Below are 56,190 nucleotides of genomic sequence, written 5' to 3'. Positions count from 1 at the left end.
CGTGTGGCGGCCTTCGACCAGATAGTGTTCGGTGGTGAAATAGCTGGGCCGGCGCACCAGCACGATGGCCCGGTGGCCCTGGCGGTCGCGGAAGATGGCCGGGCTGACGGAGGTGTCGGTGACACGGCCCCGGAAAATCTCGTGCGCCTGATCCAGCGGCTGGCCGCGCTGCACCACCTTGACCACGTAGGGATAGCCGGAACGGGTCAGTGCCGTGTCGCTGGAATCCCAGCCGCGGGCCACCAGCAGGGTATCATGGTCCAGCCACACCACCGTCTGCTTGGCGTAGGGCAGGTGGAAGCCGCCGGGCACATAGGCCTTGGCCACGGGGTCGTACTCCCGCACCTCCACCGCGTCCTCCCCCGTCCGCGACAGCGACACCAGGCAGGTGCGCCCCATGACCACCGGGTCCGCCCCCGGGGCCGGCGGCGGCGCATCGGGATCGACCGTGCCGTAGCAATTGGACCCGGCATAGACATGGCGCACGCCGTCGATGGTGGTGACGGCCGGATCCTTGCCGTCCACCGCCCCGCCCGAGGGCAGGGCGCCATTGCCGCCCTCTTCCGACGCCTCATGCGCCAGCAGGGTGGCGGTGGAAATGAAATCGGACAGGGGCGCGTCCTGCGTCAGTTCCGCCAGCGTGCGCTGGTTCTGCCGCGCCACCCAGGCCAGGGCATCCGGCGAGTCGGGCGTTTCCAGCCAGGCGTAGGGGTCGGTGTAGGTGGCGGACAGGCCCGACAGCGGGGCCGCCTGCTCGGCGGCCGGGTTCTGGGCGCATGCCGCCAGCGACAGCGCCAAAAGCAAAGCCGGAAGGACACGGGAACAAGGGGACGGCATGGGACGCGACAGCCTCGGCGGATCGGGACGCGTCCCCCCGGCGACAGCCGTGGCGGCCGGGTCAAGGGGACGGCGGAACGGAGGCAGGGAACATCTGCCCCCGTTCCAGGATTGATCCCTAATCCTTGAGTTTCCGTAAAAGGTAGGTGAACTCCAGCGCCTGCCGGCGGGCGGTTTCCTTCAGGTTGGCGCTGGCGGCGTGACCGCCCTCGGTGTTCTCGTAATAGAGGTAGGGCAGGCCCATCTCCTTCATTTTGGCCGCCATCTTGCGGGCGTGCCCGGGATTGACACGGTCATCCTTGGCCGAGGTGACGAACAAGGGTTCCGGATAGGTCACCCCTGCCTTGAGATTATGGTAGGGCGAGATGCCGGCCAGAAAGGCCCGCTCCTCCGGCACCGCCGGATCCCCGTATTCCCCCATCCAGGAGGCGCCGGCGCCGATGACGGGGAAGCGCAGCATGTCCAGCAGCGGCACCTGGATGACGACGGCGCGCCACAGTTCCGGATGCTGGGTGAACTGCACACCCATCAGCAGGCCACCGTTGGAACCACCCTCGATGCCCAGCCGGCGGGTGCTGGTCAGCTTGGTGGCGATCAGGTCGCGGGCCACGGCCACGAAGTCGTCGTAGATGGCTTGGCGCTTGGTCTTCAGGCCGGCCTCGTGCCAGGCGGGGCCGAACTCCCCACCGCCCCGGATGTTGGCCAGCACATAGGCGCCGCCGCGTTCCAGCCACATCTTGCCCGTGGCGCCCAGGTAGCGGGGCAGCATCGGCACCTCGAACCCGCCATAGGCGTACAGCAGGGTGGGGGTGGATCCGTCAAAGGGCACGTCGCGCGGCCGCACGACGAAGTAGGGCACATGGGTGCCGTCGCTGGACACCGCCTCGCGCTGTTCCACCACCGCCTTGGACGCGTCGAACTGCGGCGGCGTGGATTTCAGCTTTTCCACCGACCCCGTGTTGGTGTCGACCAGCGACAGGGTCAGCGGCTCCAGGAAGCCGGCCACCGTGACGAAGGCGCGGTCATGGTCGCGGTCCGCGCCGGTGACGGTGATGTTGGCGTTGTCCGGCAGTTGCAGCTGCGCGCGGCGCCAGCTGCCGTCGGCGTTGCGGTCGGCCACGTAAACGCGGCCCTTCACGTTGTCCGTCAGGCTGATCAGCAGGTGATGCCGGGTGAAATCCAGGCCGTTCAGGCCTTCGCGCGAGGTCGGCGTGTAGACCGGGACCGGGTGCAGGTGGTCCGGATCGGCCATGGCCGCCGCCAGATCCAGCGCCACGACGGCCCCTTGCGCAACGGCGACGCCGCCCGCGTTCCAGTCCTGCTTCACCTCCACGATCAACTGGCCCTCGTGGATGCCGTGCACGCGGGACTTCAGCGGCAGGGCCAGGCGCTTCGGCTGGCCGCCCGCCAGCAGATAGGTCTCCACCTCGAAGAAGCTGAGGTTGCGGGTGATCAGCGTGGCTTGGTGGCCCTGGGCGTCGCGCATGGTCTCGGCGCCCACCGACATGTCCGACGGCTGGCCGCGGAACACCTCCCGCGCCTGCTCCAGCGGCTGGCCGCGCTTCAGCGACTTGATGACCAGGGGGTAACCGGCGCCGCTCATGGTGCCGGCACCCCAGTCACGGGCCACCAGCAGGGTTTCGGTGTCCGCCCAGGCGACATTCTGCTTGCCGCGCGGCAGGGCGAAGCCGCCGGGCACGAAGGCCCGGTTCTTCATGTCGAACTCGCGGATGGTGACCGCGTCCTCCCCCCGTTGGACAGGTGGACGACGCAGTGGCGACGGGTTTCCTCGTCGCAGTCGGTGCCCTTGAACACCCACTTCACGCCCTCGGCCTTGGCCAGGGCGTCGACGTCCAGCACGGTCTGCCAGTCGGGCTTGGCCTTGGCGAAGCTGGCCAGGGTGGTGGTGCGCCACAGGCCCTGGACGTGGTCCGCGTCCTGCCAGAAATTATAGACGGCGTCGCCGCGGAAGCTGACGCCCGGCACGCGGTCCTTGCTTTCGGCGATGGCCGTCGCCTCCGCCAGCAGGGCGGGATAGCGCGGATCGGCCTGCAGCACGGCGGTGGAGCGGTCCGTTTCCGCCTTGGCCCAGGCCAGGGCGTCCGCGTTGTTCATATCCTCCATCCACGCCCGACTGTCCTCGGGGATGCCGGTCGGCGGCGTGGCGGGCGTGGAATCGGCGAAGGCGGCGGTCGCCCCCAGCATCAGGCCGGGCGACAGCAGAAGTGCGCTGATCGTGTTTTTCATGAACCCCATCCGTGAGGGCGGTCGTCCGCTGCCACGGATCGCCCCCGCCCCTGTCTGTTGCCTTTAGTAGTGGGTCAGGACGGGGCCGGATGCAATACGCTGCTTAGGACAAATGGGGGTGATCCGGAAGGAGATGTCAGGCATCGGCCTCGTCGGCCTCGATGACGCCGTCGGCCGACTTACGGAAGATGGACGGGGTGCCGACGTACAGCAGCACCACGTCCCGGTCCGAGGCGTTGCGGGCGCTGTGCGGCTGCAGGCTGTCGAAATGCAGGCTGTCGCCGGCGCCCAGCTTGGCCTTGGTCTTGCCCACCGTTCCCGTCATCTCGCCCTCCACGACGTAGAGGAAGTCCTCGCCATTGCGCTGGTCGGTGGGGAAGGCATGGCCCGGCGGCACCCGCATCAGGATGATGTCCAGCTTGCGGTCCGCCAGGTCGCTGGCCAGATCGATGTAATCCACCGGGCTGTCGACCTCGATACGCCGGGGCTTGGCCGCGCGGTGGACGATGGTGCCGCTGTCCGGCACCTCCATGAAATAGGTGAGGTCCACGGTCAGGGCGTCGGCCAGGGCCAGCAGCGAGACCAGCGAGGGCACGCTCAAATCCCGTTCCGCCTGGCTGATGAAGGGGGCCGACAGGCCGGAGCGTTCGGCCACCTGCTGCAGGGTCAGGCCCAGCGCCTTGCGCCGCGCGCGGATGCGGTCGCCCATGGGCATTTGCCGCCGACGGTCGGTGGTGCTGACGATCTGCATGGCTGTGCGGCCTCCCCCTTCAACCCAGGCCCATCCCGGGGCCCCCCGGCCCCGGCCCGTCTTCGCCCCGGTTGGCCCGGGGAAACACGATGGCGGCTTAACGTTTGTCCCTTCCTGGTAAAGCGCGCCCGCGCGCGGGTAAAGCCGCCAACCCCCGCCGCTGCCGCATAGCGGCGACGCCCGGGGCGGGACGGTTCAAATTTGTGGATGTGTCAAAATTTTTACATCCCGGTTTTCACAGGCGTCCGGGGGACCGCTATTCGTCCTTGAACGCCACCCGGACGTTGCCCCAGATGCGGCCGCGCACCCGGATGGGGGCGTCCACCTCCTTCAGGCGGACGATGACGCCACCACCCATGTCGCGCGAATAGGACTGCACCAGGAAGTCGCCGGTATTGCGGCCGGCGGCCAGGCCGGCGCGGTCGTTGAACAGGCGACGGTTGCGGCTGTGCGCCATGTTCCAGGTGTAGTCGCCCGGCCGCTGCGGCTGCGACACCCGCTTCATGTGGGTGGGCAGGTAGCCGGAGGGCACGACGGCGGCGCAGAACTGGATGCGCGGATCGCCCGCCGCCACCGGCTCCTGGATGTCGGGGAACAGCCGGTCGGTGATGGGGGTGTAGGCCGCCATATACTGTTGCGGGTCGGTGCCGGGAATGGGGTCGAGGTCGTGCGAGAACAGCGCCGTCTCGGTGATCTCGCCCGCCTGCACGGCGCCTTCCAGCGCCTGGCCCATGCGGCCGGCGGCGCCCAGCGCCAGGTCGATGAAGCCGCGGTGCCGTTCCAGCGCCCGGTCCAGCGTCGCCTTCAGCCGGCTTTGCGTCGCGGCGTCGACATGGATGAAGCACAGGTGCAGACCCAGTTCGCTGGTGCCCGCCACCACCGCCGCCACCGTGCCCACACCGTCCACGGCCAACGCCACCTCCTGCTGGTCGGCCAGGGCGGGCAGGCCATCCGCCGCCACCAGGGCGCCGCGCGCCGACAGGTCCTGCAGCCGGCCGGCATAAGGGCGGCCGTTCACCTGCACCGTCGCCGGCATGTCGCAGGGCACGCGATCGGCGGCGCGGCGGTCACCGGCCAGCGACTGGCGCAGGGCGATGGTCATGCGCCGCTTCAGGTCCACCACCGCCGTCTGCGTCTCGCTCACCCGCAGGTCCAGGTCGGCGGCGATGGTGGCGATCTCATCGGACTGCCCCCGGATGCTGCCCACGCTGTGCGACACCTGCCGGGCGGCGCCGGCGGATTCCGACGCGCTGCGCCCGATCTCGGCATTGGCGGCGGACTGCTGTTCCACGGCCGCCGCCGTGGCGGACGAGGCCTCGTTGATTTCGCCGATCACGGTGATGACGGCGCGGATGGCGTCCACGCTGGCCGACACGGCGCCGCGCAGCCCCGCCACCTGGGTCCCGATGTCATCCGTGGCCTTCTGCGTCTGGCCGGACAGCGACTTCACCTCATGCGCCACCACGGCGAAGCCCTTGCCGGCGTCGCCCGCCCGCGCCGCCTCGATGGTGGCGTTCAGGGCCAGCAGGTTGGTCTGGCCGGCGATATCGGCGATAAGGTCCGTGACGGTGCCGATCTGGCGCGTCGCCTCCTCCATGCGTTCAATGGCGCCGGCCGCCAGGCGCGCGCTGTCCACGGCGCGGCGGGCCACGTCGCTGGAACGGGCGGCCTGGCGGGCGATCTCATCCCCGGCGGCGCCCAGTTCCTCCGTCGCGGCGGCGACGTTGCCGGCGTTGCCGCTGGCCTGCTCCGCCGCGGCCGACACCGCCACCGTGTTTTCCCGCACCACGGTCACGGCCTGCTTCAGATGGGCCACCCCATCCACCGCCCGGTGGCTGCCCCGCTCCACCCCCATCCAGGTGGCGGTCAGGTCGGCCTCGATGGCGCGGCAGGTTTCCAGCAGCGCCAGGCGGGCCTCTTCGCGCGTGCGCTCCATCAGTTCCACCCGCTCATCTGTGCTGAAGGCCAGGCGCGCCCGCAGGGCCCGCAGCGTCGCGGTCATGGCCTGGAACTCCGCCACCGGGTCCGCCGGCATGGCGCGGTCGAATTCCCCGGCCGCGACGGCGGCGAAGTGCCCCTCCACCCGGCCCAGGGCCTGGCGCAGGGTGCGCAGGATCAGGCTGCCGCCCAGCACGGACACGGCCAGCGACACCAGGATGATGGCGGCGTTGGCGCCCAGCCACAGGGCGCTGTCGGCGCCCGCGTCGCCCACCTTTTCGCCAAGGGGCCCGAGGAAACGCAGGCCGCCCGCCACCAAGGTGCAGGCGATCATGGTGCCCATGGTCAGGATCATGCGGCCGCGCACACTGCCGGCATAATGGCGCAGGCGGGGGCCCAGGCCGGTGGCGACGGCCGCACCGTCCCTCAGGGTTCCCCGGCCGGCGCGAAGCTCGGCATACAGCGCCTCGGCCGCGCGCACCTCATCCCGGCCGGGCTTGCTGCGGATGGAGATGAAGCCCGCGACCGTGCCCCCCTCCATCACCGGCGTGACGTTGGCGCGCACCCAATAATGATCGCCGGCCTTGGTGCGGTTCTTGACCAACCCATCCCAGGGCCGCCCGGCGCGGATGGTGGCCCACAGGTCGGCGAAGGCGGCCTTGGGCATGTCGGGATGGCGCACCAGGTTGTGCGGCGCGCCGATCAGTTCCTCATGGCTGAAACCGCTGACGCGGACGAAGGCGCGGTTGGCGTAGGTGATGCGGCCCGACGGATCGGTGCGGGAGACCAGCAGTTCCCCCTCGCGCAACTCCACCTCACGGTTGGTCACGGGCCCCGTGTCGCGCATCGCGTTCCTCCCCAAGCACCTGTCCCAGGCCGTTCCTTGCGCCCCCGGCACGGGGGCCTTGGCCTGGTGTCCACCCTCGCGCGGGAAAGGTTAACCCGGCGTAAAGGCTTTAACCGCCTGACCAAAAGTAGTGAATCATCCCCCTAAAAAGTCATTAATCTTCGATATTGAAACTAATAATGATTCTCACTATCGTGATCGAACCGGAGACGACAGCAGCTAGGCCCGAGATGCCCGACGATCTGATGATCACCCCCCGTGACAGCCTGCCCCAGCCCGCCCCGCTGGAAGGCCTGAGTTCCGGGGAAAGGCTGCTGGTGTGGAGCCTGCGCCACATGGCCCAGCCCTATGCCAGCCCGGCCCGGCGCGGCTGTCCCCTGATCCGCCACGCCTTCCTGCAGGCATGCGGCGAGGACGCGGACGAGGTGATGGCCACCTTCCGCGCCTTCCTGCTGCTGTATGGCCGTTCGGCCCGGCAGCGGCCACGGGTGGGGTGCCCCGGCTGCCAGGATCTGACGCCGGATGAGCGCCAGCTGCTGCGCCTGCTGGCCTTGGCGCAGCCTTCCGCCGACCCTACCGCCCCGGCCAGGTTTTATGCCCTGGTGGAGCATCTGATGCGGCCGGGCACCACCGACGGCCTGCTGGTGGCGTCCCGCGCCATGGCCGGCACCCTGGGCGCCCACGGCCTGTCCCTGCCGGTGCGGCCCTTGGCGCTGGAACGCGCGCCCACTTCCGGCCGTTACGACGCCTGACGCGGCGCGCCACCTTGCCAGGCCCCACCGGAAAGCGGCGATCAGACGTCGGCGCTGAGCTGCACACGGTTGCGGCCCGCCGCCTTGGCGGCGTAGAGGGCCATGTCGGCCCGGCGCAGGGCGTCGGCCAAGCCCTCGTCCCCGCCGGACACCCGGGCGGCGCCGATGCTTACCGTCCAGGCCAGGGTGGCGTGGCCGTTGACGGGGGCCGCCTCCACCGCGCGACGCAGGGTTTCGGCCCGCGCGGCGGCGTCCACGGTATCGGCGTCCGGCAGCAGGACGGCGAATTCCTCGCCGCCGATGCGGCCCGCCACCTCGCCCTCGCGCAGCCAGCCTTGCAGCAGGCGGCCGAACTGCGACAGCACGCGATCGCCCACGGCGTGGCCGAAGGTGTCGTTGATGGCCTTGAAATGGTCGATGTCGATCATCAACAAGGCCTGGGGCTGGCCCGCCTCGCGCCCGCGGCGTACCTCCCGCTCCCCCACCTCCAGGAAATGGCGGCGATTGGGCAGGCCAGTCAGCACATCGCGGGTGGCCATGTCGTAGAGGCGGCCGGCATAGGTTTTCAGCCGGCCGACCAGGGGGCGGAAGATGAACACGGCCTCGGCCAGCAGGGTGGTCAGCAGGATGGCCAACACGCCCTGCTGCGCCCGCCGCAGTCCCTCGATGCGCTCCGTCGCCTCGGTCTCGAACTGGCGGACCGCCTGGTCCAGCATGGGCATCAGGATGTCGCGGGTCTGAACGCGGATGTCGGCGAAGGCCCGGGCACGGATGTCGGCCGTCCCCGCATCCGGCCCCTCCGCCCCCGCCAGGATGCGGGCGGCCAGGACCAGGTCGCGGGTACGCTGGTCGAGGTCGGTGGGCAGCGAGAAATATAGCGCCCGGGCGGCGTCCGACAGGCCGTGGGTGATGCCCATGTCGCCGGTGCCGCCCAGCAGCGCCCGGTGCGCCCGCTCCATGGTCGCGGCCGCCTGCAACAGGGGGACGCGCGCCGCCTCGTCATGGCCTTCATAGAAGTCGCGGGCCAGCAGGCCGATGCGCTGCGACAGCATGCGCTGGCGGCCGGCGACGTTGATGATGGTGCCGCTGTCGCGCTGCTGGGAAATGACATGGTCCAGCAGCAGGTGCACCGATGCCGACAGCAGGGCGATCAGGGACAGGGCGGCGACATAGGCCACCGTCAGGCGGCGCGTCGGAAGGCTGTCGTCGGCACGCGTCATGTTACCGGGGCGGTCCTGCAAAGGGGACGGGCCTCCCCCGCAGGGATACGGCCGCGCTTGCCAAGTGAAACGGGCCTGATCATCAACCGGACCGTTTCGTATGACAAGTGTCGGCGCCCCTGACCAGAGGGCTAGTGCCGGTCCCCGGGACCTGGAACATCCCTGTCCTGCTCGGAGTCTTGCGGGGCAGGGCAAGGGGGAAGGGCCGCGTCGCGATCCTCGCCCGGGTGAACGACCCGCCGGCCCAAGGCGTGGGAGCGGGACAGGGCCAGCAGGCGACCCCGGATGTCGATGGCGTTCACGTCACGGGTCCGGGGCAAGTCACGGGTACGGGTGGGCATGGGCGTCCTCTCCGTTCACGTGGGATGGCCGTCAGGCCTGCTCGATGGCCTGCGCCGCCTGGTCCAGGGCCAGGGCGATGGCGCGGGCCTGGTCTTCCGTCAGGGTCCCGCCGCGCAGACGCAGGCGCAAGGCCATTTTCAGGTTTTCCATGGCGCGGACGACGGGGGATGGGGGCATCCAGCCGCGCACCGCGCTGATCTTGTCCAGCCGTTCCTTGATGGCGGCCAGCACCAGGCGGTTATCGTTCAGGAAGGCGGCGCCGCTCTCGGTCAGGGTGTAGAGCTTCTTGCCGCCCTCCCCCACCGAGACCTCGGTATGGCCCATTTCCTCCAGCAGGGTCAGCGTCGGGTAGACGACGCCGGGGCTGGGGCTGTAGCCGCCGCCGACCTTTTCCTCGATGGCCTTGATGATCTCATAGCCGTAGCGGGGCTTTTCCTGGATGAGGTCCAGGAACAGGAAGCGCAGGTCGCCATTCTCGAAGACGCGGGCGGCGCCGCCGCGGCCGCCCCGGCCGCCGAAGCCCTCGCCCCGCTCGCCCCGGCCCCAATGGTCGCCGTGACCGCCCCAGGCGCCCCAGAAGCCTTCGCCGTCGCGGCCCCGGGCGTGGCGGCGCCCGCCCTCGGGATGCTTGCCGCCGTGATGTTTGAAAAAGTGCATGATGGTCTCTCGATCCTATCTCGTCTGTTATTCGATATATCGTAAATCACGATATATCTCGATCCTTTCTTGAGTCAAGGCCTCCCCGCCGGGATTTATCGCAGGTCATTGACGGGCCCGGCCCGGGGCCCGGATAGTCGGGGCGGAAGATAAGGAAACGCCCCCATGTCCCAGCCTAGCGACACACTGCACAACCCCATGAGCCTGGCCAGCCGATCCATGCTGGTCACCGGCGCGTCGGCCGGCATCGGCCAGGCCACCGCCGTGCTGCTGTCGCGCCTGGGCGCCCGCGTCACCCTGAACGGCCGGGACGAGGGACGCCTGGACGACACCCTGTCGCGCCTTGCGGGGGAGGGGCACCGTGTGGCGCCCTTCGACATGGGCGACCTGGACGCCATCCCGGCCTGGATGAAGGAGCAGGCGGCCCTGTCCGGGCCTTTCGACGGCGTGGCGCACTGCGCCGGCATCCAGACGCTGCGCCCCATCCGCATCTTCTCCCAGGATTTCTTCGACCTGGTGATGCGGGTCAACCTGGGCTCGTGCCTGGCCCTGGCCAAAGGCCTGCGTCAGAAGGGCGTGCGGGCCGAGCGCTCGGCCATGGTCTTCATCTCCTCCACCGCCGCCACCGCCGCATCGCCCGCCAACATCGTCTACGCCGCGGCCAAGGGCGGCATCATCGCCGCCACCAAGGGCCTGTCGGCCGAGCTGCTGCCAGACGGCATCCGCGTCAACTGCGTGGTGCCCAGCATCGTCATGACCGACCTGATCGAACGCGGGTTCGAGAAGCTGAGCCAGGAACAGATCGACCATCTGCAGCGGCTGCAGCCCCTTGGATTCGGCCATGTCGACGACGTGGCCCACGCCATCGCCTATCTGCTGGCGGACACCGGCCGCTGGATCACCGGCACGGCCCTGACCGTCGACGGCGGGCGCACGGCGTGACGGCCCCCTGGATCAAGCTGGGCGACGCCGCCAGCGTGGCCGGCCATGGCGATTACCTGACGGGCCGGGCGCCGGATGCCGGCGGGGCCGCTATCCCCGTGGTGGTGCAGAATTTCCAGGGGGCGCTGAAAGCCTTCCGCAACGTCTGCTCCCACCGCTACGCCCTGATCCACGATCAGCCCTGCGGGCGCGGGCTGCTGCGCTGCCCCTATCACGGTTGGGTCTATGACGCGGCCGGCGTGCCCATCGGCATCCCCTTCGACGACAGCGACTTCCACCTGGACGCGGACGCCCGCCGCCGCCTGGCCCTGACGCCGGTGGGGCTGGCCGTGGCCGGTGGCCAGGTGTGGGTGAACGCGGACGCCGCCGCCATCTTCACGGAGCCGGCATGATGGGGGGAGATGGGATGGGGGAGATGCTGCCCGCCCGCTGGTTCGACGATCCCGGCTGCCACGCGCGGGAGCTGGCGGCGCTGCGCCGGCAGTGGCTGTACGTCGGCACCCGGTTCGACGCGCCCCTAACACGTACGGTGCTGGGCACGCCCGTCACCGTGACCGCCGCGCTCACGGCCACGGATGAGGAGGGCCGGGCGCTGGAGGTGGACGCCTGCGGCGCCTTCATCTTCGTGCGGCTGGAGGGCGGCGGCCCCGGCCTGGCCGACCATCTGGGACCGGTGGCGGCACACCTGGCCCGGCTGTCCGGCCAGTGCGACCAGCCCATCGCCGAGGACCATGTGGCGTTCGCCGCCAATTGGAAGGCGCTGGTGGAGAACACCATGGACGACTTCCACGGGTCCACCGTCCACCCCACCACCATCCACCCCGCCGTGCATGCCGACTGGCAGACCCACCTGGCCACCACCCGCCACGGCCGCCACAGCATGTCCAGCTGGCTGCTGTCGGAGGGGACGGAGACGTGGTGGCGGCGCATCGACGGCAAGATGGGCCTGCGCCGGATGACGGACCACGCCCGCTATGACCATTGCTTCGTCTTTCCCAACCTGTATGTGGCCAGTTTTTACGGCGCCATGGTCATCACCCACACGGTGACGCCCCTGGCGCCGGACCGCAGCCGCCTGGACTGGCGCCTGTTCCTGCCGGTGACGGCACCGGAAAAGCCGGCCGTGGCGGCGTTCCGCCGGTCGCTGACCAGCGTTCTGGCTGGGTCCGCCCGCGCCGTCATCCTGGAGGACCAGCCGCTGTGCGAGCGGGTGCAGCAAGGGCGGGCGGCGGCCCTGGGCCCCGGCATCCTGGGCCGGCGTGAGCGCCGCATCGCCGATTTCCACCACGCCTGGGCCCGTGTCCTGGGCCTGGACACCCCGCCCCTGCCGGCGGACGCGCCCTACAAGGAGACCGCGGCATGACCCTAAGCTATCGCCGGCCGACGGAGGACGACGCCCGCCTGCTGCTGGACTGGCGTCTGCGGCCCGACATCTCCCGCCACCTGTTCACGCAGGTGGAGGACGACATCGAAAAGCAACGGGCCTGGCTGACACGCAGCAACGCCCGCGACGACTATCACCACCGCATCATGATGGTGGACGGGGTGCCGGTGGGCTACGCCTCCATCACCGTCACCCACGCGGCCTGGGGCGTCGCCACCCTGGGCGCCTACATGGCCGACCGGCGGGGACGCACCGGCTCTGCCCCGCTGAACTTCGCCCACGCCCTGAACCATGTCTTCTACGCCCTGGGCCTGCGCAAGGTGGTGAACCAGGTCATGGCCGACAACGACCGCGTCCTGCGCGGCCAGACCATGCTGGGCTATCGCCATGTCGGGGTGCTGAAGGACCATGCCGTGAAGGAAGGTCAGGCATACGATGTCCACCTGTTCGAGATGTCCGCGGCGGAGTGGGCGGAAAAGCGCCTGAAATTCAGGGAATACGCCGATTGGGATGGCCAGGCGTGGCCCCCTGGCTAAAAGGCGGATAGGCCGCAAGGTCTCTTGGTTAACGGTCGTGGAAGGTAAAGACAGTCAGTTCCCAGGGCAAAGGCCCCAACCATGATCCCGACCGATTATTCGCCCGCCATCGCCCCCCGCCGTGTGGCGCTGTTCGCCCATTTCGACCGTGACGGCCAGATCGACGATCATGTCCTCTATTACCTGCGCAGCCTGCGCGAGGTGGCGGAGCGCATCCTGTTCATCTCCGACGGCGCCCTCATGGACGGCCAGGCGGAACGGCTGGCGGGACTGGCCGAACTGGTGCACGCGGGCCGCCACGGCGCCTATGACTTCGGCAGCTGGAAGCTGGGCTTCCAGGCCCTGGGTGCCGACATCGCCGCCTATGACGAGGTCATCGTCGCCAACGACAGCTGTTACGGTGGCGTGTTCCCCTTCGCCCCCGTGTTCGACAAGATGGCGGGGCGGGACTGCGACTTCTGGGGGCTGACCGATGGGCTGGTGGATGGCGACATCCGCTATCTCACCAGCAACTTCCTGGTCTTCCGCCCGACGGTGACCAGCCATCCGGAATTCACCCGCTTCTGGGAGGGGGTGACGCGCCAGCCCGACAAGGCGGCCGTCTGCCGCGCCTACGAATTCGGGCTCAGCCAGCGGCTGCTGTCCCTGGGCTTCCGCCCCGGCCGCTACCTGCCGCAAGCCTTCGTGGCCAAGGAGCTGTATTCCGACATCTATTTCGACGCTTGTCTGGAGACCCACCGCATGCCGCTGGTGAAGGTGGCGGTGTTCAGCCAGAACCAGCAACGGGTGGCCCGCCTGCGGGAACGGCTGGAGCGCATGGCGCGGTACTATCCCGTGAACCTGATCGAGGCGCATGTGGCACGCCTGTGCGGGACCCCCCATCCCGTCATCCACGACCTGCCCTGGCGGCAGGAGCGTACGCGCCTGGCGCCGCTGCCCGGCACGTACAGGCGCAGCAAGTACAGCCGGAGCTTGCGCTGGTGGCTGTGCTATGTCCGCGTCCTGGGCGTGCCGGTGTTCGCCACCGCCCGGCGGGTGCGGGCGGTGGCGTAGCGGCCGGTCAGGCGGCCCGGATTTCGGAGAGGAAGCGCACGACCTCGGACCGCAGCGCGTTGGATTGGCCGCCCAAGGAGCGGGCGGCGGCCAGCACCTGGGAGGCGGCGGCCCCGGTTTCACCGGCCGCCCCCGTGACCCGGGCGATGTTGGATGACACCTCGCCCGTGCCCTGGGCCGCCTGGGTGACGTTGCGGGCGATCTCCAGCGTGGTGGCGTTCTGCTCCTCCACCGCCGCCGAGATGGTGGCCGAGATGCCGTTGACCTCGCCGATGGTGCCGCTGATGCCCTGGATGGCGGCGACGACGCCACTGGTCGCTTCCTGCATTTCCTGGATTTGGCGCGCGATATCCTCGGTCGCCCGCGCCGTCTGGTTGGCCAGGCCCTTGACCTCGCTGGCCACGACGGCGAAGCCCTTGCCCGCCTCGCCGGCCCTGGCCGCCTCGATGGTGGCGTTCAGGGCCAGCAGGTTGGTCTGGCCCGCGATCGACTGGATCAGTTCCACCACCGTGCCGATGCGCTGTGCGGCGTCCGCCAACCCCTGGACCAGGGCGTCGGACCGGGTCGCGGCCTGCGCCGCCTCGGACGCCACGGTGCTGGACCGGGCGGCCTGCCGGCTGATCTCCTGGATGGAGCTGGTCATCTCCTCGGCGGCGGAAGCGACGGTCTGAACATTGGCGGAGGTTTGTTCCGCCGCGGCCGCCGTGGCGGCGGCCTGGGCCTTGGTACGCTCCGCCACGTCGGCCATGCTCTGCGCGGTGGCGTCCAGCTGGGTGGCCGCCCCGCTCACGGCTTCAAGAATGCCGGCGACGGCGCCATCGAAGCCCTGGACCAGCCGGTCCACCGCCTGGGCACGGCGCAGCTTGGCCTCCTCCGCCTGGCGCTGTTCCGCCGCCAGCCGGTCCGCCTCGATGGCGTTCTGCTTGAACACTTCCAGCGCGCGGGCCATGGCGCCCACCTCGTCCCGGCGCTGCAGGCCATCGACGATGATGCCCCGGTCCCCCTCCGCCAGCCGGCGCATGCGGTCGGTCAAGGCCGCGATGGGGGTCGCGATCGTGCCGGACAGCATCAGCGCCGCCAGGATGGCCACCACGATCGCGGCGATGCCGCCCAGCGCCGTGGTCCAATAGGTCATGTGAAAGGCCGCCTGCTGTTCATCATGCCGCTGGTCCAGCAAGCCGCGCTCCGCCACCGTGATCTCGGCCACCTTGGCGCGGATGGCGTCCATCTGCGCCTTGCCGCCGGTCACCGATTCCAGTGTGCGCGCCTGGTCCCGCTGGTCCGTCTTCATGCGCGCCACCAGCTTTTCCGCATAGTCGTTGCGCCACGCCCGGGCCAGGCGATCCATATCGTCCAGGCGTCGCTGCTGGGCCGCATTGTCCGCGGTCAGGCCGCGTGCCGTCGCCATCGCCCGGGCATAGGCGTCGGCGCCATTGGTGTAGGGGGCCAGCACCGCCTCGTCCGCCGACACCAGATATCCCCGCAGGCCCGTTTCCTGGTCGACCAGGGCGGCGAGCGCCGCGTCCACGGCGTCCAGCACCTTGTAGCTGTGCGTCGTCCATCCGGTGCTGTCCTGGATGAAGGACACCCGGGTGTAGGTCAGGCCACTGACCACGAAGGAGATGACCAGCACCAGGGAGAAGGCCGCGGCCAGTTTCCCCAGGATTCGAAGATTGCTCAGCAACGTCATGACGCGCGCTCCACCGGATGATGTTCACCCATGGATTACGCAAAGTGGGCAGGTGTTGGACCACAAGACCTTGGTTTTGCTACAAAGGTGGTATTCCAGATGATGGATACGCCGGCAGCTGTCGCGCGTATTATGCGGGTGTATCAGCCCTTGGCCGATGGAATAGGCCGTTTAGGCATCCCCACCTTGATCACCCATCGCGATCCGCCGCAGCCGCGCCAGCGTGCGGGTGAAGACGCCGGTGTCGTTCAGCGCCCGGGCCAGCACCAGGGCGCCCTGGATGCCGGCCACCACCTCCTCCGCGTCGGCTTGGGCGTGGTCGGGGTCGCGGCCGGCCCGTACCAGGGCGCCGGCCAGGGCCCGCACCCAGGCGGCGAAATAGCCATGGACCTGGTCGGTGAACAGGTCGCGGGCATCGCCCAAGGCGAAGACGCCCACGACGCACACCCGCCGGCCAGAGCGAAAATAGGCGTCGGTGGCCTGGAACATCGCCTCCACCGCCATCAGGCCGTCGTCCGTCCGGTCGAGCGGCTCGAAAACGTGAGTGCGGAACCAGCCGTCGATGTGGGCCAGCACCACCTCCGCCATCTCGGCTTTGCCGCCGGGGAAGAAGTTGTACAGGCTGCCCTTGCCCAGGCCCGTGCGGGCGGTGATGGCCGAGAGGCTGGCGCCTTCGAAGCCATGGTCGCGGAAGACCTCGGCCAGGACGGGGATGACGTCCTGGCGGTCGGCGAGGGTGCGGGCCATGCCTTACAGGCCCAGGTCGCTGAGGCTGGGATGGTCATCCGGGCGGCGGCCCAGCGGCCAGTGGAATTTGCGGTCCGCCTCCGTGATGGGGTGTTCGTTGATGCTGGCGTGGCGCGCCCGCATCAGGCCATCGGCATCGAACTCCCAATTCTCATTGCCGTAGGCGCGGAACCAGTTGCCGCTGTCGTCACGATATTCGTACGCGAAGCGTACGGCGATGCGGTTTTCGGTGTATGCCCAGATTTCCTTGATCAGGCGGTAGTCCAGTTCCTTGGCCCACTTCCGGGCCAGGAAAGCCTCGATCGCCGGGCGGCCGGTGACGAATTCCGCCCGGTTACGCCAGCGGCTATCCACCGTGTAGGCCAGCGCCACCTTGGCGGGATCGCGGCTGTTCCAGCCATCCTCGGCGGCGCGGACCTTCTGGATGGCGGTATCAAGAGTGTAGGGGGGTAAAGGCGGACGGGACATGGGGACCTCCAAAGATCAGGGTTTGCATGGACAACTTGTACCGATCGGTACGTCGTTGACCAATTGGTACAACGCCGCCCATCGCCTGGCAAGAGGTCTTTTTCGTCCCGTCCTATTTTGGCAGGTGCCAATCCTCAAGCGACCGCGCGCTGGGGATCCGCCACCGCCACCAGATCCTCGATGCTGACCAGGGGCATGCCATGGGTTTCGGCATAGGCCACCAGGTCGGGCAGGCGGGCCATGCTGCCGTCGGGCTTCATCACCTCGCACAGCACGCCGGCGGGCGCGCGGCCGGCGCGGCACACCAGGTCGATGGTGGCCTCGGTATGCCCGCGGCGGGCCGCCAGCCCGCCGGGATGGGCGCGCAGGGGGAAGACGTGGCCAGGGCGGGCCAGGTCTTCCGGCCGGGCATCGGCGGCGATGGCCGTGCGGATGGTGGTGACGCGGTCGGCGGCCGAGACGCCGGTGGTGACGCCGGCCTTGGCCTCGATGCTGACGGTGAAGGCGGTGCCGTAGCGCGAGGAATTGGCGCCCACCATGGGCGGCAGGTCCAGGGCGCGGGCGTGGTCGTCGGTCAGCACCAGGCAGACGATGCCGCTGCAGTCGCGGATCAGCAGGGCCATCTGCTCCACCGTCAGGCTGTCGGCGGCGTAAATGACGTCGCCTTCGTTCTCACGGTCGGCATCGTCAACGACGATCACGCCCTGGCCCGCCTGGATGGCGGCCACGGCGCGGGCCACCCGGGCTTCGGCGTCGCCGAAACGGGACAGCAGATCATCGTCATGGGTGGCGGCGGGGATAGGGGAAATCTGACTCAAGGGTCTCACTCCGTTGAACAATCGGGCGAGCCTGAATCAGGGCGAGAAAAGACGACGGGCGGACGGAATCGTCCCCCGGGGCAGGCCCCGCGCACGTGCGCGTCCCCAACCCGGCCCCGGCGGGGTCCAAGGGGGTGTGCGCCCGCGTACCGCAGGCCGGCTCATCCTCTTCCATCCGGACTGTAACCGTCGGCCCCGGCGTTTCACCGGGTCTGCTGACCCCAGGGGCGTCACCGCCCCTGGGCGCTCGCGGGCTCCCCCTCCGTCAAGAGGGGATACCGCCGGTCGGGATTTCCACCCTGCCCTGAGAACAAGCGTGTCGCCATCCGGCAGGGCCGGACGGCCCGCCGATAGGACTATCCCGCCCGCGCCCTGTCAACACGGGCACGGTTGGAAATTCCCCATGGGCCTTATGAGGGGCCGGGCCCTTGCGCCACACGGTCCAGGAAACCAAGGGCGGGGCCGCCCGTGCGCGGCAGTCCTTTGTAGCGGGCCACCGGTTCCGGCACCGTGCGCAGGACACGGGCGAACTGCGCCGCCTCGGTCGCGGTCAGATCGGCCAGGGCGCGCTGATAGGTGCGGATGGTGAACAGCACGGCGCCGGTGGCGGGCAGGCGGCGCAGGGTCTGACGTTCGATGCGCAGGAACAGGCGACGCCCGGCGTTCCCGGGCGTGATGGCGGCGTCGGCCTCGGTGTGCGCCACCTCATCCGGCTGGAACAGAGTGGGGTCGTCGTTCAGGCCCCAGTTCATGCGCCACACCGGCCGTTCCGGCGCCAGTGTTTCCAGGAAGCGGTCCACCGGCCGCCCCAGCCTTTCCCCATAGAGGGCCACCGGCGCGTGGATGCCGGCCATGGGCCGCCCCAGCTTCTCATGCAGGCGCCAACGGTTGGGGAAGCACAGCACGGCCGCGGCCAGCACCGGGGCGCCATCGGGACCCGGCAGCAGCAGGCAGAGATCCTCCGCCACCAGCCGGCCGGCGACCTCCAGCGGATTGGGGCCGGCCTCCGCCAAATCCCACGCCTCTCCGGTGAGGTGACAGGTGAGGCGGCGCCCGTCACGGGCATAGGCATGCGGGAAGTGATGGGGCAGATGGTCCGCCAGCAACGCCAGCAGTTCGGCCTGGGCATTCGCGCTGCCCGGGAGGAAGCCGGTCACGGCCCCGTGCCGTTCGGCCAGCAGTTGGCGCCGTTCCGCCAGCAGGGCGGGGCAGCTGTCATCCACCATCAGCCAGCGGGCGGGGTCCAGCGCCATCAGGCCCATGGCCATCCGCCAGTCGCCGCCGTCGAACGGCCAGCAGGGCTGTTCCGGCGGCAGGTTCCAGGCGTTCACGGGCGTCAGACTTCCAACGGCGGGAAATCGTCCGGCAGCTCGGCCAGCGTGGGCTGGGCGATGGGACCGACCTCCGCCACCAGGGTGCCCCAGGACCAGCCGACGCCGAAGCCGGCCATCAGCAGCTTTTTCGGCCCTTCCGCCAGCATGGGCCCCAGCCGGTGGCAGATGGCCAGCGGCACGGAGGCGGAGCTGGTGTTGCCGAACTTCTCCATATCGATCAGGAAGCGCTCGGGCGCCGCCCCGATCTTTTTCCGGATATGGTCCAGCATCATGCGGTTGGCCTGGTGCGGGACGATCATGTCCAAATCGTCCAGCGTCACACCGGCGTGCTCCATCGCCTCGCGCAGCAACGGCGGGACGGCGCGCAAGGTGAAGGTGAAGACCTCCGCCCCGTTCAGGTGCAGGCGGGCGTCGCGGTAGAGGCGCTTGTGCTCCTCCTCCGACCATGGTTCCTCACCCGGGATCAGGCAATCACGCTTGCCGCCGGCCTTCACGAAGATGTGCTTGGCCCCACTGCCGTCGGTGCCCAGAACGGCGTGGATGGGGGGCGCCCCCGCATCCACCTCCAGCGCCGTGGCGCTGCCGGCGTCGCCGAACAGGGGCAGGGTGGCGCGGTCGTCCGGGCGCAGCCAGCGGGCGGAATTGTCGCCGGCCAGCACCAAGGCGCGCCGCGCCGTGCTGCCGCCCAAGAGGCGTGCCGCCATCCAGGTGCCATAGGCGAAGCCGGAACAGCCCAGCGGCACGTCGAAGGCCGCCGCGCTGGTGGGCAGGCCCAGGCGCCGCTGCATGACGGCGGCGGTGACCGGCAGGACATAGTCGGCGTCCTGGCTGACGAAGATCAGCAGGTCGACGGAGGCCGGGTCCCAGTCCAACTGCCGCATCAACCCCTCGGCCGCCGCCACGCACATGTCGGACGCCATGTAGGGCCGGGGCAGCAGGCGGCGCTCCGCCACGCCGATGGTGGCGTAAAGCTTCTTCGCCTCTTCCTCGGTGAACAGGGTGTGGTCTTCCAGGTAGGAATGCCGTTCCTTCGGCACCACGGCCCGGAAGCCCTTGATCCGCACGCCTTCGACGATGGCCTTCACCGCAACCCGCCCTGAGAGAAGTGTCTTTAGCTGTTATACTATGGCCATTCCGGTCCCGATGCCAAAGGCCCTCTGTTGATCGCGTCCCCCATACCCGCCGGCCCAACCGTCCTGATCCGCGCCGACGCCACCGCATCCATGGGCACCGGCCATGTCATGCGCTGCCTGTCGGTGGCGGAGGCCCTGAGGGAACGGGGGGTGACACCCCTGTTCGCGGCCGTGGACCTGCCGCCGGCCCTGGCACAGCGGCTGAACGCCGCCGGCTTCGGCGTCGGCCTGCTGGCGGGCCCGGCGGCAAGCGGCGCTGACCTGGCCAGCCTGGCGGAGCAGATGCGCCGGCACGATGCCCGCGCCCTGATCCTGGACGGTTATCACTTCACCGACGCCTATCGCGCCGGACTGGCGGCCCAGGGTGTGCCGATCATGGCCTTCGATGACGGGCCGGGCACGCGGCCCCTGCACGCCCGCCTGATCGTGAACCCGGGGGCGGCGGTGGACCAGGCCGCCTATCGCGCCGCCAACCCGGACGCCGTGCTGGCGCTGGGCCCCGCCTATGCCCCCCTGCGGGCGGAATTCCGCCGGGCGCGCGGCCAAGCCCTGCCGCCTTTGGATCAACGCCGCCGCCTGCTGCTGACCTTCGGCGGCACCGACCCGGCGGGCCTGACCCTGCCCTGCCTGAAGCGCTTGGCCCCGGCCCTGCCTGACGGCGTCGGCCTGGATGTGGTGGTGGGGGGCAGCAACCCCAACACCGATTGCATCCGCACCGCCGGCGACCGCTACCCCAATACGGTCGTGCATGTGGAAACACCGCGCATGGCCGAGCTGATGCGCGAAGCCGGCCTGGCCGTGTCCGCCGCTGGCGGCACCTTGGGGGAACTGGCCTGCCTGGCGGTGCCCACCCTGCTGGTGGTGGTGGCGGACAACCAAGCCAGCAGCGCCGGCGCCGTGGCGGCATCGGCCAAGGCCCGGGTCATCGACGCGCGCGGCATGGACAAGACCGAGGCGGCGGAGCGCGTCACGACCGCCGCCCTGGCGCTGTGGGCCGACGCCGACGCGCGCGCGACCCTGAGCCGCCGCATCGGCGAGGGTGACGACGGTCAGGCGGTGGATGGCCAGACGGTGGATGGATTGGGCGCGGTGCGCATCGCCGACGCGTTGCTGGCCCTGCCGGCCTGATCGCCGTTATGGTCGCCGCATGACCCCGTCCGATCTCGACGCGCTTTCGCCGCCCGACCGCATCCTGCTGCGCCTTATCGCCCTGGTCGGCCCGCTGCCGCCGGCCCGCGCGCTGCTGGACTGCCTGAACCAGGCGCGCGTCAGCCCCCTGCTCTGGACCCATGAGGCGCTGACGGAGGCGCAGAACAGCCTGCGCCGCCACGGCCTGCTGAACAACAAGATGGCCTGCCCGCCCGCGCTGGCCCACGCGGTGGCCGTCGCGGCACTGGAGACGGCGGAGGGCAAGGCCCTGGCCATCGCCATCCGCACCCAGCTGCCTGGCGAGTCGAAAAGCTATTGGGACCCCAAGCTGGTGGAGCTCGACCTGGCGCGGGGCTTGCGCCTGGCCGTGTTGCAGAATGATGCCCCGGGGGTCCAGCGCCTGCTGGTCCTGGCCAAGCGCCCCGCCACGGGGCTGACGGAGCAATTCACCCGCCACTTCACCCTGGTGCCCCTGGGACTCGATTGGCTGGCCGGGCGCGCAACCATCATCCAGGCGACGCTGATGGCGGTGAAGGTCGGGCACTGGGTGGCCACGGCCGAGATGTCGCCGGACCTGCCGGACCTGGTGGACCACGCCCAGGCGCACCCCACGCTGCGCCATGACTGCTTTCCCCTGATCGCCGACTTCCGCCTGCTGAGCGGCCAGTTGACAGCGTTGCAGGCATTGCTGGCCAATCCGCCCGCGGCGGAAGCGGCCCTGCCCTATGCCGCCGCCCACGCCCTGCTGTCGGACGACGCGCCGCGCGCCCGCGCGCTGTTCGCCGAGGCCGTGACCCTGCATCGCCGCGCGCTGCGCAAGCGCAAGGGGGGGCTGCCCGGGCATCTGGGGGTGTTGCACCTGTGCGCCCAGCTGGCCGGCGGCGACCCGGCCCAGCACGCCGCCATCCCTGCCCTGGCGCAGGACCATATCCAGGCCGGGCAGATCCCCCTAGGCTCCATGGCCATCGAGGCCCTGGCCAACCTGGCCGCCAACAAGCCTGAGGCGGCTCTGAACGGCGTGAAGTGGCTGCTGAGCGCCACGGACACCATGGCCCGGCCCTCACCCTTGGGCCTGGGCCTGGTGGCCGTGGCGGCGGCGGTGGTCGATGCCGCATTGGCCCGCCAGCATGCCGACGCCTGGGACCAATGGTTCCGCCACCTGGCCCCCACCATGCCCCTGGCCGCCGACCTGATGGCGGAGGTGCTGGCCCGGGTGGCCAACGATCCCACCCCCTACCATGCCCACTTGGCGCGACCGGGCCGGGAAACGCGCCTGCGCTTCCTGGCCCTGCTGCCGGTCAAGGAGCCGTGGGAACGGGCGCTGGACAGCCTGGAGGTGCTGCTGGAACCGCCGGCCCCGGCGGAGAGGAAGACCACTGGCAAGCGCCTGGCCTGGCTGGTCGACCCCAGCAGCGGTGCCGTGGAAGCGGTGGAGCAGGTGCAGCAGCGGGGGCCCACCAAGAGTCCGACCCAGGGCTGGAGCGTGGGCCGCCCCATCCCGCTGAAGCGCCTGTACCAAGGCGACCCCCAGCTGACCTATCTGGACGATTTCGACCGGCGCGTCATCGCCACCATCGCCCGCGACTATGACGGCTGGGGCCACGGGCGGTCCCGCTACGAGTATTTCCTGCCGCCGCGCGACACCCTGCCGGCCCTGGTGGGCCACCCCCGGGTGTTTTACCGGCGCGAGCCGGGCCCCCCCGTTGAACTGGTGCTGGCGCGGGTGGAACTGGTGCTGGCCGGCGCGCGGGGCGGCTATCGCCTGGCCCTGTCGCACCCGGCCCCGGAACCGGACGCCGTCATCGAGGTGGAAGGGCCCACCCGCTGGCGCGTGGTGGTGATCGACGACAAGGCCGTGGCGGCGGGCAAGCTGCTGGGCGAGGAGGGCATCACCGTGCCGGCCGTGGCCCGCGACCGCCTGGCCGCCATCGCCCGTTCCCGCATGCCCGACCTGCCGGTGCGGGTGGAGGCGATGGAGCTGGACGAGGGCCGGACGGAGGACGGCGATCCCGCCCCGGTGGTGCGGCTGCGCCTGCTGGACCCCGGCCTCAAGGTCTCGCTGGTCGTGCGGCCGCTGGGTCCCGACGGCCCCCACTTCGCCCCCGGCCAAGGCAGCCGCCGCGTCACCGGCAACGGCCGCCGCGCCGTGCGGGACCTGGCGGCGGAGGAGCGCCTGGCCCAGGCCCTGGCCGACGCCTGCCCCAGCCTGGGCGGCGAGGGCCGGGAATGGGAGCTGGAGGGCTTGAGCGCCGCGCTGGAATTCCTGAGCGAGCTGAAGGCCCTGCCCCAGCCGCCGGTCCTGGAATGGCCGGAGGGGCAGAAGCTGACCTTGCGCGGTGACGAGGCCGGCGCCAGCCATTTCAGCACCACGGTCAAGAGCACCGAAAGCTGGTTCGCCGTGGCCGGGTCCCTGACGCTGGACGAGGGGCTGGTGCTGGACCTGAAGGAGCTGCTGACCCGGCTGGAGGATGCGCCCGGCCGTTTCGTGCCGCTGGGCGACGGCCAGTTCGCGGCGCTGGACCGCCATTTCCGCCAGCAGCTGGACCGACTGCTGCGCATGGGGGGCACGAAGGTGCCGCGCGCGGCCGGCGCGGCCCTGCGCGGCCTGATCGAGGAGGCGGCATCGGCCCAGGTGGACCAGGCCTGGCGCGCCTTCATCCAGACCCTGGATGAGGCGGCGGCCTGGCAGCCGCGCCTGCCCAACGGCCTGACCGCCGAACTGCGCGAGTACCAGGCGGAGGGGTATTTTTGGATGAGCCGGCTGGCCCGCCTGGGTGCCGGCGCCCTGCTGGCCGACGACATGGGCCTGGGCAAGACGGTGCAGGCCATTGCCCTGATGGCGGCCAAGGCCGGCGACGGCCCCATGCTGGTGGTGGCGCCCACCTCCGTCGCCGGCAACTGGCAATCGGAACTGGCGCGCTTCGCCCCTGGGCTGACTGTCCACCGCCTGGCCGAGACGGATGGGCGCCAGGAGGTGCTGAGGGCGCTGGGGCCCGGCGACGTGCTGGTCACCACCTACGGCCTGCTGGTGCGGGAGGAGGCCTTAATGGCTGCCGTGCCCTGGGCCGTGGCCGTGCTGGACGAGGCCCAGGCCATCAAGAACCCGGACACCCGCCGCGCCCAGGCCGCCCGCGCCCTGACCGCTGGCTTCCGTCTGGCCCTGACCGGCACGCCGGTGGAAAACGACCTGGAAGAGCTGTGGAGCCTGTTCCAGTTCACCAACCCCGGCCTGCTGGGCAGCCGCAAGGCCTTCGCCCAGCGCTTCGGCACGCCCATCCAGGCGGCGCGCAACCCGGGCGCCCGCGCGGCCCTGCGCGCGGTGGTGCAGCCCTTCCTGCTGCGCCGGACCAAGGCGGCGGTCCTGTCCGAACTGCCGTCGCGCACGGAGCAGACCCTGCTGGTCGAGCGCGGGGCGGAGGAGATCGCCTTTTACGAAGCCCTGCGCCGCCGCGCCCTGGAAAAGCTGGAGGAGATGTCGGGCGAGCGGTCCCGCATCCACATCCTGGCGGAGATCACCCGCCTGCGGCAGGCCTGCTGCCATCCCGACCTGGTGGCGGCAGACGCGCACCTGCCCTCGGCCAAGCTGGACGCCTTCCTGGAACTGGTGGAGGAGTTGCGCGAGGGCGGCCACCGCGCCCTGGTGTTCAGCCAATTCATCGGCCACCTGGCGCGGGTGCGCACCGCCCTGGACCGCATGGGCGTCACCTATCAGCTGCTGGACGGCAGCCTGACGGCGGCGGAGCGGCAGCGGCGGGTGGCGGCCTTCCAGGCGGGCGAAGGCGAGCTGTTCCTCATCAGCCTGAAGGCCGGCGGCGTGGGCCTGAACCTGACGGCGGCAGACTACGTCATCCACCTGGACCCGTGGTGGAACCCCGCCGTGGAGGACCAGGCGTCGGACCGCGCCCACCGCATCGGCCAGCGCCGGCCGGTGACCATCTATCGCCTGATCCTGAAGGGTAGCATCGAGGAGGGCATCGTGGCCCTGCACGGCCGCAAGCGCGACCTGGCCGACGCCCTGCTGCGGGACGCCGACACCGCCGGCCACCTGTCGGACGAGGATCTGCTAGCCCTGATCCGGGGTATGGGCTGAGCGGCGGGCTTGTGGTAGGCTATCCTCATGACTCAGCCCGCCTCCATTTTCGATATCGTGGACGAGGACGCCAAGCGTCGCGCCATCGAGGAGGCACGCGCGTCGGTTGCCAGGGGCAACGTCGTTGATCACGATGTCGTCGTGGAGTGGCTTGAGCAGTTGCTGGCGGGAAAAAAAGTTCACCCGCCCGCTGTCCCTGGGCAAACTTGAAGCGAATTCGCTGGTCCATTGACGCCTTGGGCGACGTCGACCGGCACGTCGCCTATATCGCCACTTTCAATCTTGTCGCCGCCGAACGGGTTTTGCGGGCGCTGCTGACCACGGCGAACAGTCTGCTCACCTTCCCGAACCGGGGCCGTCCGGGCAGCGTGCCCGGGACGCGGGAATTGCTCGTCTTTCCGCCCTACGTGATCATTTACGAAATCACGGATGATGAGGTGGTCATCCTGCGCGTCTAGCACGGGGCGCAGGATCGGGGCTGATCCCGCCTACCAGTGGCGATCCACCCAGATCCACGCCTCGATGAAGCCACCCAGCGCGGCCAGCAGCGCCACGGTCAGGCCCAGGCTGCGGGCGAATTCGCCGAACTCCCCCTGCTTGTGGGCGCTGCGCGCGGTCAGCAGCAGGTAGGCCGCCACCATGACGCCGATGATCACCCAGACGGAGACGCCGTGGATCCAGCCGCCGATGGTGTCGCTGAGGTCGTAGTACCAATCGGGCATGACGGCGGGGTCCGGAAACAAATGGGGCGGGACGCCCCATCGGAACGCCCCGCCCCCTTTAGACGATAATGCTCAGTTGCGATAGGCCGGCGGCAGGGCCGCGTCCGGCGTCTGGTAGCGATGGGCCAGATCCTGCGCCCGGCTGGTCAGGGGCGCCTCGGTCCCGCGGACGAAGACATGCTCCGCCACCGACAGGATTTCCAGGGGATCGCCCGACCACACCACCAGGTCGGCGTCGCGGCCGGGCTCGATCGTGCCCGCCCGGTCGTTGAAGCCGAAAACCTTGGCCGGGGTGGCGGTGATGGCCGCCAGCGCCGCCGGCCACGGCATGCCGTGGGCGACCGCGTTGCCGGCGTTGTAGCGCACCTGGCGGGCGTAGTGGCCGACATACGGCCCCTTGATCACCACGGTGGCGCCGGCCGCCTGCAGGATGGCCGCGTTCTCCAGCCGGGCGTTCAGGCTTTCGAAGTCGCGCGGCAGGTTGGCCAGGGGGTCGATCACCACGGGCACGCCCGAGGCCGCGATCTCCGGCGCCATCATCCAGCCTTCCTCCACCCCGTCCAGGATGAGCTTCAGCTTCAGCCGCTTGCCCAGTTCCAGGGTGCGGCGGATGTCGGCGACCCGGTGCACGCCCACCAGCAGGGGCATCTTGCCCTGGATGACGGGCAGCAGGGCCTCAAGGTCTTCCTTGCTCTGGCGATAGGGGCGGTGGGCGCCGTGCTCGTACCCCCCCTTGTTGGCGGCGTAGCTGGCCGCCTCCTCCAGGCTGGTCTCCAGCAGCTGCAGCACGCCGCCATGGCTGCCGCCCAGATGCTCCATGGCCTCGGTGCCCACGTCCACCACCAGCACGGCCCGGCGCTTGGTGACGCTGTCGGTGCCGCCGGACATGTCGACCACCGCCGCCTGGCCGGCGAACAGCTTTTCCCCTTCTTCTCGCCCCGGCCGGACAGCTCCGGCGTGACCAGCGCCCGGGTGACGCCCCCCACCCGGGCCACCGGCACCAGCATAGAGGCGGGGTTGATGCCCAGCGACACGTCGAAGGACGCCGACATCTCGGCCGTCGCCCCGGCGAAATCGTTGCTGGAGGCCTCGCCCTCCACCTCGCCGGCGCCCAGGCTGGTGTCGCTGGCCACCAGGCCGGGCGTCACGATATGGCCCTGGGCGTCGACGCGGCGGGCATCGGCGGGAATGGCGACCGACGCGCCCACCGCCTGGATGCGGCCGTCGCGGATAAGGATGGTGCCGGACGGAATCTCTCCCGCCGGGCCCATGGTTTCGATGCGGGCGTTGGTGATGGCCACCGTCTCGGCGCCGGCCGCGCCGGCCAGCAGGCTGAGCGTGGAGGCCGCCGCCATCAGGATGTGACGGGCGCTCATCGCGGCTGCTCCGTGCTGGTGGTCAAGACGGGGCGCCCGGGGCCGACGCCCTGGGGCCCGGGATGGGCGGGGCCGGTCTGGCCCAGTTCGAAATCGGACTTGGGCTGCACCGCCGGATCGTGGCGGTCGTAGACCAGGGCGCCGTCGATGAAGACCTGGTCGGCCGTGGCGTAGACGCTGAAGGGATCGGCGCTCCACAGCACCACGTCGCCCATCTTGCCGGTCTCCAGCGTGCCGGTCTTGTCCAGCACGCCGATGGACTTGGCGGGGTTGGCCGTCACCCACTTGATGGCCTCGGCCTCGTCGATCTGGATACCCATGCGCCGGCCGGCGGCCAGGGCGATGGTGGCCTCCTGCACCAGGTGCTGGGTCAGGATGTCGTCGTCGGAATGGATGACGGTGCAGACGCCGGCCTTCTGCAGCAGGGCGGCGTTCTCCTCGATGCCGTCGTAGGCTTCCATCTTGAAGCCCCACCATTCGCCCCAGGTGGCGACGCAGATGTCTTCCTTCTTCAGGATGTCGGCGATCTTGTAGGCCTCGGACCCATGGTGGAACATGGCGATGTGGAAGCCGAACTCATGCGAGATGTCGATCATCTGCGCCATCTCGTCGGCGCGGTAGCAGTGGTTCTGCACCAGGATGCTGCCGTCCAGCACGCCGGCCAGCGTGTCCATCTGCAGGTCGCGCTTGGGCGCGTCGGGCGCCTTGTCGCCCTTGCCGGCCTTGTAGTCGGCCAGCTTGCGGCGATAGTCGTCCCACTTGCGGCGGTATTCCTGGGCGTCGATCCAGGCCTTGCGATAGCCGAAGACGTTGCCCATGCGGGTGGCCGGGGTGCGGCCCTTGCTGCCGTAGACGCGTTTGGGGTTCTCACCGCAAGCCATCTTCAGGCCATAGGGCGCGCCGGGGAACTTCTTGTCCTGCACCGTGCGGCCGGGCACGTTCTTCAGGATGACGGCGCGGCCGCCGAACAGGTTGGCGGAACCGGGCAGGATTTCCAGCGTGGTGATGCCGCCCTCCAGCGCGCGGATGAAGCCTGGATCCTGCGGCCAGACGGAATGTTCGGCCCACACCTGCGCGGTGTTGGGGTCCGTCATCTCATTACCGTCGGAATTGGCCCAGACGCTGGGCGTGGCGTAGACGCCCAGGTGGCTGTGGGCGTCGATGATGCCCGGGGTCACGTACTTGCCATGGGCATCGATGACCTTGGCGCCGGCCGGCACCGGGATGTCCTTGCCCACCGCCGCGATCTTGCCGTCCATCAGCACCACGGTGCCGCCGTCGATGCGGGCGCCCGTGCCGGTGAAGACGGTGGCGCCCACCAGGGCCGTCGCCACGGACGGCAGGGGATGGTAGGTGCTGGGGAAGGGGTTCTTGTCATCGGCCGGATCCAGGCCGGCGTAGACCGGCTTGTCCTTGCCCTTGTCAGCCGAGCCCTTATCAGCCGAGGATACGGCCGGGCCGTCCTGGTGCGCGCTGGAGGCGCAAGCGCCGAGCAGCGCCAGTGCGGCCACCAGCGGGAGCACGCGATGGTGTCGTTTCATGGAAGTATCGTCTTCCCGTTCTGCCGGGTGCCCAGAAAGGCGCCCGCCCCGGCATGGGACCGCCGCCTTCGCCCCTGTTGATTGTTGTAACGCCCCAAGGGGTTAAGGCAGATCGCCTCAAAAAAGTGCGCTGCTTCAACCTTGTTGACGAGGCTAACAGAGGCCAGGGCGTCTGGAAACGGCGCGATACAGATCCGTTACAAATCGGATGCATTATAAATTCCGCGGCCCTCGGTCACCGGGCGGCCGCATCCGCATGAGGCCCAGCCTTATGCCGCCGGGGTCTCCAGATACAGCGCCGCCAGTTCGCCGGCGGTGGTGAACTGGCGGAAGCCGGCACGGAAGGGATCCGTGCCGGTCAGCTGCTCCAGCGCCACCAGCAGGGTGGCGAGGTCCAGGCTGTCGAAGGGCAGCCCGCCGTCCAGGAACCGCGTCTCCGGCCCGAAGGACCCCGTCCAGGCCTCGCCCTTGTCAGCCAGGATCTTCAGGACCTCGTTATGGATCAGCGCCAGCATGGCGCCCTCGTTCAGTCCGATCGTGCTCATGCGTGGAACTCCGTCAGCAGGGCGTTGACCCGCGTGGCCGCCTGGGCCTGGGGCATGTGGCCGACGCCGGGCAGTCGATGCAGGGTGATATGGGATGGGATGGCGCCGACTTCCGGGGGCGGCACGATGTCATCGGCCTCGCCCCAGATCAGCTGCAGCGGCGGCAGCGGTTGGGTCCAGTCGAAATGCCGCGGGGCGGCGTCGATGTCAGCCACCAGCCGGTCCAACAGCCGGGTCAGCGGCCCGCGCGCCGCGGGATCAGCCAGGCGGGACAGGAAGGCGCGGGCCAGCACGTCGCGGTTGGGCGGGGCCCCCGCGAACAGCCGGTCGATCAGGACGCGGGCCTGGTCCAGGGTCTCGAGCGTGCACAGCGCGTGCAGGAAGGCGGCGTCCACCCGGCTTCCCAGCCCGGCGCAGGCGATCAGGCTCATACGGCGCAGCCGGTCCGGATGGCGTTCGGCCAGCAGCAGGCTGACCCTGCCGCCCATGGAATGGCCGATGATGTCAGCCTTATCCACGTCGGCGGCGTCCATCAACCGCACCACCCAGTCGGCGACACCGCCCAGGCCGGACGGCACGTCGAGGGTGGACGCGCCATGGCCCGGCAGATCCACGGCCAGCACCCGGCGGCCGGGCGAACCCGGCGCACCCTTCACCAGCGCCTGGATGTTGAATTGCCAGGACAGCGCGTCACCGCCGAAACCGTGAATCATCACCAGTGGCGCGGTGCCGGTTTCCTTCGGCCCCCGGTCGACGGCGGCACCGGGGCCGCCGGCGAAGCGCAGCACCCGGCGGCCGGCCAGCAACCGTTCCGGCTCAGCTCCCGAACCCACCGGTCAGGCCGTGACGTGATCCGACACCAGGGCCAGCAGGTCGTCCACCGTCTTGGCCTTGGCCAGATCCTCGCCCGCTACCACGATGTTGAATTTCTCGTCCACCAGGGCGATGAAGCTGATGACCGCCAGGCTGTCCCAGCTGTCGATCCCATCCAGCGTTTCGCCGCCCGTCAGGGTGCCGGGGTCCAGCTCCAGCATCTCATCCAGCGCCGCCAGGAATTCGTTCCGGTTCATCTCTTCTTTTCCTCTCAAGCCAGGGTCTTCTGCACCACGTCGCGGTTCAGCAGCACCCAATCGGGGTGCCGGCGCAGCACGTCCAGACAATCCGTCCAGGTGAAGTGCGGCTTGGCCGGCAACAGGGTTTCAAGCAAACGGCGGACCAGTTGGAAATCCTCCACCGTGTCCACGCACCAGCGCTGTGGCCCCATCTCCACCGGCGCCGGCCCCGTAGGGGGCAGGGAGCCCAGGCGGAAACGGTCCGGCCGGCGGTAGATGAAGGGCGTCACATGCTCACGCTCGAACGGTTCCCTTGCCTCTTGCCACGCCGCCTGCAAGGCCGTCATTGATATGGCTTCGGCATCCAGGCCGCGCGGGTAGTAGCCGATGTCGACGGAGGCATGGTCCAGCGGCGGGTCCGCCGCCAGGAAAAGGGTCAGCAGCCGGTCAATCAGGCCGGGGTCGATCAGGGGGCAGTCGCCCGTCACCCGCACCGCCACGTCGGCATGATGGGCAAGGGCGGCCCGGCAAAAACGATCCAGCACGTCATGCTCGCTGCCCCGGAAGCAGGCGATGCCCAGGGCGCGGCATTGGTCGGCGATGGCGTCGTCGGCCGCGCGATCGCTGGTGGCCACCACCACCTCATCCACCAGGGTGGCGCGCCGCAAGCGCTCGACCTGATGGGCCAGCAGCGACTTGCCCGCCACGGTCAGCAGCACCTTGCCCGGCAGGCGGGTGGAGCCCATGCGCGCCTGGGTGATGCAGACGACCCGGGGTTTTGGCGTCGTCACGACTGGACCATGCCCCAATCCAGGGGCTGGCCGGCATCGATATCGCGGGTGGCACGGGCGCCCAGCACCTGGTCCAGATGCTTGGGCGGCAGGCCCAGGCCGGGGCGGACGGAGCGGACGTTGGCCGGCGTGAACGCCTCCCCCGCCTTCACCGGCGCCGAGACGTAGAGTGAGCGGCGGAAGGATCGCCCGCCCGCCTCGGACGGCTTCACGGCATAGCCGACCTGGCCCAGCGCCGCGTGCGCCACGCGGCAGGCGTCGACCATGGCCTTGAACTCCGCGGGCTCCAGCGAGAAGGAGGCGTCGACGCCGCCCTCGGCCCGCGACAGGGTCAGGTGCTTTTCAATGACCACGGCGCCCAGGGCCACCGCCGTCACCGGCACGGCGATGCCGTGGGTGTGGTCGGACAGCCCGGTGGGCACGCCGAAGGCCTGGGCCAGGTGCGGGATGGTGCGCAGGTCGCATTCCTCGGGCGGGGTGGGGTAGCCACTGGTGCAATGGAGCAGCACGGGATCGGCCGTGCCGGTGGGGGCGGCGTCACGCGCCGCCGTCACCGCGTCGTCGATCTCGCCCAGAGTGGCCATGCCGGTGGAAATGATCAGCGGCTTGCCCTTGGCGGCGGCGTAGCGGATCAGGGGCAAATCCACGATCTCGTACGACGCGATCTTGAAAGCCGGCGCGCCCAGCCGGTCCAGGAGGTCCACCGCCGTGGGATCGAAGGGCGAGCTGAAGAGGGTGATGCCGATATTGGCGGCGTGGGCGAACAGCTGGGGATGCCAGGCCCAGGGGGTGTGCGCCTCCTCATATAATTCATGCAGGCTGCGACCATCCCAGGGGCCACCATGGATCTGGAACTCCGGCCGGTCGGATTTCAGGGTGATGGTGTCGGCCGTGTAGGTCTGCAGCTTCACCGCGTCCGCGCCCGCCGCCTTGGCGGCGTCGATCAAACGGATGGCGCGCTCGATCTCCCCCTTATGGTTGCCGGACATCTCGGCGATGAGATACGGCGCCTGGCCGGGGCGGAAGGTGAGGCGGGCGGGATCGGACATGGCGCAGACCCTTGGGCGGAGGCGGATTGCTCACAATGCTGTCGCCCTTGATAGCACCTTGCGGGGGGCCGCTGGAATGGCGCTGCGGGGCGGACGGATGGCCTTCACCAGGCACATCAGTCGGCCAAGGCGTCATCGACACCAAAGAAGTTGCTTATCGCGCAACATTACTCATGCTAAGTTGTGAACCTCGGCGCGAAACACCCCAAGGGGCGAGGTCATGGCGGCGGAGCATACGGGTTTTGAAGGCGAAAGCGCCGGCGCGCGCAACCTGATCAGCGGGAAGCCGCGCCACTGGCCCTATCGGCTGGCTGGGGAGTTGCTGCGCCTTCGGGCCGAGGGGCTGCGGCGACGGTGGGCCAAGGGCGCCCGTGGACGGACACCCGAGGGGGCGTCCATGGTGGATGAAGCCTTGCTGATGGAATTGGGGACGGCGATCACGGACGTGACGCACGCGCTGAACACCCAATTGGCCGCGAGTTGGCGATCCCCCAACGATCCGGCCACGCCCGGCACCATCCAGGCGGCCTGCGACGCCGTGACCGCCGCCGCCTTCACCGCCATCGCCTGGGGCGAAAAGGTGCGCGCCCTGCCGCCCTCACCGCTCACGGACGCGGTCCGCCCGCTGCTGCTGGAGCAGGTGGACCATTTTCTGGCCGAGTTCGAAGCCATACCCAAGCGGTTCTCGGGCCTGGCCCTGGCGCTGACCTTCGGGGGCCCCTTGCGCCTGCGCATCACCTTCACATCACCCCCGGGGTGGAAGCGGCGGTTCAAGGCCGCCATGCGGCGCGCGCGATCCCTCATCGTGCAGGAGGCCCTGGCCGAGATGCGCGCGCGGCGGTCCGCCTGAACGGGTTCCATTTCCAGACGTACAGGGTTGGCCGTACGGGCTTGCCAGCCCGCGCCCTTGATTGCACCCTGGTCTGGATGGATTGGCCCGGACGGGCTTGGATGGGTTGACCCGGATGGATTGGAACGACACGTCGAGGTCGAGGCCGCAATGCCGTCAACATCCCTGGAAACCAGTCCAAGCGACCTTCCCTCCATCGACCACCTGATCGAGGCGGCGGTGGCGGAGATGCGGCGCGACGACGACCGCACACCAGCCCTGGTGGTCCTGCAGGGCATGGGCACGCCGGAGGGGCTGGCCCGCATGCTGGACCTCAGCCGCTCTGCCGAACCGATGCGGCGGCGCCTGGCCGCCGTGGTCCTGGGGCAGATGCATGGCCCCGGCCAGCGCAGTGACGAGCGCGCCTTCCCGGAGCCGGCGTGCGACGCCCTACTGCGCCTGCTGGACGATGAGGATACCAGCGTCATGGTCGACGCCGCCTTCGCCCTGGGCCACCTGGGCAACCGGCGCTGCGACCCGGCACTGGCCGCCCGCCGTCACCACGAGGACCCGCACGTCCGCTATGCCATCGCCTTCGCGCTGTGCGGCAGCACCACGCCCGTGGCGGTGGAGGCCCTGCTGGCGCTGATGGACGATCCTTATGACCAGGTCAGGGATTGGGCAACCACCGGCATCGGGCAGTGCACAGGGGTGGACGGCCCCGTCATCCGCGCCGCCCTGCTGCGCCGGGTGGATGACGAGGATGTGTTCACCCAGGTGGAGGCGATGCACGGTCTGGCGCGGCGGGGGGACGCGCGGGTGCTGCCGCCCCTGATCCGCGCCCTGGGCCATGAGCACCTGATGCCGCACCTGTTCGTCGATGCCGCCTTCACCTACCTGGGGCTGGAGGAAGATGCGGACATCGATGAGGCGGAGCTGATGGTCCGCCTGAAAGCGCGGTTGGCCTGAAAGCGCGGTTGGAAGGCGGGACGTCTTAGCCGGTCGTACGCGCCACGTCCAGGCCGGCCAGGTCGTGCATGCGCAGCAGCCCCAGCACCTTGTTGTCCGCGTCCACCACCGGCAGGACGTAGACCTGCGAGGGGCTTTCCATCTGGGCCAGGGCCGCCATGGCGGTGGTGCCGCTGCGGCAGGTGCGGGGCTTGGGCGTCATCAGGGCGCGGGTGTCGCGGTCCAGCAGATCCTTGCCCACGCGGCCCAGGCCGCGACGAATGTCGCCGTCGGTGATGAGGCCCAGCAGCCGGTCGTCGGCATCCACCACCAAGGCGGCGCCGGCGGGGTGGCGGGTCATCTCCAGCAGGGTTTCCAGGATGGGCCGGTCGGGGCCCACCAGGGCCACGTGATCCGGCGCCTTGGCCATCAGGTCATCGACATAGGCGCCCAGCACCACGCCCAGGGTGCCACCGGGATGGTTGCGGCCGAAATCCTTGGCGGTGAACCCCTTCTCCGTCGCCACCGCCACCACCAGGGCGTCGGCGAAGGCCAGCATGGCGGTGGTGCTGGCCGTGGGCAGCTTGGTGTCCGTCGCCTCGGATTCCACATGGACCTTCAGCGTCCAGTCGGCCATGCGCGACAGGGTGGAGGGCACGCGCCCCACCATGGCCGCCACCTTAACGCCACGCGGCTGCGCCGCCTTGGCCACGTCCACCAGTTCCTGGGTCTGGCCGCTGTTGGACAGCAGGATCAGCAGGTCGCCCTCGCGCAGCAGGCCCAGCTCGCCATGCAGGCTGTCGATGGCGCTGTAATAGAAGGCGCGGGCGCCGATGCTGGCCAGCTTGCTGGCGAACTGCCGGGCCACCAGGCCCGACTTGCCGATACCGGCCACCAGCGTGTTGCCGTGTTCACCGCAGATATGCTCGACGACGTTCAGGAAGTCGCCGTCCAGCGCCTCCACCTGATGCAGGACGGCGTTGGCCTCGATGCGCAACAGATCGGAAGCGGCGGCGAGAACGGCGGCGCGGTCGATGGTCATGCGGACGGTATCCATTCCCTTGAGAAGGCCGGCGCCGGGGCCCCGGCGAAATTGGGCACGGCAAAATTGGGCAAGGGTGTAACGCAAAGTCCGAGAACCCACCACGCGCCAGATCACACCGGCAGCCGTGTGTTACGGGTATGGTGGGTATTTGGCGCGCCAGGCGAGGAACACCTACGCCACATCGAACCCCAGGGGCGGCAGACGATCCCGCGCCCGCGCCGCCATCTGGGCGTACGCCCTTTCCAGCCGGCGGCAAAAGGCGCCGGTGTCGAAGGGGCCGCCGGGCAGCGCGCGTGCCGTGGCCAAGCGGGCGCGTACGTCGCCCAAGCGCACCGGATCCCGGGCCAATTCCAAGGCCGCGGCCTCGTACGCCGGTAGGTCGTACGTCACCAGCTCGGGCAGGCCCAAAGCCATCAGCAGGCTGGCCGCCACCCGGGAAATGAAGGGCCCGCCCGCCCGCGTCAGGACCGGCAGGCCGGCATAAAGCGCGTCGGCCGCCGTGGTATGGGCGTTCACTGGATGGGTGTCCAGGAACAGGTCGGCGCAGGCGTGGCGGGCCAGATGGTCGGCCATGCGCGCCTTGGGCAGGGCCGGCGCCACCACCAGCCGGCCGGGATCGACACCCTGGCTTGCCAGCGTCGCCTGCAATGCAATCACGGCGGGGCCTGGATCCAGCAACCACAGCACCGATCCAGGAACCTGGGCCAGCAACCGGGCCCAGCAAGCCACCACCTCGGGCGTCAGTTTGTAGGCGGCGTTGAAGCAGGCGAAGACGACGCCCTCGGCCGGCAAGCCCCAATCCGCCCGCGATGTGGGCGGACCGATGGGGCGCGCCCCATCGTTGGCCTGGTAGCAACCGGGCAGGCGCACCACCGCCTCATCCCAGAAGTGCGCCCGCTCCGGCGGCAGCACCGCGGCGTCGGCCAGCACATAATCGATGCCTGCCCCCCGGCCCAGCGTCCCGGGATAGCCCAGGTACTGCACCTGAACCGGGGCGGGGCGCAACTGGGCGATGCCGGGCCTCCCGCCCTCGGTGTAGCCCTTGAGGTCGACCAGGATATCAACGCCAGCGGCCCGGATGGCCTGCGCCGCCGCCCGGTCATCCAGGCCGCGCAGATCGACGAAGCGATCGGCCCCGGCCCGCAGCCGCCCCCGCATGGCGCTGCCGTCGTCGGGCCCATAGGAGAAGGCGGTGACCGTCACCGCCGCGCGATCGTGCCGTTCCAGCACCCCGGCCATCAGATAGGCGGTGGGGTGCTGGTGCCAATCGGCGGACAGGTAGCCGACGCGCAAGGGCCGCCCGGCGGGGCCCAGGCTGGCCGGCGGCAGGGGCGGGCCGGCGGTGCGCGCCACGGCCGCCGCGTGCAGGCGGGCCGCCCGCTGGTGCCAAGCCTCGTCCACATCCAGGCACAGCACGGCGAAGGGCGGGGCGCTGTCGTCGCCCGCCTGCAGCGCGGCCAGCAGGTCGGGCGTCCGCGCCGCGACGTCGGCCCAGCGGCAGAGGCGGGCGTCGAGGTGCACCAGATGGGCCAGGGCGCCCGCCCGCCGGCTGGTGCCCCGGTCCAGCGCCGCCCACAGGCAGGGCCGCGCCTCCACATCGCGGTGCCGCCGCTGCAGGAGCGTGCCCAGGTTCAGCCAGGCATCGGCCATGTCCGGCCGCTGGACCGTCAGCGCCCGGTATTCCGTCTCCGCCGCGTCCAGTCGGCCCTGGTCTTCCAGGACGGAGGCCAGGTTGAAGCGGGCGATCGCCTGGGCGGGATCGGCCTGGACGGCGGCGCGCAGGACGCCTTCGGCCTCCACCAGGCGGCCCAGGCGGTGCAAGGCCACGCCCTGGTTGGCGCGGGCCGCACCGTGCGCGGGATCCAGCGCCACCGCCCGCTCCAGCGACGCCACCGCGTCGCCCGGGCGATTCAGGTTCAGCAACAGGGTGCCCAGGGCGAAGGCGGCGCCGGCGTGGCAGTCGTCGCGCGCCAAGGCGGCGCGAAATGCGGCCTCCGCCGCCGGCATGCGGCCCAGCGCCGCGCGCAAGCGGCCCAGGTTGGTCAGGATTTCCGCATCCGGCCGCAGGGCGGCGGCGCGGGCCACCAACCCCTCGCCCGTCGCCGGATCCCCTTGCTGGCCGCGCAGCACGCCCAGCAGGTGCAGGGCGTCCGGCTGATGTGGTTCGGCCGCCAGCACCTGGGCGTAAAGGTCGGCCGCCTGGTCCAGGGCGCCCGCCTGGTGGCGGGCCACCGCCTGATGCAGCGGCGTCATGGCGGCGGGGTGGCCAGCCAGGCGCCCAACCGGGCGGTCAGGCGTGACAGCGGCGCGCGCCAGTCGCCCATCTCCTCCTGCCGCAACTGCGCCAGGCCGGGGTACCAGACGCTGTCCACCCGCCCCTTCTGCCAGCGCCAGCAACCGTCATAGCGGTTCAGCAGCCAGACGGGGCGGCCCAGCGCGCCGGCCAAGTGGGCGACCGAGGTGTCGACGGTGATCACCAGGTCCAGGTTGGCCACCAGGGCGGCGGTGTCGGCGTAATCCGCCAGCCCCGCCGTCCAGTCGACCAGGGTCAAGGCGCCGGGCGCGGCGGGGCCGCCCTTCTGCAGGCTGACGAAGGCGACCCGGTCGTGGAAACGCTCCAAGGGGGCCAACAGCGCCGGATCGAGGCTGCGCCGCGCGTCGACCGGATTGCCCGGCGCCCCCGCCCAGCACAGGCCCACCGTCCGCCGGCCCGCCGCGACGTCGTTCAGGCGCGCGCGGACCGCCGCCGCCTGGGCCGGATCCGGCGTGAGGTAAGGCCCGGCCGTCGCCAGATCCGCCGCGCTGGTCAAACCCAGACGGCCCGGCAGGCTGAGCAAGGGGCAGTAAACGTCATAGGTGGGCAGCCCGGGATCCGCCGTCGACACCACCTGGGCAACGCCGGGCGCCGTGGCCAGCAGGCGCACCAGTTCCGGCTGGCAGGCCAGCACCACCCGGGCGCCCCGGGCGGCCAGGGGGGCGATGAAACGCGCGAATTGCAGGCTGTCGCCCCGTCCCTGTTCACTGTGCACCAGGATGGTGCGACCGGCGGGGTCGGCGCCATCCCATTCCAGCCCATGCGGGCGGGCCAGGACATGGCCGGCACGGCCCCGCCGCGCCTCGAACTGGGGCCAGCCGGCGGCGTAGTCACCCGCCATCAGCAGGGCCACCGCCAAATCCCAGCGCGCCTCCCCACCCCGTTCGCCCAGGGGTTGGCCGGGCGCGGAGGCCGTCACCTCCACCGCGCGGCGCAGCAGGCCCAGGGCGCGGGGCAACTGGCCCCGGTCGGTCAGGGCCACGCCCAGGTTGATCAGGGTGACGGCATGGTCGGGCGCCAAGGGCAGTGCCCGTTCCAGGCACGCGATGGCGGCGGCCAGCCGGCCGGTGGCGTGCAGCACGCCGCCCAGGTTGGCCATCGCGTCGACATGACCAGGATCAATGGCAAGCGCCTGGCGATAGGCTTCTTCTGCCAGATCGAATCGGCCCTGCGCCTTCAGCGCCGTGCCCAGGTTGCTGCGATAGGTGGGATTGTCCGGCACGATGGCCGCCGCCAGCATCATGCTTTCGGTGGCGCCGTCCAGGTCACCCAGCTGGATGCGGGCCAGGCCCAGCAGATGCAGGGCCCCGTGGTTGCGCGGCTCGACGTCGAGGATGCGGCCATAGAGGGTCACCGCCGCGTCCAGCCGACCGGCGACGTGATGCTCATAGGCAGCGGAGAGGGCTTCGGTCACACTGGCCATGCCGCCAGAATGGGGGTTGCCGGGCGGCGGGACAAGACCGGGTTGCAATTGGGCCGGTTCGACTTGGAAAAGAGATTTGGGGCAAAGGGATTCAGGGCATGACGGACAGGTTGGACGCGATGCGGGCGGCGGTGGGGCCGGAGGATTATGGCGCCGCCACCGCCGCGGCGGAGAGCCGGGCCCTGTTCGCCCGCCTCTGGCACTTCGTCGGCTTCGATGACGAGCTGACGGCGCCCGACGGTTATCTGGTGCGCACCATCGCCGGCGTGCCGGTGGTGGTGCAGCGGTTCGATGACGACATCCGCGCCTTCCGCGACGTCTGTTCCCACCGCCACGCCCGCCTGCACATGGCGGAGCGCGGCCACGGTCCCCTGCGTTGCCCCTACCACGGCTGGACCTACGGCCGGGAGGGCGTGCCGGTGGGCATACCGGGCAACGACCCCTGCTTCCAACTGGACAAGGCGGACAAGACCGCGCTGGCGCTGACCCGGTACGAGGTGGCGCGGCGCGGGCGCTTCGTCTTCGTGCGCCTCATTCCAGGCGGGCCCGACCTCGACACGTGGCTGGGTCCGCTGGGCGTCTGGCTGGACGCCGTGTCCGACGGCTTCGCCGCGCCCTTCGACCAAGCGCCGCTGGACTGGCGGGCGGACTGGAAAGTGGGCATGGAAAACGTGCTGGAGGTCTATCACGTCGACAGCGTGCATCCGGAAACCTTCCGCACGGTGACGGAAGGGACCTGGACGTGCGCCGAGCACGGCCCCCACAGCACCGGCACCATCGGCCTGACCGCCGAAACCCGCCGCTGGTGGGAGGGGGTGGCCAAGCGGTTGAAGCTGACGCCGCTGACAACCTTCACCGACTATGACCACGCCATCATCTTCCCCAACCTTGCCATCGGCCTGACCGCCGGCCTGATGGCCAGCGTACAGACGTACGAGCCGGTGTATGCGCCGGATGGCACGGTGCGGCCGGGCCGCTGCCATCTGCGCTACCGCCTGTCGCTGGCGCGGCAGCAACCGGGCGCCAGCGCCGCCGCCCGGCAGGGCGTGGAAGGGCATCTGGCCGACTTCAACCGCCGCCTGCTGGCGGAGGACCAGTCGGTGGCGGAGGCCGCCTGGGCCGGCAGCCAACAGGCCGATCGCCCCGCCCTGCTGGGTCACAACGAGGGACGCATCCGCGCCTTCCACACCGCGTGGCTTAAGGAAATGGGCCGTTAGAATTTTCCACCTGGAGCGGTCGCGCTTTAGCGCTGCGCCGCGATCCAGCCGTTCACCTGGTCCTCCAGCAGATCCAGCGGCAGGGAGCCTGAAAGCAACACGGCATCGTGGAAGGCCCGCTCATTGAAGCGGTCGCCCAGCCTGTCCTGCGCCCGCTGGCGTAGTTCCAGCAGTTTCAGCTCACCGACCTTGTAGGCCAGCGCCTGCCCCGGCCAGCCGATGTAGCGCCGCAGCTCCGTCTCGATGTTGTGCGGGGCCAGGGCGGTGTTGTCGGTGAAGCAGGCGCGGGCCTGGTCCAGGGTCCAGTGCTTCCAGTGGATGCCGGTGTCGGCCACCAGGCGGCAGGCCCGCCACATGTCGAAGGACAGGCGCCCGAACCGCTCATAATCATCGCGGTAGATGCCCATCTCTTCTCCCAATTGCTCGGAGTAGAGGCCCCATCCCTCGCCATAGGCGTTGATGTAGGCGCGGCGGCGGAAGGGCGGCAAATCCTCCAGCTCCGCCGCTAGCGCGGTTTGCAGGTGATGGCCGGGGACCGCCTCATGCAGGGCCAGGGCCGGCAGTTCATACAGGGGGCGCTGGTCCAACTTGCCGGTGTTGACCATGAAGCCGCCGGCGACGCCCTTGGCGGCGTCGCCGGGGAAGTAACGGCCCGTGGTGTACGTGTCCTCGATATCCCGCGGCACCTCGCGTACGCCATAGGTCAGGCGCGGCAGCCGCCCGAAATGGGCGGGCAACTGGTCGTCGATGCGCTTCGCGATTTCCGACGCCTTCTCCAACAGCGCCTGGCGCGTGGTGACGTAGAAGCGCGGGTCGTTGCGCAGGAAGGCGAGGAAATCCGCGAAACCGCCGGTGAAGCCGGTGCGGCGGATCAACGCCTCCATCTCCCCCCGGATGCGTGCCACTTCTTTCAGGCCGATCTCGTGCACGGCGTCCGGCGTCAGGCTGGTGGTGGTGTGGTGACGGACGGCCCAGGTGTAATAGGCCTCGCCACCGGGCAGGTCGCGCGCCGCAAGGCTTTCCGGGGCCGCCGGGCGGTATTCCTGTTCCAGGAAGGTGACAAAGGCGCGTTGGGCGGGACGCACCGTACCGGCCAGCACCTGGCGCGCCCGCGCCCGCCATTCCGCCATCGCGGCCGCGTCGTCCCCACCGGCGAAGGGTGACAGCAGGCCGTCCTCGTCCAAGGGGATGTCCGCCTGCTTGCGGGCGATCTCCAGCACCGCGTCCACGATCACCCTCGGCTGGACGAACCCCGTGGCGATGCCGCGCCGGGCATTGGCGATGTTGGCGGCGTAATAGTCGGGCGCGGCCTGCAGGCAGGCCAACCAGGCGTCGGCCTCCGCCTTGGTGCGCACATGGGTGCGGTTGGCGGTGTAGGTCAGGGTGGCGTAGAAGCCGCTGTCACTGTTGAAGGGCATGCGGTCCTGGTCGAAGGCCATGCCGGCCAGCCGATCCTCCGCATCCCAGCGCATGAAGCGGTAGGTCAGGCGGTCGGCTGGCGCCAAGCCCGCGGGATCGACCGCATCCAGGCGGTGGACGAAGGCCGCCAGGTGATTCCGCCGATCGGCCGCCGCCTTGGGGCTGACATCCGGCAGGCAGCGCCCGTCCTCTTTTCCGCCCTGAAGCAGGGCGTCGTAGTCAGCGACCAGGGGTGCCAGGGATGGCGGGCCCGCTTCAGCCGCCGGCGGCGCCAGCAACGCCATCGAAATCAGAAGGAAAATCGCCGCCTTGCCCATACCGTCTTCCTTTCGCTTCCTGGCAGGAGAGGCGAAGGGGCCGCGAGGGGCAAGCCTGACGATAGATATGGAAGGATTAATCGGTGCGCCGGCAGCCCATATGGCCACTGGCGCAGGCGCATCTATACAGCCACAGGCGCAGTCGCGCCGGCCAGTTGGGCGTACAGCGCGCCCACCTTGGCCATCTGCACTTCGGGCCGGAAGCGGGTGAGATCGACGGGCCGGGCAGCCACACGACCATCCAGCGCGGCCAGCAAGGTCTCGGCCATGGCGGCGGCGTCCTCCGGCGGGCAGAGGAAGGGATAGTCGAAGCCCAGGATTTCCAGCGGCCCGCCGGTGCGGGTGGCCACCAGGGTGATGCCCGCGTCGGCGTATTCCAGCAAGGTCAGGCCGAAAGGTTCATGGCGGGAGGCGACGACGCCCACGTCGAGGGCGGAAAGGTAACGGCGCACGTCGGGGCGGAAGCCCGCGAACACCACCTGATCGCCCAAGGCGAGTTGTGCCGCCTGGTCACGCAGGGCGGCCATCTCCGCCCCCTGGCCGAACAACACCAGGCGGGCATCCGGCCGTTGGGCGCGCAAGCGGGCGTAGGCATCCACCAGCACATCGAAGCCCTTACCCAGTTCCAGCCGGCCCATGCCGCCGATGACGGGCACGTCCCGCGGCAGGCCCAGGGCCAAGCGGGCCTCCGCCCGGGTCAGCGCGCCCCGCTGCGGCAATACCCAGTTATGCACGGTGACGGAGCGGTCGCGGGCCGCCGCCGGCATCATGCGACCCTGGTAGTCGGCGATGCGGATGATGCCGTCGAAGCGGTCATGCAGGCCGGCGCGAAAGCCGTTGTGCAGGGTGACGACGCGGGGGCAACCCGGGCGGCAGCGCAGCACCCGCCGCGCGGCGGTGTTGAGATGGGCATGAACGATGTCGGGGCAGAGGGCCAGCAGCTTCCAGAACAGCGCGGCGGTGCGCATGCGCGCCGGCAGCCACACCACCGACACCCGCGGGTCCAGCGATTCGGCAAGGTGCCGGGCGCCGGCGCCCCCATCCTCCCCCGGGCCCAGGATGACCATCACCTGGTGATCGTCGGCCTGGAATTCAGCCAGCTCCATCACATGCTTTTCCGCGCCCCCGAAGCCATGGGGGATGATCACGTGGGCGATGCTGGTCACGGCCCCCGCCGAGGACGGGATCAGGCGCCGGGCGGCGCCACGGGGGGCCGGGTTATCTGACAGGGCGATGGAGGACATGCCGGCGCACTTCTCCCCTACGGATTGGAAAGTTCTGCGACCGGCGGGATGGGCGATGCGAAGCGGTGCCGCCGGACTGCCGCCGGCCATAACCACGACTGCTTGGTTGTTGCTTCGGCGCGCCCCACCCGTCGCCCACAGAATGGCAACTGTTCCGTTATACGCCGGGTACGGTGCTAACCTGTCGCGGGGCTGTAACATAGAGGCCCAGAAGGGGTATCCGACGAGGACACCCCTCCACGCCCCCGCCTACACGGGGACTATCAGTTGTCCGCGACGACGTGCCAGGCGCCATCCGGCTGCTGGCAGGCGGTGCCATAGGCCTGTTGCGTCTGACCGCCTATGGTCACGTTCTGCTGGAATTCGCGGCAATACTGGCCGTCGGTGGTGTGGCCGTCGCGCAGGGTGACGACGCTGCCGCTGGCCGGGCCGTCATTCCAAACGACAGGCTGGCCGACCGGCGCCATGGTGGCGCGGATCTGGGCGTCCTCAAGCGCGCGCTGCTGCTGCTCGGCCAGGCTATCCAGCAGCGTCAGGGTGATGGCCGTCAGGCCCAGCCAGCGATAAGCCTCGTCGTCGCGGTAATAGTGGCCGTAGCCGGTGTAATAGACACCGAAGGGGCGCAGCACGACCACGTCGCGATACACATGGCGGCGGTATTCCGGAACGATGACCGGCCCGCGGCCATAGATGAAGACATCATGGTCGCGGAAATGGCCCCAATGCGGCGCCCAAGGCCCGCCCCGGTGATCGTCCCCGCGATGGTCGTCCCACCGGCGCTCCTCCCCCCGATGATGATCATCCCAACGATCCTGGGCCAAGGCCGGCACGGTGGCGGCGGTGACGGCCACGGTGGCGGCCAGGGCAAGGGACGTGAGGGCGCGGGACGGGGTGCGGAACGTGAGGCGTCGCATACGGGAATTCCTGTTCATCGAAAACAGCATGGCCCCTGCGGGGGCCGTCACAGCCAGGCGGCCGGGCAGGTTGATAGAACACCGCCATTGCGTTCGATTTATGGCCGGTCACGGTCTGGTTCAAGCGGCACGCCGGGATGGCGGGGTGAGTCAAAGCGTCGCGCGCGGCGCCGTCACACCCCACGCCAATAGTGTTCCAATTATGGAACGCGGAGTGCCGACAAGCCCAACTACCGCCAAAATCGTTCCAGAAATATAGTTCAGACATCAAGCACGCTAGACCCCGGCCCCGAGCCCCCGCAGCACCGCGCTAGGACCCGACGCCAGGAAAGGAGACGACGATGACCACGCTTTGCCTCGCTTGCGCCGCCCGTTCGGCTCCGGCCCTGTTCAGCCGCGCCCCGGGCCGCGCCGCGGTGATGGACACCCTGGGCCGCCGCGCCCGCACCCTGCTGCCCGCCCTGCTGGCCCTGACCGGCCTGTCCTTCGACCAGATGGTCGTGCTGCGCGCCGGCCTGGACATGGTGCTGCAGACCACGCGCAACGGCCGCTTCCACTAATCCCCCCCCCTCGCGACCGGGAGACCGAGTTGCGGGTACGGCGCCGCACCGACATCGCGGCATGATTCATTTATCCAATATACATCGCCATCCCCAGGCGATCCGTGGCTTTCGGCCCGCCCCCACGCCCCGTTTCTGCCTAAAGAATCCGCTGTCTGCCGCCGGGATGGGCGCTAGCCGGAAGGATAGGCCGCGACTTGACCATATGGTCAGTTTTTTCTTTGTCCGTCCCCCGGATTGTCACACAGTGATCATCAAGATTTCCTATGACTGTACGGACGTCCAACCGGCCTGATGGGGGCTTTTAGGGGACGGCGTTCGCGGTCAGGGGAACGGGACGGGGCTGAACTCCGCCCGGTGACATGGGGGAATGACGCGCCCAGGCCTCTCCAACCGCATCGGGAAGGGACGGAGCCATGGTCGCCGTGACGACACTGCCTACAATTATGCGGAATGCCGACATGCGGAATACCGGCCGCACCCAACAGGGCAAGCGGCGGTTGGGTCTGGCCGCGCGGCTGGGCCTGGCCTTCGGCGCCATCATCCTGGCCATGCTGGTCATCACCGGCCAGAGCTGGCTGACCTATGCCCGCGTGGACAGCACACTGAACGGCATTGTCGACGAGACCCTCCCCCGGTTGGACACACTGGATGCCCTGACCCGAGCGGCCGAGGGATTGGCCGGCACCTCCATGGACGCGTCCATCGCCACCACGCATGAAGAGGCGCAAGCCACCCGCAAGGCCCTGACCGTGGCCGAGAAGGCCTTCAACGACGCCCTGCGGCAAGCCAATGCCCAGCTGGGCCAGACGCCGCAATTGGATGAGCTGCGGGTGCTGGGCGGCCGCTTTTCCGCCCTGCTGCAGGTACTGAATGGGGCGGAGGATGCCCGCTGGCGCCTGCGTCAGGCCGTCGCCACGCAGGAGGCGTCCGCCGCCGAGGCCAACGCGCGGGCGCAGGCTGCCCTGATGGCGGCCCTGGGCCGGGCCCCCAACCCGGAGATCCTGGCCGCCCTGGCCGAGGTGCAGGCCTTCGGCGCGCTGTTGGCGGCGCCGGCCACGGCGGGTGAGGACCCGGCGGCGGCCAAGGCGGCCCTGGCGAACGCCCTGCAGCATCTTCGGGCCACCCAGGCCAGCCTGCCGGCCGAGGCGCGCGCCACCGTGGGCGCCGGCCTGGAGGTGTTGACCCGCGTGGCCTTGGGCGAGGCGGTTCCCGCCGCCCCCGGCTTCGGCGACGTCACCGCCGGTGGGCTGGCCGTGATGAAAAGCCGCCTGGCCGACGCGCAGGACCAGAGCACCAGCCTGCTGCACCAGAGTGCGGCCATCGCCGCGCGGGTGCAGAAGCTGGGCGCGGAATTGGGCGCCCAGACCCAGGCGGAAGTGCGCACCCAGGCCAAGGCGCTGGAGGACGTGGTGTCCTTCGCCCGCGGCCTGCTGATCGCGTCCGGCCTGGCCGGTGTCGCCATCGCCGTCGGCGTGGCGGTGTTCTATGTCGGCCGCAGCATCGCGGGCCGCGTCGCCAACCTGTCGCGCAGCATGCTGGCGCTCGCCGGCGGCGATCTGGACGTGGAGATCGACACGCGCGGCAGCGATGAGATCGCGGAGATGGCGCGCACCGTCACCGTCTTCCGCGCCAACGCCGTGCAGGTGCGCGAACATGAGGTGCAACTGGCAAACGAGCGGCGCGAGGCGGCGGGGAAGCGGCAGGCCGCCATGTCGGCCATGGCCGACAGCTTCGAACAGTCGGTGGGCGGGATCATCGCCGCCCTGGTGGACGCGGCGGCGCAGATGACCGCCCTGTCGCAGAGCATGGGCCAGTCGGCCGATGCCACCGCCGAGCAGGCCAACACCGTGGCGATGTCCAGCGAGGCGGCCTCACGCAACACCCAGACCGTGGCTGGCGCCACCGAACAGCTGTCCCTGTCGGTGCAGGAGATCAGCGGCCAGCTGCAGCAGGCCATCAGCATCTCGCAACGCGCCAATGAGGAGGCGGATGGCGCCGCCGACATGGTGGAGCGCCTGACCGGCGCCGCCGAGCGCATCGGCAGCGTCACCCGGCTGATCGACGACATCGCCGGCCAGACCAATCTGCTGGCGCTGAACGCCACCATCGAGGCGGCGCGTGCCGCCGCCGCCGGCAAGGGCTTCGCCGTCGTGGCGTCCGAGGTGAAAAGCTTGGCGGGCCAGACCTCCAAGGCCACGGGCGACATCGCCGGCGAAGTCGCCGCCGTGCGCAGCGCCGTGGGCGCCGTGGTCGATTCCATCCGCCAGATCGGCGGCACCATCGTGCAGCTGAGCCAGGTGTCCAGCACCATCGCCGCGGCGGTGGAGGAGCAAAACGCCGCCACGGCCGAGATCAGCCGGTCGATCAGCGAGGCGGCGCTGGGCGTGGAGGAGGTCAACAGCACCATCGGCCGCGTGCACACCGCCGCCCTGTCGACCGGCGAGTCCGCCGGACAGGTGCGGGCCAGCGCCCAAGGGCTGGCCGACCAGGCCGCCCGATTGGATGAGGCGGTGCGCCGATTCCTGGGCCAGGTCCGCGCCACCGAAGCCGCCGCTTGAGGAGAGACAGCATGATCCGGATCGTCCTTGCGGCCGCGCTATTTGCCAGCACTGCTGGCATTGCCAGCGCGGCGGCCTTCAAACCTTGTGTGGTTTATACCGAGGCGGGGAAGTTCGATAAGAGCTTCAACGAGATGGCTTATGACGGCAGCCAGACCTTCGCCCAGAAGTCAGGCGTCGCCGTGGCCGAGTTCGAGCCAGCGGGCGAAGACGCCTACCCCAGCGCCTTGCAGTCCGCCGTCACCGCCGGCTGCACCGACGTGGCGCTGATCGGCTTCCGGTTCCAAACCGCGCTGGCCGCCTTCGCGCCCCAACATACGGACGTACGTTTCACCTTGTTCGACGGCGTGGTGCCCGGGGCCAACGTCGCCTCCGTCCTCTTCGCGGAGAACGAGGGCTCTTACCTCGTGGGCGTGGCGGCGGCCTTGGCCAGCAGGAGCGGCACGGTCGGTTTCATCGGCGGCATGCCGGCGACGGTGATCGAGCGGTTCGAGAAAGGCTACGCCCAGGGCGTCAAGGATACCCGGCCGGATGCCACGGTGATGACCGGCCTGGTGGCGGGCGACCCCAAGGGCTTTTCCGATCCCTTCGCCGCGTCGGAGATCGCGCGCGACATGCTGCGCCACGGGGCCGACGTGCTGTTCCCGGCCGCCGGCGTGTCCGGCCTGGGCGCGTTGGACATCGGCCACGCCAAGGGGGCCTTGGGCGTGGGCGTGGACAGCAACCAGAACTACCTCTACCCCGGCCGCATGCTGACCTCGATGGTCAAGCGCCTGGACGTGGCCATCGCCCGCGCCTTCGAAGCCGGCCGCAGCCAGACCTTCACCTCCGGCATCACGCGCCTGGGCCTGAAGGAGGGCGGGGTGGACGTGGTGGTGGACGCCGACAACCGGGCCGTCTGGACCCCCGCCATCGTCGAGGCGGTGGCCCGCGCCCGCCAAGCCATCGTCAGCGGCCAGGTGAAGGTCGCCAGCCCCAGTTAGTTATGCCCTGCGGGCGCGGGCGTCCGCCCGCTTGCCACCCTCGTTTTTCAGGGATGCCCGAGCATCAAACCGCATCATGGAAGATGATGCCCAGCGTGTGGCGCTGGCCGGAACGCAGACGGCTGACGCCGTGGCGCAGGGTGACGCGGTAGGTGCCTCGCGTCCCGGAAACCGGCCGGTGGTGGACAGCGAAGACGACGCCGTCACCCTGGCGCAGGGGCACAACCTCGGCCCGGGACTGCATGCGCGGCCGCTGTTCCGTGATCACGAATTCCCCACCCGTGAAATCGCACCCCGGTTCCGACAGCAGCACGGCGACCTGCAAGGGGAACACCCGGTCGCCATACAGGTCCTGGTGCAGGCAGTTGTAATCGCCTGGCCCGTACCGCAGCAGCAGGGGCGTGGGCCGCACCTGCCCGGCGTGGTGGCACAACGCCAGGAAGTCGGCGTGGCTGTCCGGATAGCGCACATCCTCCCCCAGCCGCTGGTTCCACCGATTGGCCAGCGGCGCCAGCCGGGGATAGAGACCGATTCGCAAGGCCTGTACCACAGGCGGCAAGGGGTAGGCCCAATACTTGTACTCCCCCATGCCGAAACCGTGGCGGCCCATGATCACCCGGCTGCGGAAGCCTTCGTCGCGCGCGTACAGGGCGGACAGATCCCCGCAGGTCTCCGGGGTCAGCAGCCTCGGCAATACGGCGCAGCCGTACGCGTCCAACTCCCTGGATATGGCCGGCCAATCATAAGCGTCGATGCTGGCCACGCCATCAATGCCAGCGCTCGGGGATCCTGGGCCATCCATCAGGCCCGCTCCCGCGCCAGCAGGGTCCGCTTGCGCTCCACACCCCAGCGATAGCCGGACAGCGCCCCATCGGTCCGCACCACGCGGTGGCACGGAATGGCGATGGCGATGGCGTTGTTGGCGCAGGCTTGGGCGACCGCCCGCACCGCCTTGGGCGCGCCGATGCTGGCCGCCACCTCGGCATAGCTTGCCGTTTCCCCCGCCGGAATGGCGCGCAAGGCCTGCCAAACCCGTTGCTGAAAGGCGGTGCCGCGCACGTCCAGCGGCAGGTCCAGCCCCAGTCGCGGCGCCTCGACGAAGCCCACCACCCGGGCGACCAAGGCGTCAAACTCCGGGTCATCGCCCGTCAGCCGCGCCTTGGGGAATCGATCTTGCAGGTCCCGCACCAGCGTGTCGGGATCATCACCCAGGGTGATGGCGCAGATGCCCCGTTCGCTGCGCGCCACCAGAAGGGCGCCCAAGCTGCACTGGGCGACGGCGAAGCGGATGTCGGCATTGGCGCCACCGGCGCGGTAGTCACCGGGCCGCATGCCCAACATGCCGTCCGCCGCCTCATAGAACCGGCTGCTGGCGTTGAAGCCTGCATCATAGAGGGCGGTGGTGACCGTGGCGCCAGGGCGGCTCAACTCATCCCGCACCCGGCGGGCGCGGTGGGCCGTGGCGTAGGCCTTGGGCGTCAGGCCGGTGATGGCCTTGAACACGCGGTGAAAGTGATAGGGGCTGAGGCCGGCCTGGTCGGCCAGTTGCTCCAAGCCTGGCGCCTCCTCCGCCGTCTCGATGGTGCGGCAGGCCTCCGCGACCAATTGGGCCTGTCGCTGGGCGGTGCCCTGCTGGTCCGGCTTGCAGCGCTTACAGGCGCGAAAGCCCGCCCGCTCCGCCGCGGCGCAGCTGTCATGAAAGGCGACGTTCCGGGGCTTGGCCAAACGGGAGGGGCAGGAGGGCCGGCAATAGACGCCGGTGGTCCTCACCGAATAGACGAAGCGGCCGTCCTGGCTGGCGTCCCGGTTGAGCAGCGCCTGCCAACGCGGGTCGGCATCTGCCTCAAGGGGGGCGGTGGTCGGGGCGGACGTCATCGGGACCCGGAGTGCGGTAGCGGGGGACATGATCGTCATCCTGATATGGGGTCGTTCCTGCCCCTGATGTACCCCCGGCTCACCGACACGACATCCCGGGTCTTGCGGTCAAATCCAAGGGCCTGGAACGCCGGCCCCGCCGCACCCGGCTGTGCCCCGTCCATGGGGCGATGGCGGCCTCAGCCCAAGGGCGCGGCAGCGCATCGCCCGACGGTCCTACAGGTGGTTTGACTTGATCCCCCCAGGGGGATAGGAGTCAAGGAATGACGCACGCGACCACCCCCGACATCCTGAACCGCCTGAAGCGGGCGCAAGGCCACTTCGCCAAGATCGTGCAGATGGTGGAGGAGGGGCGCGACGCCCTGACCATCGCCCAGCAGCTGCAGGCCGTGGTCAAGGCCGTCGACAAAGCCAAGATCGCCCTGGTGCTGCACCATATCGAGCATCATTTGGAAGAGGCCACGGGCCCCCTGCCCACCCAAACCCGGGCACGGCTGTCGGAAATGGCCGAGATCACCAAATACCTCTGATGCCGGACCGCTGGCGCGGCGGTTCCACCAGAGGAAAGCTAAATCCATAATAGCTTGCTTTCTGACCTGTACGTGTCCAATGTTTCCGGGGACGATGCATGGGGGATAAGGTGAGCGAAGACTGGTGGGATGTGCCCGGGAACCCCTATGCCCCGGCCAAAGCCCAAGGCCCGGCCAGCACCGAGGCGTCCCCCACCCCCCTCCCCGCCCCCGCGCCGCTGGATGGGGGTCCCCTCCCCCCGAACCACACCGCCGAGGAGCTGTTGGCGCTGGAGGCGGCCACCGCCGCGCTGGTTCGGCTGGATTGTGTGCTGGCCGGCAGCAGCCCGGCCGTCGCCGCCGGCTGGACCCATCGCATGGCCATTGAGGAAGCCGCGGCTTCCGCCCGCCTGAACGGTGTCTTGGTCGATACGGCGGACCTGCGCCTGCTGGCATGGGACAGCCTGGACCGCGCGCCCGACCCCGACCTGGCCCAAGCCTTGCCCCTTTATGACCTGGTGCGCCGCATCGCCGCCCGTCATCCCCGTCATCTCTATACCCCCCGCCGGCTGGCGGCCCTGGACCGTATCCGCCTGGCCCGGAACGCGGGCTTTTCCCTGTGGAATGGGGCGGCGGAAGAGGTGGAGGCGGAAGAGCGTTGGGCCGTGTTGCAGGCCGCCTTGGCGCCTGATGACCTGTCGCGTTTCCGGGCGGCACCCGCGCTCATCGGTGCCGCCGGCTTCCTGGCCCACTGGCACCGTGTCCGCGCCGACCGCAGCGCCGGTGCCGCCCTGGGCCGGCTGCTGGCCGCGTGGTGGCCTGCCCGCCAGGGCCTGGTGATCGCCCGCCGCAGCGGCCTGGACGGGCCCACCTTCGAGGGTTCGGATACCTTCGTCAGCCCGACCCATCCCGCCTTCGCCGGTGGCCCGGTGCTGATGCCCTCCATCGGCTTCCTGGGCCATGCCATGGAGTATCGCCCTGACCGGCACGAGGGATGGATGCTAGCCTTCCTCAACGCCGCCACCCGCAGCCTGGCCCGGGGCGAGGCGCTGTTGCGTCGTCTGCGCCTCGCCGAGGTTCGACTGGCGGAAGCTTTGCGGCCCAAGCGCTCCACCTCGCGGGGACCGCAGGTGGCGGCCTTCCTGCTGGCCCAGCCGGTCGTCACTTCCGGCCGGCTGGCCCACGCCCTAGAGATGAGCGGAACGGCCGCCCGCACCCTACTGGATGGGCTGCACCGCGACCGCTTGGTCTTGGAGATTTCCGGCCGCGATGCCTATCGCGCCTATATGGTGGAATGATGCTCATTGGCTCCGACGTGCTTCGCGACGCCAGTTTTTCTGAAAAAACTTCGGTAACCGTTCCCTTGAAGATGTCTGCTGTTTGCGACCCTTGGGGCAAAGAAAAAGCCCCGTCGCGGGGACGGGGCCGTTTCGAAGTTTTTTCAGAAAAACCGGGGGTCGACCGCAGACCTATATGGAAGGCAGGTCCTCAGTCCGGCACATCCAGGCCACAGCGCCGCAGCGCCTCGGGCAACTGGGCGAACAACGAGTCCAGGGCCTGCGGGGGCAAACCCGCCGCCAGGCGCAGGATGGGCCGGCCCTCGTGCAGGGACAGGCGCACCAGCACCTGACCGGTGCGGGACCGGATCACCCGCTCCCCCGCCAACTCCGGCTCAGCCACACCGTCCCCCAGCGCCGCCGCCATCAGGGCGCGCAGCCGGGCGGTGAAGCTCAAATTGTCATCTGCCCCCTTCCCGCTCAGCTCGGCCGCAGTGGCCTCCACCCGGGCGGCGGCCTCTTCGCTTTCCGCCATCAGCCGGGCCAGCTTGGCGCCATCGCTGATCTTCAGGGGACGCGGGTCATCCAGGGCGGCGACTACCGTGGCCGGCAGCTCGGCGAACTTCAGCAGGTTCGACAGATGCCCTTTGCTGAAGTCCAACCGCTCCATCAACTCGGCCCGGCTCATCAGCCCGGTATCCAGCACCGTCTTCAACTGCACCGCGCGTTCATAGGCGGAGATGTCGGCGCGGGCCTCGTTTTCCTGCACCATCTTGATCAGCAAGTCGCGGTCGTCCGCTTGCATCACCCGCGCCACGACCTTGCGCCCCAGGTGGCGGCAGGCGGCCGTTCGGCGGTGACCGGCGATCAGCTCATACCCGTTGCCGTCCGCCGCCGGACGCACAAGCACCGGCGCCAACTGGCCATGCCGCAGGATGTCCTGCACCAGGGTGGCGAAGGCGGCGTCGGCGAAGGCGGCGGTGTGCCGGTCCTGGTATTGGGTGCTGTGGATGTCGGCCGGGTCCAGCTCCAGCAAGACCCGGCCGCTGTCGCGCAGCGTCTCCAGTTCCTTGGCGCTGTCCTGGAACACGCTCTCGATCTGGTTGACGATGGGAATGGCGGAACGCGGGGCGGCCGGGCGCGCCGCCCGGGTGGCGGTCAGGTCGCCGATGGCGTTGTCCAGTTCGGCCATTCTGTCCTTGCGGCTCATCGCGTCCCCTCCCGCGCCGGCGTGCGCTTCCAGATGTCCCAGATCACCCGCTCGATCTCGGCATTCACGTTGTTCAGATATTCCAGCCCGCGCTCATAGGTGCGGCGGTTCACGTCGCTGGCTTCCAGCTCGTAATAGCTCTGCTTCAGGTTGCCGGCGCTATCCAGGCCGGTGGTCAGGGCCATGCGGTTTTCCAGCAGCGTGTCGGCGAAGATGCTGCCCATCCACTTCACCAACTGGCTCTGGTTGCCGTCAGCCGTCTGGTATTTGGAGACCAACAGGCGGACGGCGTCGAAGGTCTTCACCCGGCCGCCCTCGGCCTGGGCCAGGGTGGACAGCGTCTCATAGACCATACGGAAGAAGCGCCCGGCGGAACTGAAATCCAACATGGATGGCGGAATGGGGATCAACAGGAAGTTCGCCGCCATGACGGCGTTGATCGACAGATAGCTGAGCGACGGCGGGCAGTCGCAGACGATGATGTCATAGTCCTGGTCGATGCTGGGCAGCGCGTCCTGCAAGATCCGCCAGAAGCGCAGTTCCCGCTGGCGCATCTGCCGCACCGGCACCTCGAACTCTGTGGAGTACAGTCCGAGGTTGGCGGGTATGACATCCAGCCCGTCCCAATAGGTCTTCTGGACCAGCGGCCGCAGATCGTTGATGCGCTGGCTGTCGTCCAGGGTGAACAGGCGATACAGCGTGTCCAGCCGGTCGAACTGCTCATCCGGCACGAAGCCGAACAGCGAGGTGGCGCTGGCCTGGCTGTCCAGGTCGATCATCAGCACCCGGTAGCCTTGCAGGGCCAGGTATTGCGCCAGGTGGACGGAGTGGGTGGTCTTGGCCGCCCCACCCTTGAAATTGGCGACGGTGATCACCGACAGCTTTTCCCCGGCCTCACGATCGCGACCCACGCGATAGCGCACATCGCCGGTCTGCTGGAACAGCTGGCGACGAATCTGGTTCACCTCCGCCAGGGTGAAACCGCGGCGGTTGTTGCCGCCGATGACGGTGCCCTGGGGGAACTGCTCATTCTTCAGTAGGGCGCGCAGATGGCTTTCCGAAATGCGGATTAGCCGAGCCGCCTCCGACGTGGGGAACAGGCGCAGGCTCTTGGCGTGGCCGGGATAGGCCTGCACCTCGATGATCTTGCGCTGGATGGCGTCACAGCCTTCCGAGTGGTCCAAGAAGATTTGCAGGGGGTCGCCGCTGGCCGGCATGGCGTTATCGGCGGGCGCGCTGACATCGGTGGTCATTGGTGTATCCGAGGGGCTGCCAAAGATGGGCGGATAATGCCCAACCGCGATCCGGACGCCAACCGCGATCTTCAGGCAAATATGCGGATAACTGCCTCACCGTCGATTTTTTGCCGATTAGGCGGAAAAATTCGCTGATGGGATTGGATCAATTGGCTGCATCGTCGTCTTTGGTAACTGTAACCTTGAAAGCGGGACGATCGGGACTGGAAACCACGGCGATCTTCTACTTGGCGGCCCCCGATCTTCAAGGGAACGGATACCAATTTCCGACGGAGGAGGTGCGCTTCAGAAATGGCGCGTTTGCTGGGTTTTTGCGGGAGCACCGTTGACGAGCGCGCGTCGATCGGGGGACGAGATGGAGGGCCAAGCCTGCTCTGGAACCCGCCGAGCCTGATCCCGTGACCACTATTTCCGCCCATGAAAGGCTGGCCTGTGGATAGTTTCCTTAAAAGGATTCAGGGTTAAACAGATATAGGGTTTAACTGTTACAGCGCCAGAAAACGGCATCTTTCCAATAGCTTAATAGGGTGTTTGGTAACCGTTCCCACGACTCCCGGTATCCGAACCCTGGGGCTGCGGACTCCAAACCCTCGGGCTTTGGGTCATCAAACCCTTGGCCAATGGTTGCCGAACCCTGGAGTTGGGAAAAACGGTATCCGAACCCTTGAGGGAAAATGGGGCGAGTCGGCCGGAGTCGGTTGCCATACCCTTGATCTTGGTTGCCGTTCCCTCAATTCCGGTTGCGGTTCCCTTGAGGTTAAGGGTTTGGGCAGGCCGGTTCCGGACTCTGATACCGCGATCCGACTCACTATGGTCCCGAGTCCGCCTGATTTCGACCCGCCGCAATGAGTCGCCCGGATCCATGCCGAGTCGATTCAAGGGTTCGGTTACCCAAGGTCACGGGTTCGGATACCAGCAATCGTATCGACTCGGGGTGCACACCAGATTTTGGGGGTCGCGCCGCCAGAATCTCAAGGGATCGGCAACCAAGCGTGTTTTTGCCGTTGGCGGCGGCGATTGGCCGCGTTCATCATCCAGAGTCCGAACGCCCAATCCATGGTGGATGGGGTCTGCTGTGTGAAGGGTGGCGACAATGGCGGGGACGACGACAGGGACTGCGGACAGGATTTCCGCGCCAGCCATGGTGGAAGCCCCGATGGCCGGCAGCCAGTTGGCCCTGGCGCTGGACAGCCCTCTGATCGGCAAGGTGAAGAACGACCGCCTGGTCATGGTCTTCAACTTCTTCGCCCTCAGCAAGGAGACGGTGACGGAATTGCCGATCTACGATGACGGCACCGTCCGCATCGAGGTCACCGGCACCAAGCACGGCGTCGCCAACATCTGGGACAAGGAGGTGCTGATCTACCTCGTGTCCCTGATCCAGGACAAACTGAACCGCGGTGAACCGGTCAGCCCGCGTCTCACCTTCACCGGCCACGACTTCTTCCGCGTGGTGGGCATTCATGCCACCAACACCGCCTATCAACGGTTGGAGGACGCGCTGAAGCGCCTGCAGTCCACCCAGGTGCTGACCAACCTGGAGACCGGTGGCGAGGGGGAGACGGGCGCCTTCTCCTGGGTGCTGGACTACCGTATCAACTATCGCCGCGACAAGGATGGCGGGAAGACCATGAAGTCACTGACGGTGCAGCTGTGCGACTGGCTGTACCGCGCGGTGGTCAAGGACCGTAAAATCCTCACCTACCACCCCGACTACTTCAAGCTGTCACCCACGGAAAAGCGGCTCTACGAGATCGCGCGCGCCCATTGCGGCAACCAGGGCGCCTTCAAGATGAACATCGAGAAGCTGCGCCTGCGCGTTGGCGCCGAAAGCGACCTGAAGGTGTTCAAGGCCCGGCTGGTGGCCCTGGCCAAGAAGCGCCAGGCTCTGCCGGAATACGGCTTGACGGTGGTGGATCCCCGCCGCTGGGGCCGTGACCGCAACGCCCCGCCGCCGCCGGGCCGCACGCCGCTGAAAAGCCACATGGTCTATTTCTTCCGCACCGACAGCCTGTCGGCCATGGCGCCCTTCGACCAGGCGCCGGAGTTTCCGGACGCTCTACCCGACCTGATGATGGGCGACTTGGCGGCCTGAGACGGGGTGGCGGCGGGCGCCTGCCGGGGCATCGCCACCGACCTTGCAATCCCGCGACAGACATGCTGCAAGTCGGAAAACCCGGCTGCGGGGCACGGGATCGACCTGTCGTGAGGAATTTCTATATGCGCGATTTCCTGAAGGGCGCGCCCTTGAGCGCCCTGGCGGCCGCCGCCTTGGCTG

Annotated in this window: 52 protein-coding genes and 1 riboswitch (2 of these 53 only partly in view); of the genes, 21 read left to right on the top strand and 31 right to left on the bottom strand. The window is 69.4% G+C overall.

Features of this window, described 5'->3' with window-relative positions; genetic code table 11:
* The 5 genes from UAJ10_RS29685 to UAJ10_RS29665 form a co-directional block, all read right to left on the bottom strand.
* On the bottom strand, positions 1-798 hold the beginning of the coding sequence (locus UAJ10_RS29685; RefSeq protein WP_322919021.1) for a prolyl oligopeptidase family serine peptidase. It extends 1,329 nt beyond the left edge of the window; 798 of the gene's 2,127 nt are visible here — the first part of the coding sequence; its start codon is at positions 796-798; its stop codon lies beyond the left edge, outside the window.
* 157 nt (positions 799-955) lie between these two features.
* The gene (locus UAJ10_RS29680; RefSeq protein WP_322919020.1) at positions 956-2,554 is read right to left on the bottom strand and encodes a prolyl oligopeptidase family serine peptidase; all 1,599 of its coding nucleotides are present in this window, start codon (positions 2,552-2,554) and stop codon (positions 956-958) included.
* A complete protein-coding gene (locus UAJ10_RS29675; protein ID WP_322919019.1) occupies positions 2,551-3,084 on the bottom strand; it encodes a hypothetical protein in 534 nt (177 codons plus the stop codon). The genes UAJ10_RS29680 and UAJ10_RS29675 overlap by 4 nt, the downstream gene beginning before the upstream one ends.
* Before the next feature lie 136 nt (positions 3,085-3,220).
* Entirely contained in the window at positions 3,221-3,835 is a 615-nt protein-coding gene (locus UAJ10_RS29670; RefSeq protein WP_322919018.1) for a helix-turn-helix domain-containing protein, read from the bottom strand.
* Between the two features lie 256 nt (positions 3,836-4,091).
* Positions 4,092-6,620, bottom strand: coding sequence for a methyl-accepting chemotaxis protein (locus tag UAJ10_RS29665; protein ID WP_322919017.1), 2,529 nt, complete (start codon positions 6,618-6,620; stop codon positions 4,092-4,094).
* Positions 6,621-6,799: 179 nt separating this feature from the next.
* On the opposite strand from UAJ10_RS29665, the gene UAJ10_RS29660 reads away from it, so the two are divergent.
* On the top strand, positions 6,800-7,372 hold the full coding sequence (locus UAJ10_RS29660; RefSeq protein WP_322919016.1) for a hypothetical protein: 573 nt from the start codon (positions 6,800-6,802) through the stop codon (positions 7,370-7,372).
* Positions 7,373-7,413: 41 nt separating this feature from the next.
* On the opposite strand, the gene UAJ10_RS29655 is transcribed toward UAJ10_RS29660, so the two are convergent.
* Both UAJ10_RS29655 and UAJ10_RS29650 read right to left on the bottom strand, forming a co-directional pair.
* Entirely contained in the window at positions 7,414-8,592 is a 1,179-nt protein-coding gene (locus UAJ10_RS29655; protein ID WP_322919015.1) for a GGDEF domain-containing protein, read from the bottom strand.
* 372 nt (positions 8,593-8,964) lie between these two features.
* Positions 8,965-9,591 carry a PadR family transcriptional regulator gene (locus UAJ10_RS29650; RefSeq protein ID WP_322919014.1) on the bottom strand — a complete coding sequence of 209 codons (627 nt, stop codon included), beginning with the start codon at positions 9,589-9,591 and terminating at the stop codon, positions 8,965-8,967.
* Between the two features lie 165 nt (positions 9,592-9,756).
* On the opposite strand from UAJ10_RS29650, the gene UAJ10_RS29645 reads away from it, so the two are divergent.
* The 5 genes from UAJ10_RS29645 to UAJ10_RS29625 all read left to right on the top strand — a co-directional run bounded on the left by UAJ10_RS29645 (position 9,757) and on the right by UAJ10_RS29625 (position 13,506).
* The gene (locus tag UAJ10_RS29645) at positions 9,757-10,533 is read left to right on the top strand and encodes an SDR family NAD(P)-dependent oxidoreductase (protein WP_322919012.1); all 777 of its coding nucleotides are present in this window, start codon (positions 9,757-9,759) and stop codon (positions 10,531-10,533) included.
* A complete protein-coding gene (locus tag UAJ10_RS29640; RefSeq protein WP_322919011.1) occupies positions 10,530-10,925 on the top strand; it encodes a Rieske 2Fe-2S domain-containing protein in 396 nt (131 codons plus the stop codon). Before UAJ10_RS29645 ends, UAJ10_RS29640 begins: the two co-directional genes overlap by 4 nt.
* A gap of 23 nt (positions 10,926-10,948) precedes the next feature.
* Positions 10,949-11,896 (top strand): RHO alpha subunit C-terminal catalytic domain-containing protein, encoded by a 948-nt coding sequence (locus UAJ10_RS29635; protein ID WP_322919009.1) that lies wholly within the window; start codon positions 10,949-10,951, stop codon positions 11,894-11,896.
* Positions 11,893-12,453, top strand: coding sequence for a GNAT family N-acetyltransferase (locus UAJ10_RS29630; protein WP_322919007.1), 561 nt, complete (start codon positions 11,893-11,895; stop codon positions 12,451-12,453). The genes UAJ10_RS29635 and UAJ10_RS29630 overlap by 4 nt, the downstream gene beginning before the upstream one ends.
* Before the next feature lie 81 nt (positions 12,454-12,534).
* Entirely contained in the window at positions 12,535-13,506 is a 972-nt protein-coding gene (locus UAJ10_RS29625) for a rhamnan synthesis F family protein (protein ID WP_322919005.1), read from the top strand.
* Between the two features lie 7 nt (positions 13,507-13,513).
* Here the strand turns inward: UAJ10_RS29625 and UAJ10_RS29620 are convergent, their stop codons facing one another.
* From UAJ10_RS29620 to UAJ10_RS29595, 6 genes are all read right to left on the bottom strand, one after another.
* Positions 13,514-15,196, bottom strand: coding sequence for a methyl-accepting chemotaxis protein (locus UAJ10_RS29620; protein ID WP_322919003.1), 1,683 nt, complete (start codon positions 15,194-15,196; stop codon positions 13,514-13,516).
* Between the two features lie 171 nt (positions 15,197-15,367).
* The gene (locus UAJ10_RS29615) at positions 15,368-15,943 is read right to left on the bottom strand and encodes a TetR/AcrR family transcriptional regulator (protein ID WP_322919001.1); all 576 of its coding nucleotides are present in this window, start codon (positions 15,941-15,943) and stop codon (positions 15,368-15,370) included.
* 3 nt (positions 15,944-15,946) lie between these two features.
* On the bottom strand, positions 15,947-16,411 hold the full coding sequence (locus tag UAJ10_RS29610) for a nuclear transport factor 2 family protein (RefSeq protein ID WP_322918999.1): 465 nt from the start codon (positions 16,409-16,411) through the stop codon (positions 15,947-15,949).
* A 134-nt stretch (positions 16,412-16,545) separates the two neighbouring features.
* Entirely contained in the window at positions 16,546-17,229 is a 684-nt protein-coding gene (gene ribB, locus UAJ10_RS29605; protein ID WP_322918997.1) for a 3,4-dihydroxy-2-butanone-4-phosphate synthase, read from the bottom strand.
* A gap of 159 nt (positions 17,230-17,388) precedes the next feature.
* Positions 17,389-17,545, bottom strand: a riboswitch (FMN riboswitch).
* Positions 17,546-17,639: 94 nt separating this feature from the next.
* Positions 17,640-18,560, bottom strand: coding sequence for a heme-dependent oxidative N-demethylase family protein (locus UAJ10_RS29600; protein WP_322918995.1), 921 nt, complete (start codon positions 18,558-18,560; stop codon positions 17,640-17,642).
* Positions 18,561-18,565: 5 nt separating this feature from the next.
* The gene (locus UAJ10_RS29595; RefSeq protein WP_322918993.1) at positions 18,566-19,648 is read right to left on the bottom strand and encodes a 3-oxoacyl-ACP synthase III family protein; all 1,083 of its coding nucleotides are present in this window, start codon (positions 19,646-19,648) and stop codon (positions 18,566-18,568) included.
* A 75-nt stretch (positions 19,649-19,723) separates the two neighbouring features.
* Between UAJ10_RS29595 and pseG the strand changes: the two genes are divergently transcribed.
* Genes pseG through UAJ10_RS29575 form a run of 4 tightly spaced genes read left to right on the top strand, consistent with a single transcriptional unit; the run spans position 19,724 to position 25,393 of the window.
* Positions 19,724-20,824: a UDP-2,4-diacetamido-2,4,6-trideoxy-beta-L-altropyranose hydrolase gene (pseG, locus tag UAJ10_RS29590; protein WP_322918991.1), complete on the top strand. Its 1,101-nt coding sequence runs from the start codon at positions 19,724-19,726 to the stop codon at positions 20,822-20,824.
* Positions 20,825-20,843: 19 nt separating this feature from the next.
* Entirely contained in the window at positions 20,844-24,935 is a 4,092-nt protein-coding gene (locus UAJ10_RS29585) for a DEAD/DEAH box helicase (RefSeq protein WP_322918990.1), read from the top strand.
* A gap of 27 nt (positions 24,936-24,962) precedes the next feature.
* Positions 24,963-25,145, top strand: a complete 183-nt coding sequence (locus tag UAJ10_RS29580; protein ID WP_322918988.1) for a hypothetical protein — start codon at positions 24,963-24,965, stop codon at positions 25,143-25,145.
* Positions 25,142-25,393, top strand: a complete 252-nt coding sequence (locus tag UAJ10_RS29575) for a type II toxin-antitoxin system RelE/ParE family toxin (protein ID WP_322918986.1) — start codon at positions 25,142-25,144, stop codon at positions 25,391-25,393. The genes UAJ10_RS29580 and UAJ10_RS29575 overlap by 4 nt, the downstream gene beginning before the upstream one ends.
* 30 nt (positions 25,394-25,423) lie before the next feature.
* On the opposite strand, the gene UAJ10_RS29570 is transcribed toward UAJ10_RS29575, so the two are convergent.
* Both UAJ10_RS29570 and UAJ10_RS29565 read right to left on the bottom strand, forming a co-directional pair.
* On the bottom strand, positions 25,424-25,657 hold the full coding sequence (locus UAJ10_RS29570) for a hypothetical protein (RefSeq protein ID WP_322918984.1): 234 nt from the start codon (positions 25,655-25,657) through the stop codon (positions 25,424-25,426).
* 72 nt (positions 25,658-25,729) lie between these two features.
* Positions 25,730-26,545 (bottom strand): amidohydrolase family protein, encoded by an 816-nt coding sequence (locus UAJ10_RS29565; protein WP_322918982.1) that lies wholly within the window; start codon positions 26,543-26,545, stop codon positions 25,730-25,732.
* Positions 26,546-26,614: 69 nt separating this feature from the next.
* Between UAJ10_RS29565 and UAJ10_RS29560 the strand changes: the two genes are divergently transcribed.
* Positions 26,615-27,022 (top strand): hypothetical protein, encoded by a 408-nt coding sequence (locus UAJ10_RS29560; protein WP_322918980.1) that lies wholly within the window; start codon positions 26,615-26,617, stop codon positions 27,020-27,022.
* A 7-nt stretch (positions 27,023-27,029) separates the two neighbouring features.
* Here the strand turns inward: UAJ10_RS29560 and UAJ10_RS29555 are convergent, their stop codons facing one another.
* The 6 genes from UAJ10_RS29555 to pseI form a co-directional block, all read right to left on the bottom strand.
* A complete protein-coding gene (locus UAJ10_RS29555; RefSeq protein ID WP_322918978.1) occupies positions 27,030-28,574 on the bottom strand; it encodes an amidohydrolase in 1,545 nt (514 codons plus the stop codon).
* 269 nt (positions 28,575-28,843) lie between these two features.
* Positions 28,844-29,119, bottom strand: coding sequence for an acyl carrier protein (locus UAJ10_RS29550; protein WP_322918977.1), 276 nt, complete (start codon positions 29,117-29,119; stop codon positions 28,844-28,846).
* Entirely contained in the window at positions 29,116-29,952 is an 837-nt protein-coding gene (locus UAJ10_RS29545) for an alpha/beta fold hydrolase (protein ID WP_322918976.1), read from the bottom strand. Before UAJ10_RS29545 ends, UAJ10_RS29550 begins: the two co-directional genes overlap by 4 nt.
* 3 nt (positions 29,953-29,955) lie before the next feature.
* The gene (locus tag UAJ10_RS29540) at positions 29,956-30,189 is read right to left on the bottom strand and encodes an acyl carrier protein (protein WP_322918974.1); all 234 of its coding nucleotides are present in this window, start codon (positions 30,187-30,189) and stop codon (positions 29,956-29,958) included.
* Between the two features lie 14 nt (positions 30,190-30,203).
* Positions 30,204-30,962 carry a glycosyltransferase family protein gene (locus UAJ10_RS29535; protein WP_322918973.1) on the bottom strand — a complete coding sequence of 253 codons (759 nt, stop codon included), beginning with the start codon at positions 30,960-30,962 and terminating at the stop codon, positions 30,204-30,206.
* Positions 30,959-32,011: a pseudaminic acid synthase gene (gene pseI / locus UAJ10_RS29530; protein WP_322918972.1), complete on the bottom strand. Its 1,053-nt coding sequence runs from the start codon at positions 32,009-32,011 to the stop codon at positions 30,959-30,961. Before pseI ends, UAJ10_RS29535 begins: the two co-directional genes overlap by 4 nt.
* A 220-nt stretch (positions 32,012-32,231) precedes the next feature.
* On the opposite strand from pseI, the gene UAJ10_RS29525 reads away from it, so the two are divergent.
* Complete coding sequence (locus tag UAJ10_RS29525; RefSeq protein ID WP_322918970.1) at positions 32,232-32,861, top strand: hypothetical protein; 630 nt, start codon at positions 32,232-32,234, stop codon at positions 32,859-32,861.
* Between the two features lie 150 nt (positions 32,862-33,011).
* On the top strand, positions 33,012-33,809 hold the full coding sequence (locus tag UAJ10_RS29520) for a HEAT repeat domain-containing protein (protein ID WP_322918969.1): 798 nt from the start codon (positions 33,012-33,014) through the stop codon (positions 33,807-33,809).
* 25 nt (positions 33,810-33,834) lie between these two features.
* On the opposite strand, the gene UAJ10_RS29515 is transcribed toward UAJ10_RS29520, so the two are convergent.
* The 3 genes from UAJ10_RS29515 to UAJ10_RS29505 all read right to left on the bottom strand — a co-directional run bounded on the left by UAJ10_RS29515 (position 33,835) and on the right by UAJ10_RS29505 (position 38,561).
* Positions 33,835-34,830 (bottom strand): KpsF/GutQ family sugar-phosphate isomerase, encoded by a 996-nt coding sequence (locus tag UAJ10_RS29515; protein WP_322918967.1) that lies wholly within the window; start codon positions 34,828-34,830, stop codon positions 33,835-33,837.
* A 174-nt stretch (positions 34,831-35,004) separates the two neighbouring features.
* On the bottom strand, positions 35,005-37,086 hold the full coding sequence (locus UAJ10_RS29510; protein ID WP_322918966.1) for an O-linked N-acetylglucosamine transferase, SPINDLY family protein: 2,082 nt from the start codon (positions 37,084-37,086) through the stop codon (positions 35,005-35,007).
* Positions 37,083-38,561: a tetratricopeptide repeat protein gene (locus UAJ10_RS29505; RefSeq protein WP_322918964.1), complete on the bottom strand. Its 1,479-nt coding sequence runs from the start codon at positions 38,559-38,561 to the stop codon at positions 37,083-37,085. Before UAJ10_RS29505 ends, UAJ10_RS29510 begins: the two co-directional genes overlap by 4 nt.
* Before the next feature lie 107 nt (positions 38,562-38,668).
* Between UAJ10_RS29505 and UAJ10_RS29500 the strand changes: the two genes are divergently transcribed.
* Positions 38,669-39,787, top strand: a complete 1,119-nt coding sequence (locus UAJ10_RS29500) for an aromatic ring-hydroxylating oxygenase subunit alpha (protein ID WP_322918963.1) — start codon at positions 38,669-38,671, stop codon at positions 39,785-39,787.
* A gap of 26 nt (positions 39,788-39,813) precedes the next feature.
* Here UAJ10_RS29500 and UAJ10_RS29495 read toward each other — a convergent pair whose 3' ends face one another.
* The 3 genes from UAJ10_RS29495 to UAJ10_RS29485 form a co-directional block, all read right to left on the bottom strand.
* On the bottom strand, positions 39,814-41,523 hold the full coding sequence (locus tag UAJ10_RS29495; protein WP_322918962.1) for a DUF885 domain-containing protein: 1,710 nt from the start codon (positions 41,521-41,523) through the stop codon (positions 39,814-39,816).
* A gap of 122 nt (positions 41,524-41,645) precedes the next feature.
* Positions 41,646-42,767: a glycosyltransferase gene (locus tag UAJ10_RS29490; RefSeq protein WP_322918961.1), complete on the bottom strand. Its 1,122-nt coding sequence runs from the start codon at positions 42,765-42,767 to the stop codon at positions 41,646-41,648.
* Positions 42,768-43,030: 263 nt separating this feature from the next.
* Positions 43,031-43,681 carry a hypothetical protein gene (locus UAJ10_RS29485; RefSeq protein WP_322918960.1) on the bottom strand — a complete coding sequence of 217 codons (651 nt, stop codon included), beginning with the start codon at positions 43,679-43,681 and terminating at the stop codon, positions 43,031-43,033.
* A gap of 341 nt (positions 43,682-44,022) precedes the next feature.
* Here UAJ10_RS29485 and UAJ10_RS29480 point away from each other — a divergent pair, with 341 nt between their 5' ends.
* The 3 genes from UAJ10_RS29480 (at position 44,023) to UAJ10_RS29470 (ending at position 47,785) form a co-directional block, all read left to right on the top strand.
* The gene (locus UAJ10_RS29480; protein WP_322918958.1) at positions 44,023-44,241 is read left to right on the top strand and encodes a hypothetical protein; all 219 of its coding nucleotides are present in this window, start codon (positions 44,023-44,025) and stop codon (positions 44,239-44,241) included.
* Positions 44,242-44,702: 461 nt separating this feature from the next.
* On the top strand, positions 44,703-46,802 hold the full coding sequence (locus UAJ10_RS29475; RefSeq protein ID WP_322918957.1) for a methyl-accepting chemotaxis protein: 2,100 nt from the start codon (positions 44,703-44,705) through the stop codon (positions 46,800-46,802).
* A gap of 11 nt (positions 46,803-46,813) precedes the next feature.
* The gene (locus UAJ10_RS29470) at positions 46,814-47,785 is read left to right on the top strand and encodes a BMP family lipoprotein (protein WP_322918956.1); all 972 of its coding nucleotides are present in this window, start codon (positions 46,814-46,816) and stop codon (positions 47,783-47,785) included.
* A gap of 64 nt (positions 47,786-47,849) precedes the next feature.
* Here the strand turns inward: UAJ10_RS29470 and UAJ10_RS29465 are convergent, their stop codons facing one another.
* On the bottom strand, positions 47,850-48,548 hold the full coding sequence (locus UAJ10_RS29465) for a 2OG-Fe(II) oxygenase (RefSeq protein WP_322918955.1): 699 nt from the start codon (positions 48,546-48,548) through the stop codon (positions 47,850-47,852).
* 38 nt (positions 48,549-48,586) lie between these two features.
* Positions 48,587-49,690: a bifunctional DNA-binding transcriptional regulator/O6-methylguanine-DNA methyltransferase Ada gene (ada, locus tag UAJ10_RS29460; protein ID WP_416235416.1), complete on the bottom strand. Its 1,104-nt coding sequence runs from the start codon at positions 49,688-49,690 to the stop codon at positions 48,587-48,589.
* Between the two features lie 233 nt (positions 49,691-49,923).
* Here ada and UAJ10_RS29455 point away from each other — a divergent pair, with 233 nt between their 5' ends.
* Both UAJ10_RS29455 and UAJ10_RS29450 read left to right on the top strand, forming a co-directional pair.
* Entirely contained in the window at positions 49,924-50,190 is a 267-nt protein-coding gene (locus tag UAJ10_RS29455) for a metal-sensing transcriptional repressor (protein ID WP_322918954.1), read from the top strand.
* Positions 50,191-50,288: 98 nt separating this feature from the next.
* Positions 50,289-51,467, top strand: a complete 1,179-nt coding sequence (locus UAJ10_RS29450; protein ID WP_322918953.1) for a hypothetical protein — start codon at positions 50,289-50,291, stop codon at positions 51,465-51,467.
* 190 nt (positions 51,468-51,657) lie between these two features.
* Here UAJ10_RS29450 and UAJ10_RS29445 read toward each other — a convergent pair whose 3' ends face one another.
* Both UAJ10_RS29445 and repA read right to left on the bottom strand, forming a co-directional pair.
* Positions 51,658-52,656, bottom strand: coding sequence for a ParB/RepB/Spo0J family partition protein (locus UAJ10_RS29445; RefSeq protein ID WP_322918952.1), 999 nt, complete (start codon positions 52,654-52,656; stop codon positions 51,658-51,660).
* A complete protein-coding gene (repA, locus tag UAJ10_RS29440) occupies positions 52,653-53,909 on the bottom strand; it encodes a plasmid partitioning protein RepA (protein ID WP_322918951.1) in 1,257 nt (418 codons plus the stop codon). The genes UAJ10_RS29445 and repA overlap by 4 nt, the downstream gene beginning before the upstream one ends.
* A 1,144-nt stretch (positions 53,910-55,053) precedes the next feature.
* Between repA and UAJ10_RS29435 the strand changes: the two genes are divergently transcribed.
* Positions 55,054-56,007 carry a replication initiator protein A gene (locus tag UAJ10_RS29435; protein ID WP_322918950.1) on the top strand — a complete coding sequence of 318 codons (954 nt, stop codon included), beginning with the start codon at positions 55,054-55,056 and terminating at the stop codon, positions 56,005-56,007.
* Between the two features lie 125 nt (positions 56,008-56,132).
* On the top strand, positions 56,133-56,190 hold the 5' portion of the coding sequence (locus UAJ10_RS29430; RefSeq protein ID WP_322918949.1) for a S46 family peptidase. Its footprint extends 2,042 nt past the window's final position; the window shows 58 of its 2,100 coding nt (coding positions 1-58); its start codon is at positions 56,133-56,135; its stop codon lies beyond the right edge, outside the window.

This window comes from Nitrospirillum guaranorum (assembly GCF_034653275.1).
Lineage (GTDB): Bacteria > Pseudomonadota > Alphaproteobacteria > Azospirillales > Azospirillaceae > Nitrospirillum.
The sequence above is the reverse complement of the archived record's forward strand: the minus strand, read 5'-3'. Positions and strand labels throughout refer to the sequence as shown.

Bases quoted from the DNA above. Each gene is read 5' to 3' on its own strand.
- UAJ10_RS29585 (WP_322918990.1), top strand. From the start codon at position 20,844: ATGACCCCGTCCGATCTCGACGCGCTTTCGCCGCCCGACCGCATCCTG.
- UAJ10_RS29635 (WP_322919009.1), top strand. From the start codon at position 10,949: ATGCTGCCCGCCCGCTGGTTCGACGATCCCGGCTGCCACGCGCGGGAG.
- UAJ10_RS29510 (WP_322918966.1), bottom strand. From the start codon at position 37,086: ATGACGCCGCTGCATCAGGCGGTGGCCCGCCACCAGGCGGGCGCCCTG.
- UAJ10_RS29445 (WP_322918952.1), bottom strand. From the start codon at position 52,656: ATGAGCCGCAAGGACAGAATGGCCGAACTGGACAACGCCATCGGCGAC.
- UAJ10_RS29645 (WP_322919012.1), top strand. From the start codon at position 9,757: ATGTCCCAGCCTAGCGACACACTGCACAACCCCATGAGCCTGGCCAGC.
- UAJ10_RS29660 (WP_322919016.1), top strand. From the start codon at position 6,800: ATGATTCTCACTATCGTGATCGAACCGGAGACGACAGCAGCTAGGCCC.
- UAJ10_RS29675 (WP_322919019.1), bottom strand. From the start codon at position 3,084: ATGAAAAACACGATCAGCGCACTTCTGCTGTCGCCCGGCCTGATGCTG.
- UAJ10_RS29470 (WP_322918956.1), top strand. From the start codon at position 46,814: ATGATCCGGATCGTCCTTGCGGCCGCGCTATTTGCCAGCACTGCTGGC.
- UAJ10_RS29450 (WP_322918953.1), top strand. From the start codon at position 50,289: ATGGGGGATAAGGTGAGCGAAGACTGGTGGGATGTGCCCGGGAACCCC.
- UAJ10_RS29565 (WP_322918982.1), bottom strand. From the start codon at position 26,545: ATGTCCGGCGGCACCGACAGCGTCACCAAGCGCCGGGCCGTGCTGGTG.
- UAJ10_RS29620 (WP_322919003.1), bottom strand. From the start codon at position 15,196: ATGACGTTGCTGAGCAATCTTCGAATCCTGGGGAAACTGGCCGCGGCC.
- UAJ10_RS29455 (WP_322918954.1), top strand. From the start codon at position 49,924: ATGACGCACGCGACCACCCCCGACATCCTGAACCGCCTGAAGCGGGCG.
- UAJ10_RS29495 (WP_322918962.1), bottom strand. From the start codon at position 41,523: ATGGGCAAGGCGGCGATTTTCCTTCTGATTTCGATGGCGTTGCTGGCG.
- UAJ10_RS29500 (WP_322918963.1), top strand. From the start codon at position 38,669: ATGACGGACAGGTTGGACGCGATGCGGGCGGCGGTGGGGCCGGAGGAT.
- repA (WP_322918951.1), bottom strand. From the start codon at position 53,909: ATGACCACCGATGTCAGCGCGCCCGCCGATAACGCCATGCCGGCCAGC.
- UAJ10_RS29570 (WP_322918984.1), bottom strand. From the start codon at position 25,657: ATGCCCGATTGGTACTACGACCTCAGCGACACCATCGGCGGCTGGATC.
- UAJ10_RS29625 (WP_322919005.1), top strand. From the start codon at position 12,535: ATGATCCCGACCGATTATTCGCCCGCCATCGCCCCCCGCCGTGTGGCG.
- UAJ10_RS29665 (WP_322919017.1), bottom strand. From the start codon at position 6,620: ATGCGCGACACGGGGCCCGTGACCAACCGTGAGGTGGAGTTGCGCGAG.
- UAJ10_RS29670 (WP_322919018.1), bottom strand. From the start codon at position 3,835: ATGCAGATCGTCAGCACCACCGACCGTCGGCGGCAAATGCCCATGGGC.
- UAJ10_RS29485 (WP_322918960.1), bottom strand. From the start codon at position 43,681: ATGCGACGCCTCACGTTCCGCACCCCGTCCCGCGCCCTCACGTCCCTT.
- UAJ10_RS29615 (WP_322919001.1), bottom strand. From the start codon at position 15,943: ATGGCCCGCACCCTCGCCGACCGCCAGGACGTCATCCCCGTCCTGGCC.
- UAJ10_RS29490 (WP_322918961.1), bottom strand. From the start codon at position 42,767: ATGTCCTCCATCGCCCTGTCAGATAACCCGGCCCCCCGTGGCGCCGCC.
- UAJ10_RS29520 (WP_322918969.1), top strand. From the start codon at position 33,012: ATGCCGTCAACATCCCTGGAAACCAGTCCAAGCGACCTTCCCTCCATC.
- UAJ10_RS29540 (WP_322918974.1), bottom strand. From the start codon at position 30,189: ATGAACCGGAACGAATTCCTGGCGGCGCTGGATGAGATGCTGGAGCTG.
- UAJ10_RS29435 (WP_322918950.1), top strand. From the start codon at position 55,054: ATGGTGGAAGCCCCGATGGCCGGCAGCCAGTTGGCCCTGGCGCTGGAC.
- UAJ10_RS29480 (WP_322918958.1), top strand. From the start codon at position 44,023: ATGACCACGCTTTGCCTCGCTTGCGCCGCCCGTTCGGCTCCGGCCCTG.
- UAJ10_RS29515 (WP_322918967.1), bottom strand. From the start codon at position 34,830: ATGACCATCGACCGCGCCGCCGTTCTCGCCGCCGCTTCCGATCTGTTG.
- UAJ10_RS29680 (WP_322919020.1), bottom strand. From the start codon at position 2,554: ATGAAGAACCGGGCCTTCGTGCCCGGCGGCTTCGCCCTGCCGCGCGGC.
- pseI (WP_322918972.1), bottom strand. From the start codon at position 32,011: ATGTCCGATCCCGCCCGCCTCACCTTCCGCCCCGGCCAGGCGCCGTAT.
- UAJ10_RS29655 (WP_322919015.1), bottom strand. From the start codon at position 8,592: ATGACGCGTGCCGACGACAGCCTTCCGACGCGCCGCCTGACGGTGGCC.
- UAJ10_RS29525 (WP_322918970.1), top strand. From the start codon at position 32,232: ATGGCGGCGGAGCATACGGGTTTTGAAGGCGAAAGCGCCGGCGCGCGC.
- UAJ10_RS29580 (WP_322918988.1), top strand. From the start codon at position 24,963: ATGACTCAGCCCGCCTCCATTTTCGATATCGTGGACGAGGACGCCAAG.
- UAJ10_RS29650 (WP_322919014.1), bottom strand. From the start codon at position 9,591: ATGCACTTTTTCAAACATCACGGCGGCAAGCATCCCGAGGGCGGGCGC.
- UAJ10_RS29555 (WP_322918978.1), bottom strand. From the start codon at position 28,574: ATGAAACGACACCATCGCGTGCTCCCGCTGGTGGCCGCACTGGCGCTG.
- ada (WP_416235416.1), bottom strand. From the start codon at position 49,690: ATGTCCCCCGCTACCGCACTCCGGGTCCCGATGACGTCCGCCCCGACC.
- UAJ10_RS29610 (WP_322918999.1), bottom strand. From the start codon at position 16,411: ATGTCCCGTCCGCCTTTACCCCCCTACACTCTTGATACCGCCATCCAG.
- UAJ10_RS29475 (WP_322918957.1), top strand. From the start codon at position 44,703: ATGCGGAATACCGGCCGCACCCAACAGGGCAAGCGGCGGTTGGGTCTG.
- UAJ10_RS29550 (WP_322918977.1), bottom strand. From the start codon at position 29,119: ATGAGCACGATCGGACTGAACGAGGGCGCCATGCTGGCGCTGATCCAT.
- UAJ10_RS29630 (WP_322919007.1), top strand. From the start codon at position 11,893: ATGACCCTAAGCTATCGCCGGCCGACGGAGGACGACGCCCGCCTGCTG.